Origin of the sequence: Mesorhizobium neociceri (assembly GCF_013520985.1) — a bacterium.
Lineage (GTDB): Bacteria > Pseudomonadota > Alphaproteobacteria > Rhizobiales > Rhizobiaceae > Mesorhizobium > Mesorhizobium neociceri.
In genome coordinates this window covers 390,490-446,339 of record NZ_JACDTY010000003.1, presented here as the reverse complement: position 1 = coordinate 446,339, position 55,850 = coordinate 390,490, and the positions used below count along the sequence as shown (strand labels likewise).

Sequence of the window (55,850 nt, the reverse complement as noted above, 5' to 3'; positions counted from 1 at the left end):
GCCAGCCCTTGCGGATCAGGTCGAGGCCGACCGGAGCGCCGTTCGAGCTCATCAGCATGACGTCGCCCGGCTTCTTGCCGGCGGCCTCGAGCGAGGCAACGGCAGCGACCGACAGGTGCGCGGCATGGCTGAAGATCAGGTCAATGTCGGGGTTGGCCAGCATCTGGTCGGCAACGATGGTGCCGGCATTGCTGGCTTCCCACTGCATGGCGGGCAGCGAGATGATCTTGACGTCCGGAAACGCCTTCATCTTCTCCTCAAAACCCTTCTGGATGTCGAGCGTGTAGGGATCGCCGGGATCGCCCAGCACCTGCAGGATCTTGCCCTTCACCGAACCGTTCTTGGCGGTCAGAAGCTTTTGCGCTTGGTCGGCGGCGACGTAGCCGATCTCGACCGTGCCCGCCACCGAGGTGAAGTCGGACGGGGTCGAGGTGATCTGGCGGTCGAACTCGACCACCGGAATGCCGGCCGCGCGTGCGGCTTCGATGGATGGCTTCAGCGCGTTGAAATCGACGGCGGCGAGAATGATCGCCGCAGGCTTCAGCGCAATGACATCGTTCATCTGCGATTGCTGCGCATCGGTCTTGTTGTCGGCGTTGAGTGTCTTCACCTCATAGCCGACCTGCTTGAGGAACAGCTCCAGCGCGCTCACCGAGCCGGTCTGGAATTCATCGAGCAGGGTCGGAACCATATAGTAGACGGTGCCCTTGGTCTGGGACATTGCCGGCGTGAGCGAGGCAAGAGCCAGTGCCAGGATACCGAAGACAAGAACAAGTATTCGCTTCATGTCGTTCGCTCCTCTTTTATACCGGACCCCTCTTTTGTCCCTCAACCTGCCGGTCCGGCACCGGCAAGCGTCTCACCGGTGATCATGTTGATCACCGCATCGGGACTTGTTTTGTTGCGTGCGACATCGCCGGCCACGACGCCTTGCCGGATCACCACGATCCGGTCGGCGACCTGGAAGGCCTGCTGCATGATGTGGGTGATGATGACGACGCCGATGCCCTGGTTGGCCACCTGGCGGATCATCTCGAGGCCGCGCCTGGTCTGTTCGACGCCGAGTGCGGCGAACGGCTCGTCAAGCAGCACCAGCTTGCCGCCCCAATGCACGAAGCGGTTGAGCTCGATCGCCTGGCGCTGACCGCCCGAGAGGTGCTCGACATTGGTGCGCAGCGACGGGATGCGCGTGCCCGCACTGGCCAGCGCCTTGCCGACGACGGCCTCCATGGCGCGCTCGTCGAGGATCGGGATACCGAGAACCTTGCGGGTGATTTCTCGGCCCATGAAGAAGTTGGCGACGACGTCGACATTGGTGCAGAGTGACAGGTCCTGGTAGACGGTTTCGATGCCGGCCGCCTTGGCCTCGGCCGGCGACTTCGCCAGAAATTCCTTGCCCTCGAACAGCATGCGGCCGGAACTTGGCTCCAGGCCGCCGGCGATGATCTTGACCAGCGTCGACTTGCCGGCGCCGTTGTCGCCGAGCAGCGCCACGACCTCGCCCTTGCCGATCGAGAAGCTGATGCCTCTCAGCGCCTGGATGGCACCGTAATTCTTGGTGACGTTTTCGAGTACCAGCAGCGGTTCGGTCATGCCGCCACTCCCTTGCTGTGCATGAGGTCGGACCGGCGCTCGCGCTCGGCAATGAACATCTGGCCGAAGCGCGGCGAAAGCACGCCGGAAACGGCAAGGGCCGCAGCACCACGCAGCACCGAGTGCTGTCCGCCGGTGGCCACCATCACGCGCGGGGTCTTGCGGTCGCGCCGCGCCGAGATCGAATTGGGAAGCTGTGCCGCCGCGCCGACCAGTTTTTCCAGCAGGTCGGTGGGGGCGAGCCCGCCGAGGATGACGGTCTCGGGGTCGAACAAATTCTCGATGGTGGCGATGGCGTTGCGGAAGATCGGCGCGACTTCGGCTACCCAGGCGGCTTCGCCGATGTTGCGGCGGCGCAGCGCCTCCAGCGAGAGGTAGCGTTCGAGGCAGCCATGATTGCCGCAGGGACAGAGTTCGCCGCCGGGAATGGCGGGGATGTGTCCGATTTCGCCGGCATTGCCCCAGGCGCCGCGCATCACCGCCCCGTCATGGACGATGACGCCGCCGAGACCGACGCCGAAATAGAGGTAGTAATATTCGGAAAAGCCGGCGCCGAGGCCGTAGAGGCGCTCGCCCATGGCGGCCGCCGCCATGTCGGTCTCGAAGAAGGCCGGCAGCCCGGTCGAAGCCGTCAGCCGATCCGGCAATGACACATCCTTCCAGCCGGCCATGGTCGTCGGGCCGACGAAGCTCATCGATTCCACGCCGAAGGGCCCGGGCAGCGCCATGCCGATGCCAAGCACGCGGCCGCCGGGCCGCAGCGAGGTCAATTCCGGCACCATGGCGCCGATCAGCTCGAAGGCATGGTCGGGCGTGGCATGCGGCGCCTCGCGATGTGTGCTTTCGATGACATCGCCGCTGAGATTGATCAGCGCCGCGTCGATCCCCATCGGCGTGAGGTGGACGCCGACGGCATAGCCGCCCTCAGGATTGATCCTGAGCGTCGCCGGCGGCAGCCCGCGCCCGCGCGGCTCTTCGCGCAGCGACAGCAGATAGCCGTGCTCTTCGAGCTCGCGAACGATGGTCGAAACGGTCTGGACGGTGAGGCCGACGCGGCTGGCAATGTCGCCGCGGGCAATGGGGCCGTGAAGACGGATAGACTCCAGCACGATGCGCCGGTTGTAAGGCCGCCCGAATTCCTGATTGGTCCCCCGCAGTGCCATGTCCCGCGCCCCTTAGGAGAGGTGAGACTTGCACAGGCAATTTATTCAGTCAAATGGAATTCAAAAATAATTTGTGACAGTCCCCGACCCCGGTGCAGGACCTGTCCCATGCGCCGCACTGGCCGATTGCCGCCGGGTTGAAAGCACTTCAATGGTGCATGATGTCAGGCGCGCGCGGGGCTCGCCCGGCCAAGGGCTCAGCAGGGAAAAACGATGATCGAACTGCCTTTTGCGCGCGATGAGTATCAGCAGCGGCTCAAGAAAATCCGCGCCGAGATGGCGAAACGTGGGATCGAACTGCTTGTCGTCAACGATGTCGCCAACCAGCATTACATCACCGGCTATGACGGCTGGTCGTTCTACACGCCGCAAGTGGTGCTGGTTCCGATCAAAGAAGAGGCCGAGCCGGTCTGGATCGGCCGAGCCATGGATGCGGCCGGCGGTCTGCTGACGGCGTGGATGAAACCTGAGAATGTGGTTGGTTTCCCCGAAGGCCACGTCCAGCGCGCCGATCGCCATCCGATGGACTGGATCGCGGCCTGGATTGTCGCCAAAGGTTGGGGCGCCAGGCATATCGGCATCGAGCTCGAAGCCTATTATTTCTCGCCAAGAGCGCATGCCCGGCTCGTTGCCGGTCTGCCCAATGCGAAATGGCACGACGCCGATCTGCTGGTGAACTGGATCCGCGCCGTCAAATCCGCGCCGGAAATCGCTTATCTGCGCAAGGCGTCGACCTTGGCCGAGGCGGCCGTCTCACGGGCCTTCGAAGTCATCGCGCCAGGCGTGCGCGAATGCGACGCCATCGCTGCCATCCAGGCGGCGCAGATTGCCGGCAGCCCGGACTTTGCCGGCGACATCACAGCGCTGCCGCCGACCATCCTCGGCGGCGAGAATGCGTCCGCCCCGCACATCATGTGGAGCGACCGGCGGTTCGGCAAGGACGAGACGATCGCGCTTGAACTCGCCGGCGTCTGCCGCCGCTATGCCGCCGGGCTCGCCAGGACGATGCAGCTCGGCAGGACGCCGACGCGTGTCGCGGACACGGCAAAGGCGGTGATCGAAGGCATGGATGCGGTGCTCGACGCGGTCCGGCCAGGCACCACTGCCGAAGCGGTCGAAGCCGCCTGGCGCAAGGTCATCCAGCGCTACGGGCTGAAGAAGGAATCGCGCATCGGCTATTCCATCGGCGTCGCCTATCCGCCGGATTGGGGCGAGCACACGATCAGCCTGCGGCCCGGCGACAAGACGGTGCTTCAGCCCGGCAATGTCGTGCACTCCATTCTCGGCATGTGGATGGATGGTTGGGGCATCGAAATCAGCGAAACCATTCTGGTGACCGAGACCGGCAACGAGACGCTGACGAAATTCCCGCGAGACATTCATGTCAAATCCTGACCGGCCGGCCACGACGGACGCCACCGCGCTTCCGCCCGACGGGGATCCGCTCAGTATCGGATCGCCCGGCGCTCGATCAGAACAACGAGGCAAAACAGGACGATCGACAGGCCCGATGACAGCACGATCGCCGCGTAGAGGCGGTCCGACTGGTAGTTGAAGCTCGCCTGGATGATCAATGCGCCAAGCCCTTTGTCGGAGCCGATCCATTCGCCGACAATGGCGCCGATCACGGCTGTGGCCGAGGCGATGCGCAACGATGAAAACAGCATCGGCAAAGCGCGCGGCAGGCGCAGGCTCCAGAACACTTCCCAGCGTGTCGCCGACAGCACCCGGAACAGCTCGTGCTCGTTGCTGCTGGCCGAATCCAGGCCGCGGATCATGTTGACCAGCGTCGGGAAGAAGCAGATCACCGCCGCAATGACGATCTTCGGTGTCATGCCCAGCCCGAAGATCAGCATGATGATCGGCGACAGCGCCAGGATGGGGATGGTGTTGAAGAACAGCACGATCGGGAAATAGGCCGCCTGCAGCACGCGATTGTGCACGAACAGCACAGCCAGGAGCACGCCGGCGAGATTGCCGATGGCGAAGCCGGCCAGCGCCTCGATCAGAGTCGGCCAGAGGTTGCCGAGCAGCAGGGACAAGCTTTTCTGGAAGACACCCAGGATCGCTGTCGGCGTCGGAACAATATACGCCGGCACGCCAAGCCAGGGCAGCAGGAACTGCCAGGTGAGAAGGATGGAAGCGGCGCCGAGAACGGGCAATGCGATCGCCAGCGTGGGTGGCAACGGCTCCTGTCTCATGAGGCCAGTTCCAGCGCTTTGCGCAGGTCCGCCATGGCCGCGACGATTGTCCCGTCTTCGCGCGAGCAGCGGTTGCCGTCCTGCTTGAACGGCCGCATGTCCAGGTCCTTGACTAGGCGTCCGGGATTGGCGGCAAGCACGATGACGCGTTCGCCGAGATAGGCGGCTTCGGCGATCGAATGGGTGACGAACAGGATGGTCGTGCCGGTGCGCCGCCACAGCGCCAGCAACTCGTCATTGAGGCGGTCGCGGGTGATTTCGTCGAGCGCGCCGAACGGCTCGTCCATCAACAGCAGCTTCGGCTGTCCGAGCAATGCACGGGCGATCGCCACGCGCTGCCGTTGGCCGCCGGAAAGCTGGTGCGGCAGGCGCTCGCCGAACCCGCCTAGCCCCATCAGTTCCAGCAACTCCTCTGAGCGATCTTCGATCTGGCGCGTCAGGCTGCCTTGCCCGACACCAAGCGGCAAACGCACATTATCGCGCACTGTGCGCCAGGGCAGCAGCGTCGAATCCTGAAAGACGAAGCCGACATCCCGGCGTGAGCGCACCGCATGCGGCGTGTCGCCAAGCACGCTGATCGTGCCGCCGAGCGGATCGAGCAGGTCGGCAACGACCCTGAGCAAGGTCGACTTGCCGCAGCCCGATGGCCCAAGGATCGACAGGAAGGAGCCGGCCGCGACGGTCAGGTCGAGGCCGGAGAGCACTTTGACGGCCGAATGCCGGCCGCCATAGCCGACATCCAGCCTCTGAGCCTCGATCGCGTTCGGCGTTAGATCAGCATGAAGTTTGATCGTCATGCTGATCTAACTCTTTGCTGGAGCATGATCTTTTCCAAAAACCGGTTCCCACTTTTTGGGATCATGCTCTAGGCAGCGGGCGCGTCGAGCTTGGGCCGATCGGCGGCCGAGAGTTCGAGGATTTTGGTGGTGTAAACGTCAGCCGCGGCCGGGCGTCCATTCGGGTATTGTCCGACCTTGTCCAGCAGCGCCAGCTGCTCCTCGATCGAGGAGGGGTCGAACGTTCCCCATCCGTCCTTGGCAGTCGTGCCGTCGAAGGACAGCTTCAGCACCAGATTGACGGTCTTTTCCTCCCAGCCGAGATCCATTTCCGGATAGGCCGCGACCATCTTCTTCACCGCTTCCTGCGGGTTGGCGTGCACCCAGCCCCAGCCCTTGCCGACGGCGCCGATGAACTTGGCCAGGGTCTCCGGATCCTTCTCGATGGCTGCATCGGTGGCGAAGTAGACATCGGCGTAAGAGCTCAGCCCGAGGTCGCGCACCAGAAGGTCGATGCGGTCGTCACCGACGACGCTCAAGGCCTGCGTGTTGGTGATCCAGCCGCCGATGGCGTCGACGTCGCCGCGCACCAGCGGGCCCTTGTCGAAGCCGACATTGACGACGGTGACGTCAGCCGGGTCGATGCCGTTCTTGGCCAGGATTTCGTCGATGACAAAGCGCGCTGTCGGCTGGATGCCGATCTTCTTGCCCTTGAGGTCGGCGACGCCGCGGATCGGCTTGGCCGGCTTGGAGGTGAAGGCATAGGGACCGGTGCGGAAACCGCAGGCGATGATCTTGACCGGCACGCCGCTGGCGCGCGCTGCAAACAGCTGCGGCGTTTCGGAGAATTGGCCGAGCTGGGCAGAACCCGAGACGACCGGCGGCACGGTGGCGGAATTCGGTCCGCCTGGGCTGAATTCCACGTCGAGGCCGGCGTCCTTGAAGTAGCCGTTGGCGACGGCGGCGATGTCGCCGATCTGTCCGTTCGACACCAGCCAGTCGTATTGGATGACGACCTTGCCGGCTGCTTTGGCGCCCGGCGTCAGCACCAGCTGCATGCCAGCGGACGCGGCTGCCACGGCGGCGATGCCGGATGTCACGAAGCTGCGGCGGTTCATGTTGTATCGGTTGTTCCCACTCATTTTTCGCTCCTGTTGCAAGCGTTGCTCTGTTCATTGCGCACCGCTCCCACGGCGCGCTGTCGTCTACGGCTGTTCGTCGTGGTAGTCGCCGGGGCCGCCGTCGAGCCAGGCGTATAATTCCCAGAGCGTGTCGTCCGGGTCGGTGAAGTAGGCGCAGCGCGCGTTCCAGACATAGTCTTGCGGCGGGCCATAGAAGGGCACGCCTTTGGCGCTGAGCTCGCTGTGCAGGCGGTCGATATCGCTAGGCGTATCGAGCTTGACCGCCACGCAGACCTTGTGCGCCTGGCGCGGCGATTTGAGCTTCGACACGCCGGTATGCTGGCTGATGTGGTCGATCTCCCACGCCGCCAGCGTCACGCCTTCGCCATGGAAATCGGCGAAGCCTTCGGCACGGCGGCGCAGCCGGAAGCCGAGTTTCTCGACATAAAAATCCACCGTACGCCCGATGTCCTCGACCAGCAGGCAGATATCCGAAATCGCGTAGGCGCCCCCGAGCGGCATGGCTAAATCCCCTTGCCAGTCGGCACGCGCCGCGCCGCCGGCAGCTTGACGCCGACGCGCTCGGCGGCGCCGATGATGTGGGCGCGCATCGCTGCTTCAGCGGCTATCGCGTCGCCGGCAACCAGCGCCTCGTAGATGCGCACATGCTCGCCGACATTGACCTCGACCAGATCGTGCAAGGGGTTGGTCTGCCGCGCGTAATAGATCGAGCGGCGGATCTGCTCGCAAACGAAGGAAATGAAGGTGTGGATGTAGCTATTGCCGGTGGCGCGCGCGATCTCGCGATGGAACAGAAGATCGGCGTCGATGCTGCCTTCCTCCCAGCGCTCCTCGCCGCTCATCCGGTCGAGCGCCGCCTTGATGGCGTCGAGATGCTCCTGGCCGCGCCGCTCGGCGGCAAGCGCGGCGGATTCGGCCTCCAGGATGCAGCGCAGCTCGAACAGCCGTTCCATGTTCTGGCCTTCCCTGAGCGCTTCGCCATCGATGCGGATCGAGGCCCGCTGCTCCGGCGCCAGCACGAAGGCGCCTATGCCTTGCCGCGCCTCGATCATGCCGTCGGCGCGGAGCTGCGCGATCGCCTCGCGCACGACGTTGCGGCTGACGCCGAATTTTTCCGAAAGCTCCTGTTCCGTCGGCAGCCGCGTACCCGGACTGAGATCGCCCGATTCGATCTCGCGGCCGAGGAACGTCGCGACGCGGTGCGGAAGCGTCTCGACGGTGCCGATTGCGGCCAATCTTTGCTTCATGGAACGGTCTCCGTTGCCGGCAGAAGGCAGCCGGGGTTCATCAGCCCTTGCGGGTCGAGTGCACTTTTCAGCGTACCGATAAGCCGGCGATGGACCGGCGCCAGCCCGGCCATGAAGGTGCGGTGGCGGGTGCGGCCGATGCCATGTTCGGCGCTGATCGAGCCGCCGAGCGCATGGACGATCCGGTAGAGCCCGGCGGTGATGTCGGCGCCCCGGGCGCGAGCCTCGCGCTCGTCGAGCGCTTCCGGCGGCAGCACGTTGAAATGGATGTTGCCGTCGCCGGCATGGCCGTACACCAGCGGCAGCCATCCTTGATGCTCCAGCGCAACAAAGCGGCGCGCCTGATCGATGAGGGCAGGGATATCCGAGATCCGCACCGAAAGATCGGTGCGCACATGATAGCCGCGCTTGGCCTGGCCCTCGACCAGCCCTTCGCGGATTGCCCAGAAGGATTTTGCCTGGGCGCCGCTTTCGGCAAGCACGGCGTCGATGACCTGACCGCTCTCCATAGCCTCACCAAGGAAATCGACCAGCAACGTGCGCAGGTCGATGGCCGCACTGGCCGACAGTTCGATTAGCACATGCACCGGAGCCTCGACCGGCGACACAATGTTGGCGTCGATCAGGCGCGCCAGCGCCATGCATTCCGAACCGATGATCTCGAAGGCCGACATCAGATCGGCCGAGGCGCGGCGGGCCTGTCGGAACAGCGCGACCGCGGCTTCGAACGAGGCAAGGCCGAGATAGGCGGTCTCGGTCCGGACGGGCTTTGGAAACAGTTTCAGCTCGACGCCGGTGATGATGCCGAGCGTGCCTTCCGAACCGATGAAAAGCTGCTTCAGATCGTAGCCGGTGTTGTTCTTGCGCAGACCGGAAAAGCCGTCCCACAATTCGCCGTCCGGCAACACCACTTCGAGGCCGAGGATGAGGTCGCGCGCCATGCCGTAGCGCAGCACATTGATGCCGCCGGCATTGCTGGCCGCGTTGCCGCCGATCTGGCAACTGCCCTGGGCGCCGAGGGCCAGCGGGAACAGGCAGTCCTGCGCGTCGGCGGCGTCCTTGACGGTCTGCAGGATGCAGCCGGCATCGGCCTGCAGCACGAAATTGTCGGCGTCGACGCGGCGGATGGCGTTCAGCCGCTCGAGGCTGATGACCACGGAGTTTTGCGTCTCGATGTCGATCGCTCCCGCCACCAGGCCGGTATTGCCGCCTTGCGGAATGATGCCGAGCCCGAGCGAGGCGCACAGCCGCACCACCGCCTGGACTTCGGCCACCGAAGCCGGCCGCAGCACGGCAAGTGCTGCGCCATGATGATCGCCCGACCAGTCGCCGAGATATTTCGCCATGCCCACGGCATCGGCGGTCATGCCGTTATGCCCGACAGCGTCTTGCAGGGCGCCGAGAGCGTCTGGCGAAAGAGCATGCATGGTCATCAGCGGCCGTGAAATGATGTTGGGCTGTAGGGTGATACATATCATCCTACAACTGACATCGTGTCAACGCGGCTGCGTTTGCCAACAGTAGACAATTCACAACGGCTTGTGTGCTTGAGAGGCCGTCCGCGGCTTGGCCGCCTTCACGCGGAGCGAATACTTAGCCTGACACGGCCAGCGGGAACCGCTAGGCTGGATCGCCGAAATCAGTCGAGATGGGTGCGAAAGCGGGTAGGGCACCAACTCGTGGCCTTGACCCTACAGATACTGCTCGACTTTCTTGCCGACGGTCAGGAAGCGCAGCGGGTCGATGGCTTCGCCATTGTGGCGGACTTCGTAGTGTAGATGCGGGCCGGTCGAACGGCCGCTGCTGCCGGTCTTGCCGACGACGTCGCCGGCCGCCAGCTTCTGCCCGACTTCGACGTCGATTTCGCTCAAATGCCCATAGCGGGTGGCAAAGCCATTGCCATGGTCGACCTCGACCATGCGGCCATAGCCGCCGTTCCAGCCGGCCTTGGTGACGACACCGGCTGCCGTGACCTTTGCCGCCATGCCGATCGGCGCGCGGAAATCCATACCAGAATGCAGGGCTGCGGTGCCAAGGATCGGGTCGGTGCGCACGCCGAACGGACTGGTGACGGAGTGGCCGGGGGCCGGGTTGGCGAGCGGCAGCCGCCGCGCCTCTTTCTTCAGCTGGTCGAGCGTATCCAGCGCCTCGTCAAGTTCCTTGACCTTGCTGTCGAACATCATCGAGGAGTCGAGCGGGATCAGCGGCCCGCCGACATCGCTTTCGTTTTTGCCGAAATCGCTGTCGACAGGCAGGCCGGCCGCCTCGAGCGCCTGCGTGATGGCATCGGCGTTCTTGTAGGCATTGTCGGCAAGCGTGGCGATACGGGTGAGCTGCTGGCTTTCGATGGCCTTCAGCGAATCGTTGATCGAGACGAACAGTTTGTCGGCACGATCCGCCGCCGTTTCGCTGGGCAGCGGATCGGAGCGGGTCGACCACAGCGAGAACGGCCTGGTGTCGGCCGAACCGAGGCTGGCGACCGAATAGGCCAGGGGCTCGCTGCCGGTCAGTTCGGCATGCTCGTCGGGCTTTGCCGCCACATCCGCGGCGGCCGGCGTTCCGACTTCGTTTTCCGCCCGTTCGAGAATCGGACCGAGGCGGCCATGACGCTGGCTGAGCTGGCTCTGCCGCTCGAGCAGTTCGCTGACCTTGGTTTCCATCAGTTTCTGGTCGAGAAGCTGGCGGCTGGTGATGCGGTCGACCTGGGCGCGCAATGCCGAGATGCGATCCTCATAGGCCTGCTGCATGCGCGCCTGCCTGGCCGTGGTGGCGCCGATCAGATCGTCACGCAGAACCAGATAGGAGGTTGCCAGAAGATAGCCGATAGCGATTGCCGCAAGTGCCGAACCAAGAAAGGCGACGAGCCACGGTCGGATGGTGAAATGCCGTATCTCATTGCCGCGCGCAATGATGACCGTATGAGGCTCCCTGCGCCTGCCGAAGACCGTTGACTGACCGGTTGGGTTCACGGGACCAAGCTTTCGTTACGACACCAACGAAGCCTGATTACACATTATTAGGGTTAACAAAGGTTTGCCGCGGGCGCCGTCTGGCAAGGATTGCGCGCGAAACGAGCGGCAGGTTGTAGCAGGTAGCGAGATCGGTGGCGCGTCAGAGCGCGCGCACCGCCTCCAGCACCGCTTCGGCGTGCCCCTTCACGCGGACCTTGCGCCAGATGCCGGCGATCCGGCCGTCCTTGCCGATCAGGAACGTCGCCCGTTCGACGCCCATGTAGTTGCGGCCATACATCGTCTTTTCGACCCACAGATTGTAGGCCTCGATCACTTTGCGCTCTTCGTCGGCAACCAGGTCGACGGTGAGATCGTATTTGGTTTTGAACTTGTCGTGCTTCTTCACGCTGTCCGGCGACAGGCCGATCACGACGGCGCCGGCCTTCTCAAATTCCGGCTTCATCTGCGAGAAGCTGATCGCCTCATTGGTGCAACTTGTGGTGTCGTCCTGCGGATAGAAGTAAAGTACGACGGGTTTTCCCCGCAACGCGGCAAGGCTGAGCGAGCCGCCGCCGTCGCGCGGAAGGTCGAATTGCGGAGCAGCGTCGCCAATGTCGAGATCAGCCATATCGATGCCCTTGTTTGAGGTTACGCGCCAGGCTGCATCGTTATAGTGTCGAGCGGGGATTCGTCCACGATCGAATTCGTACAACGGAAAATTGCGTGGATCAGGAAGAACCGCAGCACGAGAAGATCCGATTCAGGCGTGACGAGATCACCGACCTGGGGACTTTCCCGTCTGCTTGCAGCGTGCCGCCGCTCGGCAAGGCACGCATCGGCCGTGGCTTTCGCATTCTTGCCCGCCTGTTTGCCGGCGTTGCAGCCCTGGTGCTGCTGGCGGCCGTTGCCGTCTATGTCATCGGCGCCACCGGCATCGGCAGCGAGCGGCTGCGGGCGGAAGCCGAAACGGCGATCGAGAAACTCGCCGGTTTCGACGTCAATGTCGCCGTCGGCCCGGCCCGCCTGACACTCGACGGCTCGAGCTTCATTGCGCTGCAGGTCAACGACGTCAGCGTCAAGACCGCCGACGGCAAGCCGATGGCCGATGCCGGGCGTGTGCGTTTCGGCATCCGTCTGATACCGCTGTTTTCGGGCGAGGTGCGGCTGACCAGCGCCAGGATTTCCGACGCCCATATCGTCACCGCGGCAATGCCGTCGGGCGGCGACTGGACAGCCGAGCTGCGCAATCAAGACGGCCTCATCGATCCGGAAAAGCTGGCCGCCGCCGTCTTCGGCCACGTCAACCACGCGCTCGATGCCGTGCGCGAGGATTCGATGCGCCGCATTGATCTCAAGAATGTCGCGTTCGAACTACCCGAGGCCGGCTCGGTCAAGCTGGTCAACATTGCCAATGCCACCGTGCTTCAGTCTGGCCCGGGCAGCATGGAGTTTTCGTCAGAGGCGGATGTCGATGGCCGCGCGCTTACGGTCACGGCCACCGCTACCCGCGATACGACCTCCCTGCGGGTCACTGCGTTGAACGCGGCCATCGACATGGCGGCCATTGCAGAGACAACGCCAGCGGCCGGTGGAAAAACCGGCGCGATCGCTTTGAAGCTGACGGGAACCGAAGGCTCGGGCGACAGCGATTCCCGACTGACGGCCTCACTGTCGCTAACCGGCTCGGTGCTCGACCTCGGCACACGCGGGCTGTTGCCGGTCGACGTCGACGCCGACGCCACCCTTGTCTCCGGCTCCAACAAGATCGATGTCGGCCGGCTGGTTTTGGAGACCGGCCGTTCGACATTCAATTTCGCCGGCTCGATCGGGCCAAAGCCGCCGACCGGTGCGGCGGGCGAGGAGCCTTCCTATCGCTACGACCTGACCAGCGACGGCTCGACGCTGGCGCCTTCGGACTCGCCCGAGCCGGCGCTGAATTTCTTCGCCCGCATCGCCGGCGTCTATCAGATCAAAAGCCGCAAGCTCATCGCCGAGCAGATCGGCGTCAGGTCGGGGTCGGGCAGCGAGGTTCTGGGCACAGCCGCACTAGCGTTCATCGACAACGGACCGCCGGGCATTTCGCTGTCGCTCAACGTCCACGACATGCCGGTCTCGCATGTCAAGCAATTGTGGCCCTGGTTTTCAGCCAAAAATGCCCGGCTGTGGGTGCTGCAGAACCTGTTTGGCGGCCGCGTCGTCGACGCCAACCTGCAGTTCCAGGTCGTGCCGGGCCGCCTCGGCAACGGCGTGCCGCTTTCGGCTGACGAGGTGTTCGGCCGGTTCCAGGTCGAGGGCTCGCGCTTCGACACTGCCGGCCGCATCCCGCCGATCCGCGATGCCATTGGCGTGGTTTCCTTCCACGGCAACGATGTCGACATCGCGCTGGCCTCGGGCAGCGTCTATATGCCGAGCGGCCGCACCGTGGCGGCAAGCAATGGCACGCTCGCGGTGAAGGCGGCGAACCACCCGCCGGTGATCGGCGCGCTCGAAATCGACGTCGCCGGCGAGGCGCCGGCCATCGCCGAGCTCGCCTCCTATGAACCGATCAACGCCATGCGCCATGTCGGCATTGCGCCGGACGACCTGTCCGGCACGGTGACCGGCCACGTCAAGGCCGACATTCCGCTGCAGTCCGGTGTCGACACTTCGAAGCTCGATTGGCTGGTGTCGCTCGACTACAAGGACCTGTCGCTCGCCAAGCCGTTCGAAGATCAGACGGTGACCGATGCCGACGGTTCGATCGAGGTCGGACCCGACAAGGCGGTGATCTCGGCCGACGCGAAGCTGAACGGCATTCCGGCCGAGCTCGACCTAGTCGAGCCGCTCAGGGATGACGGACCGCCGCGCAGCCGCAAGGTGGCCCTTGTGCTCGACGACAAGACGCGCGCCATCGCCATGCCTGGCTTGTCGCCGCTGATTTCCGGCACCATCAAGGTGGCGATCGACAAGAGCGGTGAAGGCGGCAGCCAGAACGTCGCGGTCGACCTGACCAGCGCCAGGCTGGACATTCCGTGGGCCGGCTGGAGCAAAGGGCCGGGCATTCCCGCCAATGCCACTTTCACCATGGCGAAGTCGGGCGATACGACAACGCTGTCCGACTTCGATCTTGACGGAAAGAGCTTTTCTGTCGAAGGCGATGTCGTCCTGGTCAAGGGCGCGCTGTCGTCGGCGCGCTTCAGCAAGGTCGCCTTGAACCGGGGCGACGACGTCGCAGTGACGGTGAAGCGGTCGGGAAAAGGCTTTGCCGTCGACGTCAGCGGCTATGCGCTCGACGCCCGCTCGCTGATCAAGCAGTTCACCTCCGACGTCGACACCGCCACCAAGACCACCGGCTCGGATGCGGTGTCGGTCAGCGCCGATGTCAATTCGCTCACCGGGTTCCACGACGAGGTCCTGTCCAATTTGAAGCTCGACTACAGCGCCGCCGGTTCCAAGGTAAACGGGCTCAAGGTCAGCGCCACGGCAAGTTCGGGCGCCGCCATCACCATCAGCAATACGACGGGCAACGGCGCGCGCGCACTCAACATGACGTCGGCCGACGCCGGCGCCATATTGCGCTTCCTCAACATCTACGAACACATGGAAGGCGGATCGATCACGCTGTCGCTCAGCGGCGCGGCCGACGGGCCGATGCGGGGCCAGGTCGATTCGAGCAACTTCTTCATTGTCGACGAACCGAAGCTCGCCTCGATCGTCTCGACCACGCCGGCCGGCGACAGCCGCAGCCTGAATGAAGCGGTCAAAGGCAAGATCGACACCTCGCGGGTGAAATTCGAACGCGGCTTTACCGAGATCGACAAGGGGTCCGGCTACCTGAAGCTGGCCAATGGCGTGCTGCGCGGCCCGCGCATCGGCACCACTTTCCAGGGCACGCTCTACGACCAGAACAACAATATGGACATGACCGGAACGTTCATGCCGGCCTATGGCCTCAACCGCATCTTCGGCGAGTTGCCGCTGGTCGGCGCGTTGCTCGGCAATGGCCGGGATCGCGGCCTGATCGGCGTCACCTACCGGCTCAAGGGCAACGCCAACAAGCCGGTGCTGGACATCAACCCGCTATCGGTGATCGCGCCGGGCATTTTCCGGTCGATCTTCGAGTATCGGTAAGAGCCGGAACAACTCTTAATCTACCAGTTCCCCGACCTGCACCGGGCGGCAGTCTCGAGTTCCGATGCAACTGTCTGGGAGAACCCCTTCGAACAGGCCGCCTCCAGATCGTGCCGGATCAGGCCGATGTCCTGCCATTCCTGATCCGAAAGCTTGCCAAGAGATCGCTTGATGTCTCTGCGGATGCGCATTTCGCTCGCGATGGCAATGCATCGATCGGCGAATTGCACAAGGATCGCGCTTCCAAAATAGTAGCTAGCTCGGTTGGCTGACGTCATTGTCATTGAGAAACCTCCTGCGATTTGCATTGCGGTCGTTTCGACTTGTGCAGGCAGGTTCGCAGTTGGTGGCCGAGTTCGACTAGTGCTGGGACTGACCGATTCCGGTTCAGTTTCTGAACTGGCGCCGCCATCTGTTGACCTGTACTTTCATCGCGGAAGGATTTGGCCCGTGCCACAGAGACCCTATGGACTACTCTGCCCGATCTCTCGGGCCTGCGAGGTCTTGGAGCCACGGTGGACGATCCAGATACTGACGGAGCTTTGGGCCGGATCGACGCGGTTCAACGACATTCGCCGGGGTGTCGGCTACATCTCGTCTGGCCTGTTGTCGAAGCGCTTGAAGGAGTTGGAAGCCGCAGGATTGATCGAGCGCCTCGAAGACAGGGCGGCCGGAACTGTGGATTACGTCCGCACCGAAAAGGCGATCCTGCTGGAACCGGCACTGAACGCGCTTGCTGAATGGGCTCAGTGCAACATCGATGCCGACCTTGCGCTGCGCGACACAAATGTATCCACGCTGATGTGGAATGTTCGGCGCCGGAAGATCAACATGCTGGAGTTGCCCAACCGGCGCACTGTCATTCGCTTTCATTTCAACGACGATCCTCCGCCGGACTACCCTACATATTGGCTCGTCGCCCAACCGGGCAGCCCCGAGCCTGAACTCTGCACGACAGATCCGGGCGTTGATGTCGACTTGTTTGTCGAAACCTGCGTCGTATCTCTCGGCGGCATTCTTACGGGTCGCGCCAGCATTGATCGCGAGATTCAGCAGGGTGCTTTGTTTCTGAGCGGAAATGCAGGGCTGGCGCGCACAATGCACCGCTGGCTTCGCGGTTCCAGTTACGCAGCAATCGCAGGGATTGCGACGCTGTACCAAGGAAGTGTCCTGCCGAACCGATCGCAATGATGGAGATCGTGAAGGCGCGAAACTGCTCCCGCCACTGACCCAGCGCAACATCGCCGAAGGGCCGCTCTTGGCGCCACGTGCTCGTTCCTATCGGCCATTGTCCGCGGCCAGCTAGTTGATTTCAAAAATGAAATCGGGTTTTGAAAAATCATGGTCGAGCAGAAGGATAGAGCCCCCGATTCCATCGGGATGGATCAGGCTCTGATCAGACCGGCCGCACAAGCACGTGCTTTTTCTTGCCCACTGAAAGCTTTGCAACGTTTTCCGGACTCAAATCCTGAGGCGTTACCATCCGGCGGTCGTCCGCCACCGGCTGGTCGTTGAGGCGCACGGCGCCGCCCTGGATGTGACGCCGCGCTTCGCCGTTGGACCCGGCAAGGCCTGCAGTGACCAGCAGCGACAGGATGCCGATGCCGGCCTCCAGCGCGGCGCCTTCCACCTCGACGGTCGGCAGGGTTTCAGCGGTCACGCCTTCCTCGAACGTCTTGCGCGCGGTTTCTTCGGCCTGTTGGGCGGCCTCGCGGCCGTGCACGATGGCCGTGGTTTCCGTCGCCAGAACCTTCTTGGCCTCGTTGATCTCCGAGCCGCCAAGAGCTGCCAGCTTTGCTATCTCCGACAACGGCAGGCGGGTGAAGATCTTCAGGAAGCGCTCGACGTCGGCGTCTTCGGTGTTGCGCCAGTACTGCCAGAAATCGTACGGCGAGAAGAGGTCGCCATTCAACCACACCGCGCCCTTGGCCGACTTGCCCATCTTGGCGCCGGACGATGTCGTCAGAAGCGGCGTCGTCAGCGCGTAGAGCTGCGACGTGCCCATGCGGTGGCCGAGGTCGACGCCGTTGATGATGTTGCCCCACTGGTCCGAACCGCCCATCTGCAGCCGGCAGTCATGGCGGCGGCTGAGCTCGACGAAATCATAGCCCTGCAGGATCATGTAGTTGAATTCTAGGAACGACAGCGACTGCTCGCGATCGAGCCTGAGCTTCACGCTGTCGAAGGTCAGCATCCGGTTGACCGAAAAATGTCGGCCGACATCGCGCAGGAACTCGACATAGTTGAGCTTCATCAGCCAGTCGGCATTGTTGACCATGATGGCGTCGTTGGCACCGTCGCCGAAGCGCAGGATGCGGCCAAAAATGCGCTTGATGCCTTCGATGTTGGTGGTGATCGCCTCGGGCGTCAAAAGGCTGCGCTGGTCATCGCGGAAGGACGGGTCGCCGATCATCGAGGTGCCGCCGCCCATCAGCGCGATCGGCCGGTGGCCGGTCTCCTGCATCCAGTAGAGCATGGTCGCCGATATCAGGTTGCCGATATGCAGGCTGGTCGCGGTGGCATCGTAGCCGACATAGGCGGTTACCGTTTCCTTCGCGAAAAGTTGATCCAGACCGGTCTCATCCGAGATCTGGTGGATGAAGCCGCGCTCGCTCATGACGCGCAGGAAATCGGATTTGAAGCCGGCCATTTTTTCTTCCTGAAAGCGCCGGGCCTGAACCGCCCGGCGTGATATGAACGCGGGCGTTTAGCATCCAAGCGCGTTTAGCAAAAGTGGTTTCCGGTTATGTATCCGCACTGGCGGCACATGTTGCACTGCCCGCGCGAGCTTGCTTCATCGTGCCGGCTGGCGTAATGAGGCGCCGCGCCAACGGGTTCTTGCAGCCTTCGATCCGCTGGAACGGCACCGCACGGCATCCACCAAATGCCATATCCTGTGACAGAGCCCGACGCGACATATGCCGGACGCATTGATATCCATCGTCATTCCCTGCCGCAACGAGGCGGCGAACCTGCCGCTTCTGATCGACGAGATCGAGGCCGCGATGACCGGGCGCGACTTCGAAATCATCATCGTCAATGACGGTTCGACCGACGATACGGCTTCCGTGCTTGCCGCCGAGGCGGCCAAACGCCCGTTTCCGCTTCGTCAGCTGCGCCACGAAAAATCCGCCGGCCAGTCGCTTTCGGTGCGCTCCGGCGCCTGGGCGGCGCGTGGCACGATCGTCGCCACCATCGACGGTGACGGTCAAAACGACCCGCAATACATCCCCGTGCTGGTCGACGCGCTGCGCCAGGCCGGATCTGGTTTCGGCGCCGCGCAAGGCCAGCGGCTGAAGCGTCGCGACAGCAAGATCAAGCAATTGGCGTCGCGCTTCGCCAACTGGCTGCGTGGCGCGATCCTGCATGACGACACCCGCGACACCGGCTGCGGCCTGAAGGCGATCCACACCGATATCCTGCGCAAACTGCCGTTCTTCGACGGCACGCATCGTTTTGTTCCGGCGCTGGTCATCCAGGAAGGCTACCGCGTCGTCCACTGCGACGTCGTCGACCGCTCGCGCCGCCACGGCAAGTCGAATTACGGCATCTTCGACCGCGGCCTGCAAGGCGCGCTCGATCTCGCCGGCGTCTGGTGGCTTCGGCGCCGGCGCCGCAGAATGCCTAAGGTAGAGGAAATCACGCATGGCTAACGTGTTTCAGGAACTGGCGACCTGGCTGCATCAGGTTTTCATCAAGCAGTTCGACGCCTGGATCTTGCTCGGCTTCGTCGCCCAGTTCTTCTTCACCATGCGCTTTGTCGTGCAGTGGCTTGCCTCGGAAAAGGCTAAGCGCAGCGTCGTGCCGGTCGCCTTCTGGTTCTTTTCCCTGTTCGGCGGCGGCCTGCTGCTGATCTATGCGATCGTGCGTCAGGATCCGGTGTTCATCGCCGGCCAGGCCATGGGCATGCTGATCTATATCAGGAACCTCTGGCTCATCGCCAATGAGCGCAAGGCGGCGGCGATGACCAAGGTCGACTAGGAAGTCTCGAAGGCAGGATCCGGTGGTCGCAATGAACAGGAATTATGTCCTGCTTTTCCTGTTCAGCCTGCTGCTGACGGCCAGCGGGCTGGCTTCACTGCCGCCGATCGACCGCGATGAATCGCGTTTCGTCCAGGCCACCAAGCAGATGGTCGAAACTGGCGACTATGTCGACATCCGCTTCCAGGACATGTCACGCTACCAGAAGCCGGTCGGCATCTACTGGCTGCAATCGGCGGCCGTGGCGCTGAGCGGCGAGGGGGCCGGGGCGCCGATCTGGGTCTATCGCCTGGTCTCGGCGCTGGGCATCGCCATTACCGTCGTGGCGATCGCGTGGACAGGCGCCAGTCTTTTCGGCGCCAATGCCGGCCTCGCGGCCGGACTGATCATGGCAGCGATCTTCGCCACCGCCTTCGAAGGCCGCGACGCCAAGACCGACGCCATGCTTCTGGCCTGCTGCGTTGCCGCGCAAGGCGCCCTGGCGCGGATCTACACGGCGTCGCGCCGCAACGAACCGGTGGCCGGCCATCTCTGGTGGATATTCTGGGTGGCGCAAGGCATTGCGATCCTGATCAAGGGACCGATCGCGCCTCTGTTGTCGGTGCTGACGGTTGCCGCGCTGTTCGCTTTCGAGCGTGATGGGCGCTGGTTGAAAAACCTGAAAGTCGGCCGCGGCCTTCTGATCGTGCTCTTGATCGCGCTGCCCTGGCTTGCGCTGATCACCTGGAAGAGCCACGGCGCCTTCCTGCAGCAGGCGGTCGGCAAGGACATGCTGGGCAAGGTCGCCTCAGGGGAGGAATCGCACGGCATTCCGCCCGGTTTCTATGTGCTGACTTATTCGCTGTTCATGTGGCCGTTCGGGCTGATCGCCGTCGGCGCCGGGCTGCAGGCGCTCAACCGCTTGCGCGACGATCCGCGCCTGCGCTTTTGCCTTGCCTGGTACATCCCGTTCTGGCTGGTGTTCGAGTTGATCCCGACCAAGCTGCCGCATTATGTGCTGCCGGCCTATCCTGGCATGGCGCTGCTGGTCGGCTGGCTTCTGACCCTTCAACGGGACGACGCCAATGCGCCGCTCAAGCGCTGGCAGTCATGGCTTTGGTGGTCGACCGCCTTCGGTCTTGGCTTGGTCAGCATCGGCCTGGCCGTCGTCTCGGTTGGCGCGCCGATTTATCTCGCCAAGGCATTCTCGTGGTGGAGCATTCCGGCCGCACTTGCCGCACTCGTCACCGGCTATCTCGCCTTCCCCCGCCGTTTGCAGGTGCCGCTCCCCCGCATCGGCGCGATCGCGGCCGGCGCCGGCATCACCCTTGGCTTGCTGTTCGGAATGATCGCCCCGTCGCTGAAGCCGATCTGGCTGAGCCCGGCGATCAAGGCCGCGGTCGACGCGAACCGTCCCTGCGACACGACCGTGCTTGCCTCGGCGCCGTATCACGAACCGAGCCTTGTCTTTCTGGTCGGGACCAAGACAATCCTGACCGATGTCGACGGCGTCGCCGTACACCTGCTCGGCGATCCGGCCTGCGCGCTCGGGCTGGCGCCTGTCGCCGACGAGAAGAAGCTGAACGACATGCTGGCCGCGCAAGGCAAGACGGCCAACCGCCTGGCCGAGATCGACGGCCTCAATTATTCCTCGGGCGACAGACTATCGCTTGGCCTCTACCGGGTGGCCAAGTGAAAACCCCCGTGACGCCGTCTGTGGTGTTTCGTCGGTCGCGCGACAATTTCCTCGATACGGTGCGCATCGTGCGGCGGCGCTTTGCCGCGCGCAAAGCCTACTATCCCAGCATCGCCTGGCCGGTCTGGCTGCTGGCCGGGATCCTGCTTGCCGCTGCCGCCTTCGTTCACCTCGACCGGGCGGCAGGCGTCCTCTGGGGGGAATGGCCGCCTCGGCTTGCTAGGTTTACTGAGTTTTTCACCGTTTTTGGCCTCGGCGGCTGGTATCTGATCCCGGCAGCCGCCTTGCTCGTAGCCGCCAATCTGACGGATTGGCGAAGCCTTTCCAGGCGATCGCGGATGCTGGTTTACAACTGGACCTGCTTTGCCTTCCTGGTGCTTGGCGGAGTTGGCCTGTCGGGCCTTGCGGTCAATGTGCTGAAATACGGCATCGGCCGGGCGCGGCCGCTCTATTTCGACAATTTCGGCGTGCTGTCGCTGCATCCGTTCGCCATAAATGCCCGCTTTGCCGCTTTTCCATCCGGCCACGCCACCACCATGGGCGCCGTGTTCGGCATCGCTCTGCTGCTGTTTCCAAAGCGCTGGTACGTCGCCCTGGCGATCACCGCCTGCATCGCCTCCACCCGGGTGTTCGTCGGCGCTCATTACCCAAGCGACACGGTTGCCGGTTTCGGCCTCGGCTGCGCCGTCGCGATCCTGTGCGGGCTTATCCTTGCGCGGCTCGGCTTCATGTTCCGCCGGACATCGGCGAAGCTGCCCGTCCGCAAGACGACCTTTCGGTTGGCAGGATATGGCGGGACAGGAAACAAAAGACTGGCGTCCAGAACGGGCGAAGATCGCGTCGCCGCGAACCGGCCTTAGGGTCAAAACTCAATCCGTCAGGGTCGCCAATGGCTGGGATGGATGGGAAGATGCCGTTCGGCTCAATAGCCAGAGTGCGCACGTTGCGCCAGAAAACTGTCATCCGCAGCCATTTCTCGAATGACCGCAGTTGGCCGAGAGCGGACGGCAGCTTTAAGGTACAAATAGTCGGAAACGGACGTTGAGGCACCCTGCTTGCATAGTTGTGAACTGACCCGTTGCGGACTTCAACATGTGAGCGTTGAATGACTGCTTCGCCACATTGGCGGACACATCGCGAGGTTGAGATTATGAACCTTACTTGCGGGACATATTTATGGGAGAAGCGAGCCGTGAAGCCGGCAGTCGTCGCTATACATCATTGTACTGATTGAAACAACTTTTCCTGAACCAAGTCGAGGAAACGCTCGGGTTCTGGCAGTTGAATTTCGAACTCTTCTTCAAGCACTTTTACGAGTTGCTCCGGGTTGGCTAGCTCTCGGCTTTCCTTGGTTCCGTCCCCATGATGCCTCGTTAGTCGTCTATCCAGCAGAGCAATACGGCCTGCGCTTAGCGCACGGGCCGCAATCAGCTTTGTGCGGAACAAAGACGTTGGATTCGTCGAAAGAAAGTAGTTTGAGATCGAATAGTCTACCGCAAACTGTTCCGAGAGATCGAAGCGGTATAATGTCCACCATGTCCCGGTATTCACCTGCAAGTGGTAGAAGCCGCCTGTTACGAGAATACGAAATGTCTCATGCGGAGTATGCTGCTCGATATCTGGCCGCAGTAGCAATGGTCCCGTCTGGGTCAGTCCACCGAAGCCGACGTCTGCAAGCCATGTTTGGCCGTCAAGTTCCACCCTGAGCAGCATGTGCGAACGAGCGGTTACTGCCCCTTCCGGCTGGTTCCACAACACGCGCGCTCCGAGACCCGACACCGCGAACCCAAGCGCTCTAAGTACCTCAATAAAGAGCAGATTGTGCTCGAAGCAATAGCCACCGCGCCGACCGCCAACCATCTTTCGCTGCAGATTTGGAAGATCAAGTTCGACAGGTCGAAGCAGGAATGGATCGAGATTCTCGAAAGGGATCGTTTGCGGATGGAGCCGGTGAATTGACTTGAGCACGTCGAGCGTAGGTGCCGCCGGGCCATCATAACCGATACGGTCGAAGTAAGCGGCAAGGTCGAGGTCTGACATCGGCACGGGCACACCGTCATCAACGTTTCCTGACGTAAGCGCAAGAGGGCGTCCCTCGCAACCCCCGTTAGCCGGTTCTTGGCCACCTTCGACCCAAGCGTCCTTGCCGGCAGGGTCTGCTTTCGGGCAGCGGCAAAGCTGTATCTACGGCTGACATGCGGCGCAACCGCTATCTCGAGCGTGGTCGCCGCCAGTGTCTGCTTTCAGGCGGTGGCAAAGCTCACCTCAACGGCCGACATAAGGCGCAGAGCTGCCGTTCGCGTCATGTAAAACATACGCTGCTTCGGTCGAACTCGGTCGTTCAGAGTGATTGGGTTGACCCAAGAACCTCGGCCTCAGTTATTCGCGTTCAATTCCGCCATAGGCTCTGACCAGTCCGGCCATATCCGGCGCGCTGGCGCCGGGCGTTTCGCTTTCCAGCCCTTCGGCGACGCCGACGCGGTCGGCGACAGGGCGGTTCTGGCTGACCTTCCACTTGCCGCTGATCTCGGCGATCTCGATTTCCAGCCCGACAATGCCCTTGATCTGTGACTGGATGAAAGTCGGTGGCGCATCGGTCACCGCCCACGGCGCCGCGCGGCTGCCTTCCTGCGACAGCGTCAGATCGGAAATCTGCTGCGCGATCCAGGCGGGATCCTCAATCACCTTGACCGTGCCACGCACCTGGACGATGGCGTAGTTCCAGGTCGGCACGACCTTGCCGGTCTCGCGCTTGGTCTCATACCAGGACGGCGTCACATAGGCGTCGGCGCCCTGGAACACCACCAGCACCGGCGATGCCGGGTTGTCCGCCAGCAGGCGCCATTGCGGATTGGCGCGCGCCAGATGGGCGCGCAGCCTGCCGTTCGGCGCCACGTCGGCATCGAGCAGGAACGGAATGGCGTTGGCGACAGGTCCGTCCTGCCCGTTTGAAATCAGCAACCCCAACGGATGGGCGCGGATCAGCCCGTGCAGGACGTCTTGGCGCGTCTCTATGAAATGAGGAGGTTGGTACATGATCGGTCACGCCTTCTTCGGCTAGCTGAACTGGTAGTGTGCACCGTTCGGCCAAGCCGCGCCACATGTCAGGCGGGCTTCACCGTTTGGATCAGCCGAAACGGCATTGTCGCGCCCGTCATTGGACACGACTGTGCATGGCATCAGATCAGGAGACCTTAGCGCAGCCGCTTCGGCCGCGGATCGGACAATTCGCCTGCCAGCCGGCGGTCGAGATAGTCGGCGCATTCCTCGAGCAGCAGCTCGGAATCGTTGGAGAAGAAATGATTGGCGCCGGGCAAGGTCTTCTGCGTGATGGTGATGCCCTTTTGCGTGTGCAGCTTGTCGACCAGGCCTTGCACATCCTTGGGTGGTGCCACCTTGTCGGCGTCGCCGTGGATGATCAGGCCCGATGACGGGCAGGGCGCCAGGAACGAAAAATCATAGGTGTTGGGCTGCGGCGCGATCGAGATGAAGCCTTCGATCTCCGGACGGCGCATCAACAGCTGCATGCCGATCCACGAGCCGAAGGAATAGCCGGCGACCCAGCAGCTCTTGGAATCCGGATGCAGCGACTGCACCCAGTCCAGCGCCGCGGCCGCATCCGACAACTCGCCGGTGCCGTGGTCGAATTCGCCCTGGCTGCGGCCGATGCCGCGGAAATTGAAGCGAAGCGTGGTGAAATCGCGCTTCTGGAACATATAGAAGAGGTCATAGACGATCTTGTTGTTCATCGTGCCGCCGAACTGCGGATGCGGGTGCAACACGATGGCAATCGGCGCGCTCTTTTCCTTGGAAGGCTGGTAGCGACCCTCCAGGCGGCCGGCCGGACCGGTGAAAATGACCTCAGGCATAAAATACTCCACATGGCATACGAATGCGCGGCGCCCGGAACAACTCTTTCCTCTGGCCTTGACGCAGGGCGAGCGTCTTCTTAGAAGCTAGTTTAGAATTGTTCAAAACTGGATAGCCAGCCGTGACGGCTCGGCCATCCGCGCCGCAAGCCGCGTAAATAGGACGTCTTGCCTTGCAATTTCAAGGAAATAACGCGCTATCCCTGCGGATTGGGTTTTGACGGGATCGATTGAGTGAAAATGGCCGCAGCACGCGCCTATCTCGACTATAACGCCAGCGCGCCGCTCCTTGCCGAGGCGCGTGAGGCGATGCTTGCCGCGCTCGATCTCGTCGCCAATCCGTCCTCGGTGCATGCCGAAGGCCGCACCGCGCGCAGACTGATCGATGCTGCCCGGCGTGACGTGGCTTCGCTGGTCAACGCCAGGGTCGAACATGTCGTGTTCACCTCCGGCGCGACCGAGGCCGCCTCGACGCTTTTGACGCCGGATTGGCAGATGGGCCGTGGCACGGTGCGCATGAGCCGGCTCTATGTCTGCGAAGCCGATCATCCTTGCCTGCTCAATGGCGGCCGTTTTCCGGCCGCGCTGGTGACGCGGATTGGCGTCGATGCCAGAGGCATTGCCGATCTCGCTCAACTGACGGCCGCTATGGCCGCGCATGACAAGGCCGAAGGCCTGCCGCTGGTGGCGATCCATGCCGCCAACAACGAAACCGGCGTTATCCAGCCGGTCGAGGCCATCGCTGCCATCGTCAAGGCGGCGGGCGGCATTCTGGTGGTCGACGCCGTGCAGGCTGCAGGCCGTGTTTCCATCGATATGTCAGCGCCTTACGCCGACTATTTGATTCTGTCTTCGCACAAGATCGGCGGCCCCAGGGGCGTCGGCGCCATCATTGCGGCGGCCGATCTGATGATGCCGAAGCCGCTGATCAATGGCGGCGGCCAGGAAAAAGGCCATCGCGGCGGCACCGAAAACCTGGCGGCCATCGCCGGCTTCGGCGCCGCGGCACGGCAGGCTCTGGCGGGGCTGAACGACGTCGATGCGCTCGCGCGTCGCCGCAGTGAAGTCGAAACCATCATCAAAACACTGGTGCCGGACGCAGAAATCTACGGAACCGGCGCGCCAAGGCTTGCCAACACGACATTCTTCGCTATTCCCGGCGTCAAGGCCGAGACGGCGCAGATCGCTTTCGATCTGGCAGGCGTGGCGTTATCGGCGGGATCGGCCTGTTCGTCGGGCAAGGTCGGGCCGAGCCATGTGCTGAAAGCCATGGGTTATGGCGACAGCCTCGGCGCTTTGCGCGTGTCCATCGGCCACGCAACAAGTGCGGGGGATATTGACCTGTTCCGTGCTGCGCTGGCGGGTATTGCCCAGCGCCGGGCTGGCAGGGAACAAGCCGCCTGAGGCGGCGAAAAGAAATTCAGGCCTTGCGGCCTGGTAGAGCCGTGCGTTTGCAAGTGGCCGGGTGAATTCCCGGTCGAGACGCACTATATGGAACTTACGCCGCTTCCGGCGCCCCAAGGGGCAGCCGTTGGCGATGCCATAGTTTGAAAACTGTCGGGCCTTGACCCCGGCGTGGATGGAGAACGCTTATGCCTGCTGTGCAGGACACGATCGATCGGGTCCGAAAGATCGACGTCGACCAGTACAAATACGGATTCCAGACAGAGATCGCGATGGACAAGGCCCCCAAGGGCCTGAGCGAAGACATCATTCGCTTCATCTCGGCCAAGAAGGATGAACCGTCCTGGATGCTGGAATGGCGTCTGGAAGCTTATCGGCGCTGGCTGACGCTGGAAGAGCCGACCTGGGCGCGCGTCCACTATCCGAAGATCGACTTCCAGGACCTCTATTACTATGCGGCGCCCAAGAGCACGCCCGGCCCGACCTCGCTGAGCGACGTCGATCCCGAACTGCTGAAGGTCTATGAGAAGCTCGGCATTCCGCTGCGGGAACAGGAAATCCTCGCCGGCGTGCAGAAGACCGACGCGTCCGATCTCGAGGAGCCCAGCGACAACGTCTACAAATCGGGACGTGTCGCCGTCGACGCGGTGTTCGATTCCGTCTCCGTCGTCACCACCTTCAAGAAGGAGCTGGCGCAGGCCGGCGTCATCTTCTGCTCGATCTCGGAAGCCATCCGCGAGCACCCCGAACTGGTCCAGAAATATCTCGGCTCGGTCGTGCCGACCTCCGACAATTTCTACGCCACGCTGAATTCGGCCGTGTTCACTGATGGTTCCTTCGTTTTCGTGCCCAAGGGCGTGCGCTGCCCGATGGAGCTGTCGACCTATTTCCGCATGAACGAGAAGAACACCGGCCAGTTCGAGCGCACGCTGATCATCGCCGAGGAGGGGGCTTACGTCTCCTATCTCGAAGGCTGCACGGCGCCGCAGCGCGACGAGAACCAGCTGCATGCCGCGGTGGTTGAGCTGGTGGCGCTCGACGATGCCGAGATCAAGTATTCGACGGTGCAGAACTGGTACCCCGGCGACGCCGAGGGCAAGGGCGGCATCTACAATTTCGTCACCAAGCGCGGCGACTGCCGCGGCGACCGTTCGAAGATCTCGTGGACGCAGGTCGAGACCGGCTCGGCTATCACCTGGAAATATCCGAGCTGCATCCTGCGCGGCGACGATTCCTCGGGCGAGTTCTATTCGATCGCCGTGTCGAACGGTTATCAGCAGGTCGATAGCGGCACCAAGATGATCCATCTCGGCAAGAACACGTCGAGCCGCATCATCTCCAAGGGCATTGCCGCCGGCTTCTCGCAGAACACCTATCGCGGCCAGGTCTCGGCGCACCGCAAGGCGACCAATGCCCGCAACTTCACCAATTGCGATAGTCTGCTGATCGGCGACCAGTGCGGCGCGCACACCGTGCCCTACATGGAAGCCAAGAACTCGACGGCGCAGTTCGAGCACGAAGCCACGACCTCGAAGATTTCCGAGGACCAGAAGTTCTACGTCATGCAGCGCGGCATCCCTGAAGAGGAAGCGATCGCACTGATCGTCAACGGCTTCGTCAAGGATGTCATCCAGCAGCTGCCGATGGAGTTCGCGGTCGAAGCACAGAAGCTGATCGGCATCAGCCTTGAGGGAAGCGTGGGGTGACAAAGGCGCGCAAACGCAACTCTGGAGGAGAGCACGTCTATCTGAAGGATCGGATGGACAGTTGGTCTGCCGGTTTAGAGCTTGCGTTTTTGTTATGCGCGTTGGGGCTTGCGCTGCTCGCGGCGGCCTATTCGCCGGATGGCTTTTGGCAGGGGCTTTGGGAAGCCCTGATCCAGTTTTGGAATAACCGGGCTTAGGCGCTCGGATAGGCAGTGCGATGGATACAGGAAGGATAGCGACCCCTCGGACGTTCAGGATCGTGCGCAAAGCACGGAATGAAACTGGACGTTTGAAAGGAAGTTTGAAGTGATGGATACGGTTCCGATCGTTTTTTACGCTTTGGTGTGCGGCGCGCTCTGCGCGGTCGCGCCCTCTATCCAGTCGACGCCGCGCCGGATGGCGGCGGGCGCGGTGACCGGGCTGGTCTCGGCAATTGTGCTGCCTTTTCTGCGCGGCATGTTTGGTACGTAAGCAGATGGTGGATGTCGGTCCGTTGACGGGATCGACATCCGGTTTCTGCTGGAAGCAATGACTAGGTGAAAGAACAAGAAATGCTCGAAATCAGAAATCTGCATGCCCGCATCGTCGATGACGGCACCGAGATCATCCGCGGCCTGAACCTGACGGTGAAAGCCGGCGAGGTCGCCGCCATCATGGGCCCGAACGGCTCGGGCAAGTCGACGCTGTCCTACATCCTCGCCGGCCGCGAGGACTATGAGGTGACCGAAGGCGACATCCTCTACAACGGCCAGTCGATCCTCGAAATGGACCCGGCCGAGCGCGCCACATCAGGCATCTTCCTCGCCTTCCAGTATCCGATGGAGATACCGGGCGTCGCGACCATGGAATTCCTCAAGGTGGCGATGAACGAGCAGCGCAAGGCGCGCGGCGAGGAACCGCTGAAGATCCCGGAATTCCTGAAGCGGGTGAAGGACGCGGCGGCCTCGCTCAACATGGACATGGCGATGCTGAAGCGGCCGCTCAATGTCGGCTTCTCCGGCGGTGAGAAGAAGCGCGCCGAGATCCTTCAGATGAAGCTTTTGGAGCCAAAACTCTGCGTGCTCGACGAGACCGATTCCGGCCTCGACATCGACGCGCTGAAGATCGTCTCGGACGGCGTCAATGCGCTGCGCTCGCAAGAGCGCGCCATCGTCGTCATCACCCACTATCAGCGGCTGCTGGAGCACATCGTGCCCGACTCGGTGCACGTGCTCTACAAGGGCCAGGTGATCAAGTCCGGCGACAAGTCGCTGGCGCTCGATCTGGAAGCCAATGGCTATGCCGGCGTGATCGGCGAAGCCGCGTGAGATGCCAGGTCATTTTGTACCAAAAGACAGGGCAAAGCTGATGAACATGCACTCGACACCCCAGCGCACCCAGGCCGAGACGGCGCTGATCGACGCCTTTGGCGAGCGGCTGTCGCTGCTGCCGGGCGACGGCGCGGTGACGCTGAAGCGCGACGACGCCATCGAAGCGATCAAGCACGGCCTGCCGACCCGGCGCATCGAATCCTGGCACTATACGGATTTGCGCCGGTTGCTGACCTCGGTGCCGGCATTCGATCCCACGGCCGCCGCCAAAGCGTTGCCGCCCATCGTCGAAGGCTCCGCAATCCTGGCCGTTCTGAACGGCGTTTCGAGCGCGAAATTTTCCGCGATCGAGGGCGTGTCCGTCCAGCGCCTGTCGGAAAAGCTGACCGATGGCTCGATCGCACCGGGCATGGACCCCTATGGCAACGATGACGCCATCGGCGCGCTGAACACCGCCTTTGTCGCCGACGGTTATTTCGTCGACATCGCCGATGGCACAGCGCTGGAAAAGCCGATCGAACTGCAGAATTTGCAAGCCGGCGGCCAGGTGCATGTGCGCTTCCCCGTGCGTGTCGGCGCGGGCGCCAAGGCTGCTGTCGTCGAGCGTCAGGCCGGCGAGGGCGCGGCACTGGGCAGCTCGGTCAGCCAGTTGGTGCTGGGCGAGGGTGCGGAGGTGACCTGGTTGATCGTGCAGGAGCAGCCGGAGACGGCTACCCATCTTGCCCAGTTCAAGGCGCATCTCGGCAAGAATTCGAAGCTGACGCTGTTCTTCATGAATGCCGGCGGCAAGCTTGTGCGCCAGGAGATCGTGGTCAGGACCACAGGCGAAGGCGCCGACTTCAAATTGCGCGGCATCAACCTGCTCGCCGGCGACACCCACACTGACGTGACCATGGTGCTCGACCATGCCGTGCCGCACACGACCTCGACCGAAGTGATCCGCAACGTGGTGACCGGCAAGGCGCGCGGCGTGTTCCAGGGCCGCATAAACGTCCATCAATACGCGCAAAAAACCAACGCCAAGATGGCCTGTAACACGCTGCTCCTGTCCGATGATGGCGAGTTCTCGACCAAGCCGGAGCTGGAAATCTTTGCCGACGACGTCATCTGCGGCCACGGCGCAACCGTCACCGAGATCGACCACAACCATCTATTCTATCTGATGGCACGCGGCATCGACGAAAAGAGCGCGCGGGGTCTTCTGGTGAAGGCGTTCGTGGCGGAAGTGATCGAGGAACTGGACGACGAGACCATCGTCGAGGCTTTGGAAACAAGGCTGGACGACTGGTTTGTGGCACACGGGTAAGTGCCTCTTTCCCTTCTCCCCTTGTGGGAGAAGGTGGATCGGCGCGTAGCGCCGAGACGGTTGATGGGTGTTGGAAGATCGCGGCCTTGGCCGGCTAGGACTTTGTAATGGACCAGAAAGTCGAAAACACCCCCTATGACGTCGAGGCGATCCGCCGCGACTTCCCGATCCTGTCGCGCGAAGTCTACGGCAAACCTCTCGTCTATCTCGACAATGGCGCTTCGGCACAGAAGCCGCAGGTGGTGCTGGATACCATCCAGCACGCCTATTCCAAGGAATACGCCAACGTCCATCGCGGCCTGCATTTCCTCTCCAATGCCGCGACCGATGCCTACGAGAAGGCGCGAGAAACGGTGCGCCGCTTCCTCAATGCACCGAGCACCGACAACATCGTCTTCACCTCGAACACGACTGCGGCGATCAACACCGTCGCCTATGGCTATGGCATGCCAAATATCGGCGCCGGCGACGAGATCGTGCTGTCGATCATGGAGCACCACTCCAACATCGTGCCTTGGCATTTCATCCGCGAGCGGCAAGGCGCCAAGCTGGTCTGGGTGCCGGTCGACGATCTCGGCGTCTTCCACATCGAGGAATTCGAAAAGCGCCTGACCGACCGCACCAAGCTGGTCGCCATCACGCAGATGTCGAACGCGCTGGGCACGGTGACGCCGATCAAGGAGATTGTCCGTATCGCCCATGCACGCGGCATCCCGGTGCTGGTCGACGGCAGCCAGAGCGCCGTGCATATGCCGATCGACGTCCAGGATCTCGACTGTGATTTCTTCGTCTTCACCGGCCACAAGGTTTATGGACCCTCGGGCATCGGCGTGCTCTACGGCAAGAAGGACATTTTGCAGGGCATGCGCCCCTTCATGGGCGGCGGCGAGATGATCGAGGAGGTGACGGAAGACATCGTCACCTACAACGAGCCGCCGCACCGCTTCGAGGCCGGCACGCCGCCGATCGTCCAGGCGATCGGTCTCGGTGCGGCGCTTGAGTACATGGAAAAGATCGGCCGCGAGCGCATCGCCGCCCACGAGGCCGATCTCAAGACCTATGCGCATGAGCGTCTCAGAGCGATCAACTCGCTGCGCATCTTTGGCGATGCACCTGGCAAAGGCGCCATCATCTCGTTCGAATTGCAGGGTATTCACGCCCATGACGTGTCGATGGTGATAGACAGGCAAGGCGTGGCGGTCCGCGCCGGCACCCATTGTGCCCAGCCGCTGTTGAAACGCTTTGGCGTAACCTCCACATGCAGGGCATCGTTCGGCATGTATAATACCAGGGCCGAAGTCGACGCTTTGGCCGAAGCGCTTGAGAAAGCGCGCAAGTTCTTTGGATGACGACCATGAATGATGCGAGCCACACAACCGAGACCGCGCCGGAAGCAGCGATCAATCCGCTGGTATCCGCCTCGGCCATTCCCACCGACGAACTGGCGCGGCTGACCGACGACATCGTCTCGGCGCTGAAGACGGTCTACGACCCGGAAATCCCGGCCGACATTTATGAACTCGGCCTGATCTACAAGATCGACATCGAGGACGACCGCTCGGTCAAGATCGACATGACGCTGACCGCACCGGGCTGCCCGGTGGCCGGCGAAATGCCGGGCTGGGTGGAAAACGCCGTCGGCGCCGTCGAAGGCGTCTCCGGCGTCGAGGTCAACATGACCTTCGACCCGCCCTGGTCGCCCGACCGCATGTCGGAAGAGGCGCAGGTGGCGGTTGGCTGGTACTAGCCAGGCAAGATCTGGCGCACTTGCGCCAGTGGTAAAACTTCACCATTTTAGGTGAGGAATCATTCGGCAGGCCTTGAACCTGCATGGAATGGAAGAGGAAAAAGTATGGGACGCTTCGCCGTCATCACGATGACCGAAAAGGCCGCCGACCGGGTGCGCGAGATTGTCGCCACGCGTGACAGCGCGCATGGCATTCGCCTCGGCATCAAGAAGGGCGGCTGCGCCGGCATGGAATACACGGTCGACCTGGTGACCGAGCCCAACACCAAGGACGACCATATCGAGCGCGACGGCGCCCATGTCTATGTTGCGCCTGAGGCAGCGTTGTTCCTGTTCGGGACCGAGATGGATTTCGAGCAGACGACGCTGCGCACCGGCTTCACCTTCCACAACCCGAACCAGAGCTCGGCCTGCGGCTGCGGTGAGTCCGTCGAATTGAAGCCCGCCGATCTAAAGGCGCTGGCAGAGGCGCGCGCGTCGGCCTAGACGCCTCTTCCTTCTCCCCGTTCACGGGGAGAAGGTGGCCCGAAGGGCCGGATGAGGGGCGGCGCTAACTTCTGCGAGGCTGGCGCCGCCCCTCATCTGCCTGCCGGCATCTTCTCCCCGTAAACGGGGAGAAGGACGCTACTTCACCCACATCCCCGTCCGCTTGTGCCAGTCGGCGATCGATTCCTCGGGATAGACGTCGAAGACCTTATCCTTTCTGCCGATATCCGGCTCGACCCAACTCGCCTTGTATTTCAGCATCAGATGCACCTTTTCCGGCGGCTTCGGCAGCTCGCTGTCGATCGCCGAGGCGAAGGGATGCACCAGATCCGGCCAGGTCGGGTCGTAGAGCCAGAGCGCCGAGCCGCATTTCTTGCAGAAATTGCGCTCGCCCGACGAGATCTCGCATCGCGGGTGTTCGTCGTCCTCGATCTCGGCCTGGTAGACGCCGAGGCTGCGCTTTCCCTTGATCTTCAGCGTCTTGTAGTCGGCGCCGAGATTGATGGCGAAGCCCCCGCCACCCTGCTGCTTGCGGCATATCGAGCAGTAGCACAGCATGAACGGCACCGGCGTGTGGCTCTTCACCTCGAAATGGACGGCATCGCAGCGGCAGGATCCTTTGAGCAGAAGCGGCATGAAAGCACTCCGACGAATTTCGTTCTCAACCTGTCAGCATGGTTTTGGTTGCGGCGATGACAAGGCCGAATCCCAGTGACATGATCGCGGCATGGACAATGAACGCATAGAAGAACTTTTCGAAAGCCTGGGCCCGGTCAGTATCCGAAAACTGTTCGGCGGCAAGGGCATCTATTGCGACGGCGTCATCGTCGCCATCGTGCTGCGCGGCGAGTTGAAACTGAAGGCCGATGGAGAAAGCGCGCCCGATTTCGAAGCCGCCGGCTGCCAGCAATGGACCTATACCGGTTCGCGACACGGCAAGCTGGTCGCCATGCCCTACTGGAGCATTCCCGACAGCGCTTTCGACGATTCCGACGAGATGGCGGTCTGGGCGCTCCGGGCGTATGAGGCAGGGCTGCGGGCGGGGAAGTAACGGGTACTTTCGAGCGTTGCGGCTGTACCGAGCTTGTCGCGAACGCCGAGGGACAGCACCCCCCTCTGTCCTGCCGGACATCTCCCCCTCAAGGGGGGAGATTGGCAGCTTCGTCGGTAGGCCTTACTTTCAGCGTTGGCGATTGGCGAAAGGCAGAGTGACATCCAATCTCCCCCTTGAGGGGGAGATGTCCGGCAGGACAGAGGGGGGTGTGAAGGATCGCGGCGTTCACTTCTAGCCATGCGTCTTTCCCTGCCTACAGCGCCTTGGCAATCTTCGCCGCCAGCCGCGCATTGTTCTCGACCAGCGCGATGTTGGTCTTCAAGCTCCGGCCGCCGGTCAGTTCGAGGATTTTTCCCAGCAGGAACGGCGTCACCGCCTTGCCGGTCACGTTCTGCACTTCCGCTGCCTTCTGTGCGGCCTCGATATAGCCGGCCATCTCGTCGGCCGGGATTTCGTCATCCTGCGGCACCGGGTTGGCGATCAGCATGCCGCCGCCCAGGCCCAGCGCAGCCCTTGTCTTGAAGAAATGCGCGATCTCTTCCGGTCTGTGCAGTGTCAGCGGGGCGCGAAACCGCGACTGCCGCGACCAGAAGGCCGGCATTGTTTCGCAGCCATGGCCGATCACCGGCACGCCGCGCGTCTCGAGCACCTCCAGCGTCTTTTCAATGTCGAGGATAGCCTTGGCTCCAGCCGAGACGACGATGACCGGCGTGCGCGCCAGCTCGTCGAGATCGGCTGAGATGTCGAAGCTTTTCTCCGCGCCCTTGTGCACGCCGCCAATGCCGCCGGTGGCAAACACCTTTATCCCGACCATGTCAGCCGCGATCATGGTGGCGGCGACCGTCGTGCCGCCGGTGCGGCCTTGCGCCACCGCAAAGCCGAGATCGGCGCGCGACAGCTTCATGGCGTCGCCGGTCATCGCCAGCGACTCGCGCTCGCCGTCGGAGAGGCCGATCTTGATACGGCCGGCGACCACGGCGATCGTCGCCGGCACCGCGCCATTGTCCAAAATGATCTTCTCGACATTGGCCGCCATGGCGCCATTGTCCGGGTAAGGCATGCCATGGGTGATGATGGTGCTTTCCAGCGCCACCACGGGTCGGCCGGCTGCAAGTGCTTCGGCCACCGGCTTGTGGACGTCGATGAAGGGGCGGGCGCTTTGCGGGGTCATGATGGTCTCCGATCCGGCGCGCCGCGCGTCCCCTTGGACGGCGCGCTCCGGCAATGGCAATTGGCCGCCCTCATGCCATTTCCTGCGCGTCCGGCACAAGGGCCAGCGCCTCGGTGAAGGTCGCGGTCGTAAAAGCGGGGACCGCGTCCGCGCTTTCGATGGCAAGCGTCGCCGCTGCCACGCCTTCGCGCAGGGCCTGGCGCAGGGTCAAGCCGCGCAGCAGGGCAGCGATGGTAGCGCCCGCCAGCGCGTCGCCGGCCCCGGTGACGTCGGCGACCTTTCTCGGCGCCGGCGGCAGGATCGAGAAGGCGCCGGCTTCGTCGAACCCCAGCACCGGGCCTTCGCCCGCCGTCACCACGCCACTCCTGAGGCCGCTGCAGCGCAAGCCGTCGACGGTCTCGCGCTCGGTGGCATTCGCGCCGACGCCGGCCAGCACCATGGCCTCGCGCCGGTTCATGAAGACCTGCGCGAGTTCCTTCAGCACCGGGATCAGCCGCACCACCTTGGCCGGCGAAATGGCGATGCAGTAGACCGGCTTGCCGGCGGCGAGCGCCACCAGCCGCTCCAGCGCGGAGGACGGCAGGTTGGCATCGCACAGCACCGCATCGGCTTCGGCGACGACCTCGCGCACCTTGGAACGGCGGATCTGCTTGGGGAACGCCAGGTCGTAGAGCGCCATGTCGGCAAAGCCGGTGATCAACTCGCCGTCGCTGTCGATCAGCGCCGTGTAGCTCGGCGTCGTGCGGTCGAGGAACACCGCCGACAGATCGGCAATGCCGGCTTCAGCGATGGCGCGCGCAATCGTCTCGGCCGAGGCATCGCCGCCGCGCACCGATAGCAGCGAGGCCGAGACGCCACGCCGCACGAGGCTGCGCAACGCGTTGAAGACGCCGCCGCCGACATCCTCACGCATCGTGCCGGGATTCGAGGCAGCCGGCACGTAAGCGCCGGACACCTGGCCTCGCCGGTCGATATGGGCGCCGCCCACCGCCAGGATTTTTGCAGATTTCACCATGCCGGCGATATGACCTTTGTTATTCCTGCCGCACAAGCGCCAGAGCAATTCCAGGAAGTGTGGAACGGCTTTCCCTTGGGAATTGCGTCAAAGCAAGAAGCTAGGGCAAGTCGCCGTTTCCATGAAACGGTGAACTGCCCTAGGCTGTGCGGCGGAGCTTTGCAGGCAAGCCAGCGATTCGGGTTGATCGAAACAGCCGGACCGGCTGGCCCAATGTCGGATGCATCCGGAAACAGAGCCCTGAGACAAAAAAGAACAAATCCGGATAAAGATTGTTTTTCAGATATTTGATCCCCCTTGCCAAACGAGAACAAAAAAGGTACAAACTAGGGCAGGGATTACGGATTGTCCGGCCTTCATTGACGACCAAGGGGTGATGTATCATGGCTCAGAATTCTTTGCGGCTTGTAGAGGACAAAGCGGTGGACAAATCAAAGGCTCTGGACGCGGCGCTGTCGCAAATCGAGCGCGCCTTCGGCAAGGGCTCGATCATGCGGCTTGGCGCCAACGAGCAGGTCGTCGAGATCGAAACCGTGCCAACCGGATCGCTTGGCCTCGACATCGCACTTGGTGTTGGCGGCCTGCCGCGCGGCCGCATCGTCGAGATCTACGGGCCGGAAAGCTCGGGCAAGACGACGCTGGCGCTGCACACGGTTGCCGAGGCCCAGAAGAAGGGCGGCATCTGCGCCTTCGTCGATGCAGAGCACGCGCTCGACCCGGTCTATGCCCGCAAGCTCGGCGTTGACCTCGAAAACCTGCTGATCTCGCAGCCCGACACCGGCGAGCAGGCGCTTGAGATCTGCGACACGCTGGTGCGTTCCGGCGCCATCGACGTGCTGGTGGTCGATTCGGTCGCGGCGCTGACGCCACGCGCCGAAATCGAAGGCGAGATGGGCGATTCTCTGCCCGGTCTGCAGGCGCGTTTGATGAGCCAGGCGCTGCGCAAGCTGACCGCCTCGATCTCGCGCTCCAACACCATGGTCATCTTCATCAATCAGATCCGCATGAAGATCGGCGTCATGTTCGGCTCGCCCGAAACCACGACCGGCGGCAACGCGCTGAAATTCTACGCTTCGGTGCGCCTCGACATCCGCCGCATCGGCTCGGTCAAGGACCGCGACGAGGTCGTCGGCAATCAGACCCGCGTCAAGGTGGTCAAGAACAAGCTGGCGCCGCCCTTCAAGGTGGTCGAGTTCGACATCATGTATGGCGAAGGCGTGTCCAAGACCGGCGAACTGGTCGACCTCGGCGTCAAGGCCGGCGTGGTCGAGAAGTCAGGCGCATGGTTCTCCTACAATTCGCAGCGCCTCGGCCAGGGCCGCGAGAACGCCAAGCTGTTCCTGCGCGACAATCCCGACACGGCGCGCGAGATCGAACTGGCGCTGCGGCAGAATGCCGGGCTGATCGCCGAGAAATTCCTCGAAAATGGTGGCCCCGAGCGCGGCGAAGACGACGGCTTCGAGGAAGAATCCGGCGCCATGTAGGTCAATGGTCAGAGTTCGGCCATAAATCAGGCATATCATCTGATGCTTAAGTAACAGAGTTCTTTAGTATCGCGTTCCAAACCGCCGGCCTTCGCGTCGGCGGTTTTCGTTTTTGGAAGTCCGGCGAACGCACGGATTGGCCCAATTCCGTGTTTCTGGACAGGGTGCGGTGCGCCCGCTAAAAGGCCAAGTCCATCTTCCAATGGGCAACGTCCATTTGCCGCCGGCCGCGCCGGCGGTTTTCGCGAAAAGGCAGCAGTCATGAGTGGCGTGAACGAGATCCGGTCGACATTTCTCGACTATTTCCGCAAGGAGGGCCACGAGGTCGTCGCCTCGAGCCCGCTGGTGCCGCGCAACGACCCGACGCTGATGTTCACCAATGCCGGCATGGTGCAGTTCAAGAATGTCTTCACCGGCCTTGAGAAGCGACCCTATTCGCGCGCCACGACCGCGCAGAAGAGTGTGCGCGCCGGCGGCAAGCACAACGATCTCGACAATGTCGGCTACACCGCGCGCCATCTGACCTTCTTCGAGATGCTCGGCAACTTCTCCTTCGGCGACTATTTCAAGGAGCGCGCCATCGAGCTTGCCTGGAACCTGATCACCAAGGAGTTCGGGCTGAACAAGGACAAGCTGTTGGTCACGGTCTATCACACCGATGACGAGGCGGCCGGCTTCTGGAAGAAGATCGCCGGTTTCTCCGACGACCGCATCATCCGCATCCCGACCTCGGATAATTTCTGGGCGATGGGCGACACCGGACCGTGCGGCCCGTGCTCGGAAATCTTCATCGACCGCGGCGAGCACATCTGGGGCGGCCCTCCCGGCAGCCCGGAAGAGGACGGCGATCGCTTCCTCGAATTCTGGAACCTGGTGTTCATGCAGTATGAGCAGGTCACCAAGGAAGAGCGCATCGATCTGCCGCGCCCGTCGATCGACACCGGCATGGGCCTGGAGCGCATGGCCTCCATCCTGCAAGGGGTGGAAACCGTCTTTGAAACTGATCTGTTCCGCCACCTGATCGACGCGGCGTCGTCCGCTATCGGGCAGGGGCCAGACAAGGAGACGGTCGCGTCCTTCCGCGTCATTGCCGACCATCTGCGCTCGTCCTCCTTCCTGGTGGCCGACGGCGTGCTGCCTTCCAATGAGGGCCGCGGCTATGTGCTGCGCCGCATCATGCGCCGCGCCATGCGCCATGCGCAGCTGCTCGGCGCCAAAGAGCCGCTGATGTGGAAACTGGTGCCGGCGCTGGTGCGCGAGATGGGCCAGGCCTATCCCGAGCTGCTGCGCGGCGAACAGCTGATCACCGAGACGCTGAAGCTCGAGGAGACACGCTTCCGCAAGACGCTGGTGCGCGGCCTTGGCCTGCTTTCGGAGGCGACGGAAACGCTGCATGCCGGCGACATGCTGGACGGCGAGACGGCCTTCAAGCTCTACGACACTTACGGCTTCCCGCTCGATTTGACGCAGGACGCGCTGCGCCAGCGCAACATTTCGGTCGATCTAGCCGGCTTCACCCATGCGATGGAGCAGCAGAAGGCCGAGGCGCGCAAGCATTGGACCGGCTCCGGCGACGCGGCCACCGAGACGATCTGGTTTTCGGTGCGCGAACAGAACGGCGCCACCGAGTTCCTCGGCTACGAGACTGAAGCTGCGGAAGGCCTCATCCAGGCGCTGGTCAAGGACGGCAAGACCGTCGACAGCGCGGGCAAGGGCGATACGGTGGCGGTGGTCGTCAACCAGACGCCGTTCTACGGCGAATCCGGCGGCCAGATGGGCGACACCGGCATCATCTCGGGCGAAGGTTTTTCGATCGAGATCACCGATACCCAGAAGAAGGCCGACGGCCTGTTCGTGCATCTGGGCAAGGTGGCGAGCGGCACGGTCAAGACCGGTGCGGCCGTCGAACTGAAGGTCGACCATGCACGGCGCACCCGGCTGCGCGCCAACCATTCGGCGACGCATCTGATCCATGAGGCGCTGCGCGAGGTGCTGGGCACGCACGTCGCGCAGAAAGGCTCGCTGGTGGCGCCGGAGCGGCTGCGCTTCGACATCTCGCACAACAAGCCGATCTCGGCGGAAGACCTCGAAGAGGTCGAGCGCATGGCCAATGAAATCGTCGTCCAGAACAGCCCGGTGACGACGCGCCTGATGTCGGTCGACGACGCCATTGCCGAGGGCGCCATGGCGCTGTTCGGCGAGAAATACGGCGACGAAGTGCGCGTCGTGTCGATGGGCACCGGCGTGCAAGGCGCCAAGGCCAACCGGCCCTACTCGGTCGAGCTCTGCGGCGGCACCCATGTCCGGGCGACCGGCGATATCGGTCTGGTCCGCGTCGTCTCCGACAGCGCGGTCGCCGCCGGCGTGCGCCGCATCGAGGCGCTGACCGGCGAGGCTGCGCGCAAATATCTCGACGAGCAGGACAGGCGCCTGAAGGCAACTGCGGCCGTGCTGAAGATCTCGCCGGCCGACGTGCCGGCGCGTGTCGAGACGCTGCTCGAGGAGCGCAAGAAGCTCGAAAAGGAGCTAAGCGAAGCGCGCAAGAAGCTGGCGCTGGGCGGCGGCGCCGCTGCCGGCGCGCCGGCTGAGAACGAGACCGTCGCCGGTGTCGGCTTCCTCGGCAAGGCCGTCTCCGGCGTCTCGCCGAAGGATTTGAAGCCGCTGGCCGATGCCGGCAAAACCTCGCTCGGCTCTGGCGTCGTTGTCTTCGTCGGCGCCGGCGAGGACAACAAGGCAAGTGTCGTGGTCGCCGTCACCGACGATCTCGTCAGCCGCTTCAGCGCCGTCGATCTGGTGCGCGTCGCCTCGGCCGCCTTGGGCGGGCAGGGCGGCGGCGGGCGGCCCGACATGGCGCAAGCCGGTGGCCCGGACGCCTCGAAGGCCAATGATGCCATCGCCGCTGTCAGGGCGGCGCTGGAGGCAGCCTGAAAGCCACCCTATGCCCGATAGCCCCCGCAAGAAGGTGCTTGTCCTCGGCGGCTACGGACTGATCGGAGAAGCCGTCGTCGGCCGCCTGCTTGGCGACGGGCATCAAGTGACCGGCCTTGGCCGCGATGTCAGAGATGCCGAACGGCGCTGGCCGGCGGTGCGTTGGGTCGCGGTCGACATGGCGCGGCTGCTAACCGCCGAAGACTGGCTGTCCATAGTCGTGGGCATGGACGCGGTGATCAATGCGGCCGGTGCCTTGCAGGACGGTCCGCGCGATCGCCTCGACGACGTCCACCGCGGCGCGGTCGTGGCGCTGGTCGCGGCCTGCGAACAGGCCGGTATCAGCCGCTTTGTGCAGATCTCCGCCATTGGTGCTGATCCCGCCTCGCCGGATGCTTTCTTCAGCACCAAGGCACAAGGCGATAAGGCCGTCGCAAGCTCGTCGCTGGAGTGGACCGTCCTGCGCCCGGGCCTGGTGATCGCGCCCGCCGCCTATGGCGGCACGGCACTTCTGCGCGCCCTTGCGGCCTTTCCCGGTTTTATCCCTGCAGTGATGGCGCGCCAGCCGATCCAGACCGTGGCGGTTACTGATGTTGCCGAAGCAGTGTCACGCGCGGTCGCCGGATCGCTGCCGCCGCGTCTTTCCGTCGATCTCGTCGAAGCCAGGCCCCGCTCGCTTGCCGAAGTGCTGGTTGCCTTTCGGGCATGGCTTGGCCTGCCACCGGCCCGCATCGTGCCGATGCCGGCCTTTCTCGGCCGGATCGCGGCTGTTGTTGCCGATGGTCTTGGCCTGCTTGGCTGGCGTTCGCCTTTGCGCAGCGCAGCCCTTGCCGCGCTGGCGCGCGGCGTGACCGGCAACGCCACGTCCTGGAGCGAGATTTCCGATCACAAGCTGCAGCCGCTGGAGGCAACGCTGGCCGCCATGCCGGCGCATGTCCAGGAACGATGGTTCGCGCGCCTTTGGCTGACGAAGCCCATCATCTTCGGCTGCCTCTCTCTGTTTTGGCTGGTCTCCGGCATTGTCGGCTTTATCAGGCAGGATGCAGCGGCCGACATTCTGGTCTCGCATGGCCTGTCGCCCACCTTGGCACTCGGGATGGTTCTTGCCGGAAGTGTTGCCGACATCCTTGTCGGCGCCGCCATTCTCGTGCGGTCCCTTGCGCGCGCCGCGCTGATGGGGATGGTTGCCATCACCTTGGCCTATCTTGGCGCAGCGACCGCGCTCGCACCCGATCTGTGGCTCGATCCCCTGGGAGCAATGGTCAAGGCGGTGCCCGCGCTTTGCCTTGCCCTGGTGGCCCTGGCGATTCTGGACGAACGATGAACCTCTGGGTCGACCTCCTGCGCTGGGCGCATATCATCGGCGCCACGGTTCTGTTCGGCACCGGCGCCGGCATCGCCTTCTTCATGCTGATGGCGCAGCGCACTGGCCGTGCTGAACTCGTAGCTCATGTCGCCGGCACCGTCGTCATCGCCGACACCATCTTCACGGCGACCGCCGTCATCGTCCAGCCGATCACCGGCGTATTGCTGGCGCAGGCCGTGGGCTGGCCGCTGTCGGAAGGCTGGATTGTGCTGTCCCTGCTGCTTTATGTCGTGACCGGCCTGTTCTGGCTGCCGGTGGTCTGGATTCAGATCCGCATCCGCAACCTGGCGCGGCAGGCGGCCAGCGAAAACGCGCCGCTGCCGCCTGAGGAAAAGTGCCTGTTTCGCATCTGGTTTCTTTGCGGCTTTCCGGCCTTTGCCGCCGTGCTCGCCATTCTCTGGCTGATGGTCACAAGGCCCGAGATAGGGTTTTAGCCCATTGCCATCTGCGGGCTGCTCAATCGGCCTTTTCGGTCACGGCAAAGGCGTTCCGGGAGGCAATGCGGTCCCACCAAGCCTGGATGTCGGCGAACGCTGCAATCAGCTTTTGGCCCTCGGGGACCTTGAGGAAATAGCCGATGATGGATGCTGCATGCAGGTCGGCCAGCGTCAGCTGATCGCCGAACAGCCACGGCCCGGGCGCATTGAGGGAGGTGAGTACCCTGAGCACCGTTTCGGCCTGGCGCAGCCCGTTCGCGATCAGCACCTCGTCGGGCGCTTCTTTCTCCAGCCGCTCGACGGCGACATCCCAGACCATCGATCTGTAGGCATAGGCGTCGAGCATGCCGATAATCTGGTTCATCCGCGCGCGGCCGCGCGGGTCCTTCGGCTGCAGCGCCGGGCCGTCGAATGCTTCGTCGACATAGCGGGCGATCGCACTGGTTTCGAACAGGCGAAAGCCATCATGCTCGAAAGCCGGAATGCGGCCGAACGGGTGATGCTCCAGATACCAGGCCGGGATGCCCTCGGCCGCGAAGATGTCGAGAGGCACCAACTCATAGCCGACGCCTTTTTCCGCCAGCGCGAGGCGGGCGATGCGGACATAGACGCTGTAATCAGCGCCGTAGAGGATCGGCTTGGTCATCGATCAGCCTCGCGCCTGCTCATATTGCTCGCCCAAAAAGCGAAGGCTCCTTTCGGAGCCTTCGTCTCGGCCTAGGCCATCGCCTTCTGCAGATTCTCGTCGATCTTGTCGAGGAAGCCGGTGGTCGACAGCCAGGGCTGGTCGGGGCCGATCAACAGCGACAGGTCCTTGGTCATGAAGCCGCTTTCGACCGTCTGGATGCAAACCTTTTCCAGTGTGTCGGCAAACCGCTTCAATTCGGCATTGTCGTCGAGCTTGGCGCGGTGCGCCAAGCCACGCGTCCAGGCGAAGATCGAGGCGATCGAATTGGTCGAGGTTTCCTCGCCCTTCTGGTGCTGGCGATAGTGGCGGGTGACCGTGCCGTGCGCGGCTTCGGCTTCCACCGTTTTGCCGTCCGGCGTCATCAGCACCGAGGTCATCAGGCCGAGCGAGCCAAAACCTTGCGCCACCGTGTCGGACTGCACGTCACCATCATAGTTCTTGCAGGCCCAGACATAGCCGCCCGACCATTTCAGGGCGGAGGCCACCATGTCGTCGATCAGGCGGTGCTCGTACCACAGCTTCTTCGACTTGAACTCGGCCTCGAATTCGGCCTCGTAGACTTCCTGGAAGATGTCCTTGAAGCGGCCGTCATAGGCCTTGAGGATGGTGTTCTTGGTCGAGAGGTAGACCGGATAGTTGCGCAGCAGGCCGTAATTCAGCGAGGCGCGGGCGAATTCGCGGATCGAATCGTCAAGATTGTACATCGCCATGGCGACGCCGGCGCCGGGCGCGTCGTACACGTCGTGCTCGATCACCTTGCCGTCCTCGCCGACGAACTTGATGGTCAGCTTGCCCTTGCCGGGAAAGCGGAAGTCGGTGGCGCGGTATTGATCGCCGAAGGCATGGCGGCCGACGATGATCGGCTTGGTCCAGCCAGGCACCAGGCGCGGCACGTTCTTCATGATGATCGGCTCGCGGAAGATGGTGCCGCCGAGGATGTTGCGGATGGTGCCGTTCGGCGACTTCCACATCTTCTTCAGCTTGAATTCCTCGACGCGCTGCTCGTCGGGGGTGATGGTCGCACATTTCACGCCGACGCCCCACTTCTTGATGGCGTTCGCCGAATCGATGGTCACCTGGTCGTTGGTGGCGTCGCGATGTTCGACGCCGAGGTCGTAATATTCAAGCTTCAGGTCGAGATAAGGGTGGATCAGCTTGTCCTTGATGAACTGCCAGATGATGCGGGTCATCTCGTCGCCGTCGAGTTCGACGACCGGGTTCGCCACCTTGATCTTCGCCATGGAAAGAATGCCTCGCTTTTGGGGAACAAAACGGCCTTGCCCGCATGGCTTTCGGCCGGGGATGCGGAGCGTATATCAAAGCCTATTTGGCCACGCAAACGCCGATCAGCGCTGAATGGGTGGTCTGTGCGGCGACCCGGTGTTTTTGCAAACGCTTCATTTTGGCGGGCGGATGTGGCAGGGAACGCTGAAAATGCCGCAAACAGCAGTTCATTGAGATCATGTCCGCCGCGCAACTTCCTGAAAACGTCTCCGCCGCCGGCCCGGCGATCATCCTGGTCGAGCCGCAGCTTGGCGAGAATATCGGCATGGTCGCGCGCGCCATGGCCAATTTCGGCCTGTCCGAACTCAGGCTCGTCAATCCGCGCGACGGCTGGCCAAGCGAGAAGGCGCGTGCTGCCGCCAGCCGCGCCGACCATGTCATCGACGCCGTCACGGTGTTTGGCGATCTGGCGTCGGCTGTCGCCGACCTCAATTTCGTCTTCGCCACCACGGCGCGAGAGCGCGACGGTTTCAAAGCCGTGCGCGGGCCGGTCGAGGCGGGCAGGGCGCTCAGGGCGCGCCAGGCAAGTGGCCAGCGTACCGGCATCCTGTTCGGGCGTGAACGCTTCGGCCTCTACAATGACGAGGTCGGGCTGGCCGACGAGATCGTCACCTTCCCGGTCGATCCCGGCTTCTCCTCCCTCAACATCGCCCAGGCCGTGCTTTTGATGTCCTATGAATGGATGAAGTCGGGACTGGAGGACGAGACGGCGACCAATTTCTCCAGTCCGGAAATGAAGCCGGCGAGCAAGGAAGAGTTGCACGGCCTGTTTGCCTATCTCGAAGGCGCGCTCGAAGCGCGCGGCTATTTCCGCCCGGCACCGAAGAAACCCAAGATGGTCGACAATCTGCGCGCCGTCTTGACCCGCGCCGGTTTCGCCGAGCCGGAACTGAAAGTGCTGCGCGGCATCATCTCGTCGCTCGACCGGTTTTCACCGGCAATGCCGCGCGGCGACGGATCGCCGGGCGACGATCCGAGACGGCTTCCGGCCGCCGCGAAAAGCCGGAAGACAGACCAAGAAGGTTAAGATCAGTAAGCTTCGAACGTCCGGCGTAACCGAATATTATCCGGTGCTGATCCATTGTTGTGAAAACGGTGGGTCGCTCATGTTCACCTCCAATATCGGCCGCATGCGCTTCTTCTTCTATTCCCTCGGGGTAGCTTTCCTTGAGGCCATGGCTGCTCTGGTGTGCATTGTCGGGACGATAGGCTTGGAGGGCTTCATCAACTCCGCGCCCGGTCCGTCGCGGCAAGGAATGGCCGGCGCGGTCCTTATTGTTTCCCTGCTGGCTGTGGTCATGCGCGGCAACATCGCCTGGCGTCGCAGCCGCGACGCCAACGGCAAGGCCTGGATCCTGTGGTCCTACATCGTGTTCTGCGCCATCTACGCCTTTCTGCAGGCAGGCACGCTGCTGGTCATCGATTTCAACAATCCGGAAAACACGTCCAGCGGTCTCAACCTGCTTGCGCTGTCGATCTTTGGCCTCTGGTGCACGATCCTGGTAGCAAAGCCAGTGGCCGGCGTTAATATCGACGAGCTGACATCGGTTTTCGATTTCGAGGGCGCCGTTCCGGCACAATCGGGCAGCGGCCGCATGTCCAGCAGTGCCGCACTCTCGACTGCCCGCGCCACGCCGGTCACGCGTTCGGTGCCGTCCGTGCAGCTGCAGGGTCGTCCTCGGCCCGCCGGCTTCGGCAAGCGCGGGCTGTAGAGCAATAGCGAGAAAGCGATCTTCGCGGGCTCTGCGCAAAACTTGCCTGAATTCGCCACTTCAAGACCATGATCGTTGCGGATAGAACGGCATCGGCCACATCACCGGCCAGCCCTTCTGATCTCCAGCCCTTTCATGGTCCGACATCAATGAGCCACCGTCCGATCCTGATGTTCGATTCCGGCGTTGGCGGATTGACGGTACTGCGCGAAGCGCGCGTGCTGATGCCCGACCGGCGCTTTGTTTACGTCGCCGACGATGCGGCTTTTCCCTACGGCGCCTGGGAAGAGCCGGCGCTGCAGACCCATATACTCGATCTCTTCGCACGGCTGCTGGACCGGTTTTCGCCAGCGATTTCGGTCATCGCCTGCAACACCGCCTCGACGCTGGTGATCGACGCGCTGCGCGACAGATTTCCAGGCCATCCGTTTGTCGGCACGGTGCCGGCGATCAAGCCGGCGGCCGAGCGCACCCGGTCCGGGCTAGTCTCGGTGCTGGCGACCCCGGGCACCGTGAAGCGCCAGTACACGCGCGACCTGATCAGCAAATGGGCGCAGAAATGCCATGTCCGCCTGGTCGGCAGCAACAATCTGGCCGGATTGGCCGAAGTCTATATGCGCGAGGGCTTTGTCGACGAGGAGGCCGTGCGTGCCGAGATCGCGCCTTGCTTCGTCCAGCATGACGATTTGCGCACCGATATCGTCGTGCTCGCCTGCACGCACTACCCGTTCCTGGCCAACCGCATGCGCAAGACAGCACCCTGGCCGGTGGATTGGCTCGACCCAGCCGAGGCGATTGCCCGCCGCGCCTTGTCGCTGCTTCCGGCAGTCGACGGGCCATTGCCGCAAGGCGAGCCCGACATCGCCGTCTTTACCTCGGGAAAGGCGGATTTCGCCATCAGCCGGCTGATGCAGGGTTTTGGCTTGAGCGCGCGCTAGAGCAATTCCAGGAAAAGCGCGTAGCGCTTTCCCTTGAGGAATTGCGTCAAAAAAGAAATAGAGCAGTTCGCCGTTCTGTGAAACGGTGAACTGCTCTAGGCAGGTTCGAAGACGACGCTGCGTTGGTCCGGATCGGCCGAAACCAGCCTTAACGCCAGACGATCGCCTTGTCTGGACCCGGAGGCCTTCACATTGGCAACGACAGGCATGTCCGAGAGCTGAACGCGCATACGCTGGTCGGCGACGTCGGTGACGACGGCCTTGAACATCTCACCCTCACGTCCCTTCAGCATGACTGCCTCGGCAAGGTCGATGGCCGCGTGGTTGATCTGCGAGGCGCGAGCATCCGCGCGCCCCATAACCCTCGGCAATCTGGCGAACGCATCGGCAACGGCCTGGGGCACCGGCTGCCCGTTGGCGATTGCCAGCGTGCAGCGCACGACGTAGCGGTCCGCCAGCCGCCTCAGCGGCGCGGTGGCGTGCGCATAGGTCGCAGCCATCGCCTCGTGCCACGGGACAACGCCTTCCGCATAGGGTTGGTAGGACGCACCGGAACCGGCACGGCGGATTTCCAGCATCAGCGCTGCCTGTTGCTTTTTGCCCGGATCGAGGGTTCGCTGATAGTCGCGCAAGCTGGTCGAGGCCGGCCACGACAAGGCCGAGAGCCTGTGCCGCGTTGCGCAGCCTTTGCACCTTGGAAGCATCCGGCGGCGCCATCACCCGGAACAGCCCGGTCCGGTGTGCCAGCATGGCGTCGGCAATCGCCATGTTGGCGGCCAGCGAAAGCGCGGCGTTGTCTTTCTCGGATTGCAGCAGCGGCCTGAACGCAAGCTGGAATGTGCCATCGGCAAGCTGTTCCACCTCCTGCTCGGGCGGGTCGACGCGGGAAGCGCCACGACGTTCTTCGGCTGCCGCCATGCGCCGCGCAATTTCGGCGAAGCCTGTGGGAACGTCGGAGGCTCGCACCCTGTCATAGGCGAGCTTGGCACGGCTCTGAATAATTGCCCGCTCCGCGCCGTCCAGCTTTACCGCTCCGTCCTGAGCGACCCGGACCGTGAAGATAACAGCCGGGCGCGGTCCGCTGGGCAGCAAGCTCGCCGCACCCTCGGCAAGCACCGGGGGATAGAGCCCGGCCTTGCCGTCCGGCAAATACAGGGTCTCGCCGCGCGCCCAGGCTTCAAGGTCCACCGCGTCGCCGTCCTCGACGAACCAGGCCACGTCGGCAATGGCATAGTGCAACAGGAGGTCGCTGCCGCTCGCCTCGATCGAAAACGCCTGGTCAAGATCGGTGGAAGTCGCCGGATCGAGTGTCACGAAGGGCATCGCCGTCCGGTCGGTATGCTGGTTGGGCGCGCGCTTGGCCGCCGTCTGTGCGAGGGCCACCACGTTGGGCGGAAATCCGTTCGGCACATGAAACTCGGTGCGGATTTTTGAGAGGCCGTTGGCGAGTGCTTTCGAGGGGTCGTTCAACGATTTCATCGCGCCGTCCTACACTGGCGTTCCGGACACGGGAAGGCCGATTTGCTGGCAGGGCAGACACGAGCGCGGACCGGAAGTTGAACTACCACAGGAACCGTCGCCGAAGCGCTACGTTTCTTCTTCTGGCAGCAAAGGAGGAACCGATATGCCTGCAAAATCACAAGCCCAGCAAAAGGCCGCCGGCGCCGCGCTTTCGGCCAAACGCGGCGAAACCAAGAAAAGCGAACTCATAGGCGCTGCACGCGAAATGTATGAATCGATGAGCGAAAATCAGCTTGAGGAGTTCGCCGAGACCAGGCGCAAGGGGCTGCCGGAGAAGAAATCGGCAGACTGAAGCCCGGATATTGTGCCGTCAAAAACAAAGAGCCCGCGGCCGAGACCGCGGGCTCTTCACTTTAGGCCGAAGCCGAATCTACCACCGCCACCAGCAGCGCTTCACCCTGTAGTGGATGACCCTCTTGTGGCCGTGCCGCCAGACAACCTTCTTCTTCACCACGATGCGGCAGACCTGATGGTGTCTGTGACCGTGCCAATGCCTGGCCATCGCAGGCTCGGGGACGGCAATCGACATCGATCCTGCCAGGACGGCTGCACTTACCAACGAAAGGAAGAACTTCTTCATGCGACTTCAGGCTCCTCTAGGTCCAGTCCCTTCCTAATGCCGTCGGCAACGACCCCGCCACGTCCGGCACCGCAACGTCAGAAATGCTATATGGTTGCCGCAGCCGCCGCCAGCGGCGAGCTTGACAGCGGTTAAATCTCCGTTTAACGAGCCCACCAACACCGGGCCGCAATGCCCGGTGGTTTCTTTTGCATGGCAAGACATCAGGGAAAACAGGTTTTTCGTTTCCTTGGTCTTGTTTGAAATGACGTGTCCCGTGGGTTTTCCATCGCATTGTGTGGAAAACCCTGTCAGGTCTCGAAAACGGAGGCCAGAGGAGGGCGCGTTTCCTTCACCCGGACCATGAGGTTCCGGGTGGTTTGTTTTGAAAGGGAATGCGATGAGCAAGCGCGAATCCGCGAAGTACAAGATCGACCGCCGTCTCGGCGAAAACATCTGGGGCCGCCCGAAGTCCCCGGTCAACAAGCGTGAATACGGCCCCGGCCAGCACGGCCAGCGCCGCAAGGGCAAGCTTTCCGATTTCGGCCTGCAGCTGCGCGCCAAGCAGAAGCTGAAGGGTCACTATGGTGACGTCTCCGAAAAGCAGTTCCGCAAGGTCTATGAAGAGGCTGACCGCCGCAAGGGCGACACCTCGGAGAACCTGATCGGTCTGCTCGAGTCGCGTCTGGATGCGGTCGTCTACCGCTCCAAGTTCGTGCCGACCATTTTTGCCGCCCGCCAGTTCGTCAACCACGGCCACGTCAACGTCAATGGCAAGCGCGTCAACATCGGCTCGTACCGTTGCAAGCCGGGCGACGTCGTCGAAGTGCGTGAAAAGTCGAAGCAGCTGGTGATCGTGCTCGAGTCGGTCGGCCTCGCCGAACGCGACGTGCCGGACTACATCGAAGCCGATCACAACAAGATGGTCGCGACCTTCTCGCGTATCCCCGGGCTCGCGGACGTTCCGTTCGCCGTGCAGATGGAACCGAACCTGGTCGTCGAATTCTATTCGCGCTGATCGGCCTCATTGCCGCAGACATCGAAGGCCGCCTTTCGGGGCGGCCTTTTTCTTTGTGCATCGCGCTTGCGAAGCATCGACCAAAAACCGATTTCGATTTTCGAGCCAATGCGCTAATCCGGGCGCAACAGGGATTTGGGCCGACGCGCCATGAACATGTTGCCAAACGCCGATCTGCTAGAACCGGTTGCCGATGCCGAAGGCGGCTTCCACCCGCTGTTCGCCGAGGTGCCGTCCTCGGTCGAATTCAACAAACTGCGCAAGCGGCTGTTGCGGCTGACCCGCCAGGCGATCGAGGATTTCGCCATGGTCAGACCCGGCGACCGCTGGCTGGTGGCGCTCTCCGGCGGCAAGGATTCCTACGGCCTGCTCGCCGTGCTGCTCGACCTCAAATGGCGCGGGCTTTTGCCGGTCGAGCTCCTGGCCTGCAATCTCGACCAGGGCCAGCCGAATTTCCCGAAGCACATTTTGCCAAACTATCTCGACGCGCACGGCATCGCCCATCGCATCGAGTATCAGGACACTTATTCGGTGGTCACCGACAAGCTGCCTCAGGGCAGCACCTACTGTTCGCTGTGCTCGCGGCTGCGGCGTGGCCATCTCTACCGCATCGCGCGCGAAGAGGGCTGTTCGGCGCTGGTGCTCGGCCATCATCGCGAGGACATCCTCGAGACCTTCTTCATGAACCTGTTCCATGGTGGGCGCCTTGCCGCCATGCCGCCAAAGCTGCTCAATGATGACGGCGACGTCATGGTGCTGAGGCCGCTGAGCTATTGCGCTGAGGCCGATCTGGAAAAATTCGCCGGCGCGATGAAATTCCCGATCATTCCCTGCGATCTTTGCGGCAGCCAGGAAGGCCTGCAGCGCAACGCCACGAAGGCGATGCTCGACGATATGGAAAAGCGCATGCCCGGCCGCAAGGACACGATGCTGCGGGCACTGTCCAACACCAGGCCCTCGCATCTGCTCGACCGCAAACTGTTCGACTTTGCCGCCCTCAACGGCAGTCTCACCGCAGGACAAGACATTTCCGATGATTTTTGACGACCGTGCGATCGACTGGCTGGCCGAGCTTCTCGCCGATGCAGCCAAAGCCGAGATCATGCCGCGCTTTCGCCGGCTGGGCGAGGGCGATGTCCGCCAGAAGACCTCGGCCGCCGATCTGGTGACCGAGGCCGACGTCAACGCCGAGCGGCTGATTACGGCCAAGCTGCGCGAGCGCTACCCCAAGGCGATGATCGTCGGCGAGGAAGCCTGTTCCGACAATCCGGCGCTGCTCCAGGGGCTCGGCGATGCCGATCTCGCTTTCGTCGTCGACCCGGTCGACGGCACCTTCAACTTCGCCTCCGGCGTGCCGCTGTTCGGCGTCATGCTAAGCGTCGTGATCAAGGGCGAGACCGTGGCCGGCATCATCCATGATCCCGTCGGCAAGGACTGGCTGATCGGCGCCAAGGGCGCCGGCAGCCATATCCGCCATGCACATGGCGCGCTGGAGAAGGTGCATGTCGCTGACGCCGTGCCGGTCTCGCAGATGACCGGTTCGGTCTCCTGGCAATATCTGGCCGAGCCGCAACGCTCGCTTCTGGCCCGCAACCAGACCAAGACGCTGACGCAGTTCGGTTATCGCTGCGCCGCGCATGAATACCGGCTGCTGGCCAGCGGCCATGCTCACTTCGTCGTCTACAACAAGCTGATGCCGTGGGACCATCTGGTAGGCGTGCTGATCCATGCCGAGGCCGGAGGCTACACCGCGCGTATCGACGGCAGCGCCTATCTGCCCTCGCATGTCGATGGCGGTATCCTCGTCGCGCCCGACCGCGAAAGCTGGCAGGAGCTGCGTCGCGAACTATGGGCTGACTAGGATCAATTCCTGCTCTGTCGTTTAAGCCGCCAGGCTTCCGGCCTACAGACCAAAATTAATGCAGGCCAAAATCAATGCAGATCGGTGACGTGACCTGAAACGGGCGGGTTGTGCGGCTGGAACATTTTGCCCCGCTCAGCGATGAGGATCATCAGCAGCGCCGCGACCGAGACGCTGCAAAAGCCGGCGGCCAGGGGCGTCACCGTGCCGTTGAAGGCCTGGCCGATCAGCGTACCGAGAATGCCGCCGAGAAACGTCTGCATGAATCCCAGGATCGATGACGCCGTCCCAGCCAACTGACCGAGCGGTTCCATGGCCAGTGCGTTGAAATTGGCGCCGAGCGCGCCGAATGGCAGCATCGCGCTGGCGAAGAAGGCGATGAACAGCCACAGCGGCATCGTCATTTCCAGTGACACAGTAAGCCAGGCAAGGCTGATCACCAGGAACAACAGCAGCGCACTCTGTGAGAGGCGGCGCATGCCAATGCGGCCGACCAGGCGCGAGTTGAGGTAGTTCGAAAAAGCAAGAACGCCCGCGACACCCGCGAAGATGACCGGAAACATCTCGCCGACATGAAAAATGTCGACATAGATTTGCTGCGCCGAGGCAATGAAGCCGAACATGGCGGCGAAGATGAAGGTGCTGGCAAAGGCATAGCAGAGCGCGATGCGGTTGGTGAGCACGATGCGGAAACCGCCGACGACGGATGAGACCGTCAGCGGCCGGCGGTATTCCGGATGCAGCGTCTCCGGCAGGCGCAGCAGCGACCAGGCCGACACGATCAGCGCCCCGACTGCCATGGTGACGAAGATCCAGTGCCAGCTTGCGAACAGCATGATGAACTGGCCAATTCCTGGAGCAATCACCGGGATGGCCATGAACACCATGAAGATCAGTGACATCACCTCGGCCATGCGCCGGCCGTCGAATGTGTCGCGTACGATCGACACCGCGATGACGCGAGTGGCGGCCGCACCGATACCTTGCACCAGCCGGCAAAGGAGAAGGATGGCGAATGACGGGGCGATGGCGGCAGCCGCCGCCGCCACAACATAGATCGCAAGACCGACGACCAGAGGTGCGCGGCGCCCGAACCGGTCCGAGATCGGTCCGAAGAAAAGCTGTCCGCCGCCGAAGCCCAGGATGTAGGCGGTGATGACATATTGGCGGTGGTTTTCATTTTCGACGCCGAGCGTGGCGCCTATCTGCTGCAGCGCCGGCAGCATGATGTCGATGGCCAGCGAGTTCAGCGCCATCAGCGCCGCGCACAGCGCGATGAATTCCCAACGCGGAATAGGCAATTTGCTTGCCTGTTGCGGCGCTTGTGACTGCTGGTCCACGGCGGGTCCGATCTTCAAAACGAATATGCGCCGGCATGCCGGCGCATCGGTTCGTCCTCACCCCAATAGGGGAGGTAGCATTTTGTCGGGGCGGGGCTGCCCCGTATCAAACCAGAATCAGGCTGTCGCTTTGACGCTGACGCCCTTTTCGACGAGGAACGTCTGCAACTCGCCCGCCTGAAACATTTCGCGGATGATGTCGCAGCCACCGACGAATTCGCCTTTGACGTAGAGTTGCGGGATCGTCGGCCAGTTCGAATATTCCTTGATGCCCTGGCGCAGTTCGGCCGAGGTCAGCACGTCGACGCCCTTATAGTCGGCGCCGATGTAATCGAGGATCTGCACCACCTGGCCGGAAAACCCGCACTGCGGAAAACCGGGCGTGCCCTTCATGAAAAGGACGACGTCGTTACCCTTAACTTCGCTGTCGATGTAGTCGTTGATGCCGCTCATGGAATATCCTTTCACGCCTGTGGGAGTCAGGCTCGAAGCATAGCCATCAAATAAACCCATAGATGGGCCGAAACAAGATGTTTGCGCCGCTGCCGCGGAAATGGCGCAAAGGATCGCCTGTGTTGGGCCAAGCAGCCGAGCCGATAGCAGCCTCTGGAAGACGATGAAAAGACGATACGGCGCCGTCCTCCTGATCGCCATCCTGGTGGCGGCGATGGCCGTTGTCTTGTGGCCAAGAAGACCCGCGCCGCCACCTTTGGTGATCGGCGGCGAACTGCCGGCCCCTTGCCGGAATGTCGCCTTCGAGGCCGTGATCTATGTCGTCTGCACAGTCGACCTGCGAACCTATAACCTCGCTGTCTTTCACGCCGGTGTCGACGGCAAGCCCTTCGGCTCGCTGGAGGCCTTCGACAAGGCGGTTGCCGGCGAGGGCAGGCTGGTGCTGCTCGCCATGAATGGCGGCATGTATCACGAGGATCTGTCGCCGGTTGGCCTGCTGGTCGAGGATGGCAGCGAAAAGTCCCCGCTCAACCTTGCCGATGCCGAAGGCAATTTCTTCCTGAAGCCGAACGGCGTCTTCCTCGTAGGCAAGGACGGCAAGGCTACGGTCATGGAGAGCAGCACCTATGCCGCTGCCAAGCCTGACGTTGCTTTCGCCACGCAGTCCGGCCCGATGCTGGTGATCGACGGCCAGACTCACCCGCGATTCGAACCGAACGGCACTTCCCGCTACATCAGGAACGGCGTCGGCGTGCGCGACGAAAACACAGTTGTGCTGGCGATCTCGCGGTCTGAGGTCAGTTTCGGCAGCTTTGCGCGGCTGTTTCGCGACGCGCTCGGCTGCCGCAACGCGCTGTTCCTCGACGGCGCGGTCTCGGCGCTGTCGGATGGCGACAAGATGATCGTCGGCGGAAAATTCCCGGCCGGACCGATCATTGCCGTTTTGGCAAGGCAGCCGCTGACGCAGTAGGCCAGTCTGGCTTCAGTCCGGCACGCTGGTTTGCAACGCCAGCGCATGCAGCACGCCGCCCATATTGCCCTTCAGCGCGTCATAAACCATCTGGTGCTGCTGGACGCGGCTCTTTCCCCGGAAGCTCTCGGCCACCACTTCGGCCGCATAGTGATCGCCGTCGCCGGCGAGGTCGCGGATCGTCACCTTGGCGTCCGGAATGCCGTCCTTGATCAGTTTTTCGATGTCGTGGGCATCCATTGCCATGGCAAAATCCTGTTCTGGGCGGGCTAGGCAGCTTTTACGAAGTGACTCGGGCGCAAGCCTAAAGCCTTTCTGGCTCGGGTTGAAGCCGTTCTGTCGGTGGCGGAGTCTAAGGGCCATCCTGCCGCGGATGGACCACACCATCCTCAGTGATGTCATCGCGGGTCGAGAACCCCCGGCCAAGGCTGAAGACCAGCACATAGAGCGGAATGTTGATCACCAGAATGACGATGGAGAGATAGCTGGTCATCCGCCAAAGCGGCGAGAAGAACGCCTGGCCGTAGCCATCGCAGGCCAGCGATGAGCCGTACTCCCACAGTGCTCCCAGGATCGCAGCAGCAATAAAAAGCTTGATGCATGTGACGACATGCCTTGCTCGCGCCGGGTCCGGCAAAAGCCGGATCCAAAGCACCAGGCAGATGATCGGAACCGCATAGATGATGTTTTGCAGCACCAGCATCGGCAGCGTGCCGTTGGCCGCCTCAAGGAACTGCTCGCGCCTCTCCAGCAGCGGACAGACCTCGCTCGAGGTCGTCGACAGCAGGAAGAAGACGAACGGGCCGAGGAACCAGAAGAAGAACAGCGACGGCCAGAAGACGACTGCGATCAGCGTCCGGGCAGCCAGTCTGCTCAACTGGCCTTGTCCATAAAGCCAGGGAACCAGCCTTCGTGGGCGGCGGTCAATTCACTGACCGGGATGGCCTTGGCATCGCCGAGCTTCAGCTCACTTCCGCCGGTCGAGCCGATCCATGGCGCAAAAATGCCGAGCTTGCTCTGCTCCTCGCGGATGGCGTCCCATTCCTTGCTTTGCGGATCGACTGACAGCGTCAGCAGGTAGCGGCCCTGGTCCTCGCCGAACCAGACCGGGATCGGGTCGGTGCCGGCGAGGCCCGGAATGGTGGCGCCGATGCTGGACGCCATCGCCATTTCGGCCAACGCCACGGCAAGACCGCCGTCGGAAAGGTCGTGCGCCGCTGTCACGACGCCCGACGCGATCAGCGCGCGCACATGGTCGCCGACGCGCTTTTCATGCGCGAGGTCGACCGGCGGCGGCGGGCCGTCGGTGCGGCCATGGATATCCCTGAAATAGGCGGACTGGCCGAGATGGCTGCCCCACGTTGCCGGCGCGCCGACCAGCAGG

Annotated in this window: 57 protein-coding genes (2 of these 57 only partly in view); 29 read left to right on the top strand and 28 right to left on the bottom strand. The window is 62.9% G+C overall.

All coding sequences use genetic code 11. The features are described from left to right. The 3 genes in view from H0241_RS10150 to H0241_RS10140 are tightly spaced (at most 41 nt apart) and all read right to left on the bottom strand, a layout consistent with a single transcriptional unit that may run on beyond the window. Positions 1-787 carry the 5' portion of a sugar ABC transporter substrate-binding protein gene (locus H0241_RS10150; protein WP_181057265.1) on the bottom strand. 254 nt of this gene lie to the left of the window's left edge, so 787 of the gene's 1,041 nt are visible here — the first part of the coding sequence; its start codon is at positions 785-787; its stop codon lies off the left edge, out of view. A 41-nt stretch (positions 788-828) separates the two neighbouring features. Then, on the bottom strand, positions 829-1,593 hold the full coding sequence (locus H0241_RS10145; RefSeq protein ID WP_181057264.1) for an ATP-binding cassette domain-containing protein: 765 nt from the start codon (positions 1,591-1,593) through the stop codon (positions 829-831). Then, positions 1,590-2,756 carry an ROK family transcriptional regulator gene (locus H0241_RS10140; protein WP_181057263.1) on the bottom strand — a complete coding sequence of 389 codons (1,167 nt, stop codon included), beginning with the start codon at positions 2,754-2,756 and terminating at the stop codon, positions 1,590-1,592. The genes H0241_RS10145 and H0241_RS10140 overlap by 4 nt, the downstream gene beginning before the upstream one ends. 213 nt (positions 2,757-2,969) lie before the next feature. Here H0241_RS10140 and H0241_RS10135 point away from each other — a divergent pair, with 213 nt between their 5' ends. After that, the gene (locus H0241_RS10135) at positions 2,970-4,151 is read left to right on the top strand and encodes a M24 family metallopeptidase (RefSeq protein ID WP_181057262.1); all 1,182 of its coding nucleotides are present in this window, start codon (positions 2,970-2,972) and stop codon (positions 4,149-4,151) included. 50 nt (positions 4,152-4,201) lie between these two features. Here H0241_RS10135 and H0241_RS10130 read toward each other — a convergent pair whose 3' ends face one another. The 8 genes from H0241_RS10130 to H0241_RS10095 form a co-directional block, all read right to left on the bottom strand. Next, complete coding sequence (locus tag H0241_RS10130) at positions 4,202-4,957, bottom strand: ABC transporter permease (protein ID WP_181057261.1); 756 nt, start codon at positions 4,955-4,957, stop codon at positions 4,202-4,204. Next, positions 4,954-5,754: an ABC transporter ATP-binding protein gene (locus tag H0241_RS10125; RefSeq protein WP_181057260.1), complete on the bottom strand. Its 801-nt coding sequence runs from the start codon at positions 5,752-5,754 to the stop codon at positions 4,954-4,956. The genes H0241_RS10130 and H0241_RS10125 overlap by 4 nt, the downstream gene beginning before the upstream one ends. 68 nt (positions 5,755-5,822) lie before the next feature. Continuing rightward, the gene (locus H0241_RS10120) at positions 5,823-6,851 is read right to left on the bottom strand and encodes an ABC transporter substrate-binding protein (RefSeq protein WP_181057295.1); all 1,029 of its coding nucleotides are present in this window, start codon (positions 6,849-6,851) and stop codon (positions 5,823-5,825) included. A gap of 87 nt (positions 6,852-6,938) precedes the next feature. Then, on the bottom strand, positions 6,939-7,376 hold the full coding sequence (locus H0241_RS10115) for a VOC family protein (RefSeq protein WP_181057259.1): 438 nt from the start codon (positions 7,374-7,376) through the stop codon (positions 6,939-6,941). Between the two features lie 2 nt (positions 7,377-7,378). Further along, entirely contained in the window at positions 7,379-8,122 is a 744-nt protein-coding gene (locus H0241_RS10110) for a FadR/GntR family transcriptional regulator (protein WP_181057258.1), read from the bottom strand. Further along, complete coding sequence (locus tag H0241_RS10105) at positions 8,119-9,489, bottom strand: FAD-binding oxidoreductase (protein ID WP_235984203.1); 1,371 nt, start codon at positions 9,487-9,489, stop codon at positions 8,119-8,121. The genes H0241_RS10110 and H0241_RS10105 overlap by 4 nt, the downstream gene beginning before the upstream one ends. A gap of 324 nt (positions 9,490-9,813) precedes the next feature. Next, positions 9,814-11,091 carry a M23 family metallopeptidase gene (locus tag H0241_RS10100; protein WP_181057256.1) on the bottom strand — a complete coding sequence of 426 codons (1,278 nt, stop codon included), beginning with the start codon at positions 11,089-11,091 and terminating at the stop codon, positions 9,814-9,816. A 142-nt stretch (positions 11,092-11,233) separates the two neighbouring features. Beyond that, on the bottom strand, positions 11,234-11,701 hold the full coding sequence (locus H0241_RS10095) for a peroxiredoxin (protein WP_181057255.1): 468 nt from the start codon (positions 11,699-11,701) through the stop codon (positions 11,234-11,236). 95 nt (positions 11,702-11,796) lie between these two features. On the opposite strand from H0241_RS10095, the gene H0241_RS10090 reads away from it, so the two are divergent. Both H0241_RS10090 and H0241_RS10080 read left to right on the top strand, forming a co-directional pair. After that, on the top strand, positions 11,797-15,183 hold the full coding sequence (locus H0241_RS10090) for a YhdP family protein (protein ID WP_181057254.1): 3,387 nt from the start codon (positions 11,797-11,799) through the stop codon (positions 15,181-15,183). A gap of 363 nt (positions 15,184-15,546) precedes the next feature. Next, complete coding sequence (locus H0241_RS10080) at positions 15,547-16,374, top strand: winged helix-turn-helix transcriptional regulator (RefSeq protein ID WP_210284829.1); 828 nt, start codon at positions 15,547-15,549, stop codon at positions 16,372-16,374. A 205-nt stretch (positions 16,375-16,579) separates the two neighbouring features. On the opposite strand, the gene tyrS is transcribed toward H0241_RS10080, so the two are convergent. Further along, the gene (tyrS, locus tag H0241_RS10075; protein WP_181057252.1) at positions 16,580-17,833 is read right to left on the bottom strand and encodes a tyrosine--tRNA ligase; all 1,254 of its coding nucleotides are present in this window, start codon (positions 17,831-17,833) and stop codon (positions 16,580-16,582) included. Positions 17,834-18,101: 268 nt separating this feature from the next. Here tyrS and H0241_RS10070 point away from each other — a divergent pair, with 268 nt between their 5' ends. Genes H0241_RS10070 through H0241_RS36215 form a run of 4 tightly spaced genes read left to right on the top strand, consistent with a single transcriptional unit; the run spans position 18,102 to position 21,699 of the window. Beyond that, entirely contained in the window at positions 18,102-18,836 is a 735-nt protein-coding gene (locus H0241_RS10070) for a glycosyltransferase family 2 protein (RefSeq protein WP_181057251.1), read from the top strand. Then, on the top strand, positions 18,829-19,164 hold the full coding sequence (locus H0241_RS10065) for a lipid-A-disaccharide synthase N-terminal domain-containing protein (RefSeq protein ID WP_181057250.1): 336 nt from the start codon (positions 18,829-18,831) through the stop codon (positions 19,162-19,164). The genes H0241_RS10070 and H0241_RS10065 overlap by 8 nt, the downstream gene beginning before the upstream one ends. A gap of 31 nt (positions 19,165-19,195) precedes the next feature. After that, the gene (locus H0241_RS10060) at positions 19,196-20,839 is read left to right on the top strand and encodes an ArnT family glycosyltransferase (RefSeq protein WP_181057249.1); all 1,644 of its coding nucleotides are present in this window, start codon (positions 19,196-19,198) and stop codon (positions 20,837-20,839) included. Next, positions 20,836-21,699: a phosphatase PAP2 family protein gene (locus H0241_RS36215; RefSeq protein ID WP_181057248.1), complete on the top strand. Its 864-nt coding sequence runs from the start codon at positions 20,836-20,838 to the stop codon at positions 21,697-21,699. The genes H0241_RS10060 and H0241_RS36215 overlap by 4 nt, the downstream gene beginning before the upstream one ends. 358 nt (positions 21,700-22,057) lie before the next feature. On the opposite strand, the gene H0241_RS10050 is transcribed toward H0241_RS36215, so the two are convergent. The 3 genes from H0241_RS10050 to H0241_RS10040 all read right to left on the bottom strand — a co-directional run bounded on the left by H0241_RS10050 (position 22,058) and on the right by H0241_RS10040 (position 24,708). Beyond that, complete coding sequence (locus tag H0241_RS10050; RefSeq protein ID WP_181057247.1) at positions 22,058-22,879, bottom strand: arylamine N-acetyltransferase family protein; 822 nt, start codon at positions 22,877-22,879, stop codon at positions 22,058-22,060. A gap of 339 nt (positions 22,880-23,218) precedes the next feature. Continuing rightward, complete coding sequence (locus H0241_RS10045; protein ID WP_181057246.1) at positions 23,219-23,875, bottom strand: FMN-binding negative transcriptional regulator; 657 nt, start codon at positions 23,873-23,875, stop codon at positions 23,219-23,221. 158 nt (positions 23,876-24,033) lie between these two features. After that, positions 24,034-24,708 (bottom strand): alpha/beta hydrolase, encoded by a 675-nt coding sequence (locus H0241_RS10040; RefSeq protein ID WP_181057245.1) that lies wholly within the window; start codon positions 24,706-24,708, stop codon positions 24,034-24,036. 240 nt (positions 24,709-24,948) lie between these two features. Here H0241_RS10040 and H0241_RS10035 point away from each other — a divergent pair, with 240 nt between their 5' ends. The 9 genes from H0241_RS10035 to sufA all read left to right on the top strand — a co-directional run bounded on the left by H0241_RS10035 (position 24,949) and on the right by sufA (position 32,667). Beyond that, the gene (locus tag H0241_RS10035) at positions 24,949-26,112 is read left to right on the top strand and encodes a cysteine desulfurase family protein (protein ID WP_181057244.1); all 1,164 of its coding nucleotides are present in this window, start codon (positions 24,949-24,951) and stop codon (positions 26,110-26,112) included. Positions 26,113-26,300: 188 nt separating this feature from the next. Next, positions 26,301-27,818: a Fe-S cluster assembly protein SufB gene (gene sufB / locus H0241_RS10030; RefSeq protein WP_023700863.1), complete on the top strand. Its 1,518-nt coding sequence runs from the start codon at positions 26,301-26,303 to the stop codon at positions 27,816-27,818. Beyond that, positions 27,815-28,015: a hypothetical protein gene (locus tag H0241_RS10025; protein ID WP_181057243.1), complete on the top strand. Its 201-nt coding sequence runs from the start codon at positions 27,815-27,817 to the stop codon at positions 28,013-28,015. Before sufB ends, H0241_RS10025 begins: the two co-directional genes overlap by 4 nt. A 109-nt stretch (positions 28,016-28,124) precedes the next feature. Next, the gene (locus H0241_RS10020) at positions 28,125-28,289 is read left to right on the top strand and encodes a hypothetical protein (RefSeq protein ID WP_181057242.1); all 165 of its coding nucleotides are present in this window, start codon (positions 28,125-28,127) and stop codon (positions 28,287-28,289) included. Positions 28,290-28,369: 80 nt separating this feature from the next. After that, a complete protein-coding gene (sufC, locus tag H0241_RS10015) occupies positions 28,370-29,125 on the top strand; it encodes a Fe-S cluster assembly ATPase SufC (protein WP_181057241.1) in 756 nt (251 codons plus the stop codon). Between the two features lie 40 nt (positions 29,126-29,165). After that, on the top strand, positions 29,166-30,434 hold the full coding sequence (gene sufD, locus H0241_RS10010; RefSeq protein ID WP_181057240.1) for a Fe-S cluster assembly protein SufD: 1,269 nt from the start codon (positions 29,166-29,168) through the stop codon (positions 30,432-30,434). A gap of 107 nt (positions 30,435-30,541) precedes the next feature. Further along, complete coding sequence (locus tag H0241_RS10005) at positions 30,542-31,783, top strand: cysteine desulfurase (protein WP_181057239.1); 1,242 nt, start codon at positions 30,542-30,544, stop codon at positions 31,781-31,783. A 5-nt stretch (positions 31,784-31,788) separates the two neighbouring features. After that, positions 31,789-32,181: an SUF system Fe-S cluster assembly protein gene (locus tag H0241_RS10000; protein WP_181057238.1), complete on the top strand. Its 393-nt coding sequence runs from the start codon at positions 31,789-31,791 to the stop codon at positions 32,179-32,181. Positions 32,182-32,286: 105 nt separating this feature from the next. After that, a complete protein-coding gene (gene sufA, locus H0241_RS09995; protein ID WP_027036998.1) occupies positions 32,287-32,667 on the top strand; it encodes a Fe-S cluster assembly scaffold SufA in 381 nt (126 codons plus the stop codon). A gap of 138 nt (positions 32,668-32,805) precedes the next feature. On the opposite strand, the gene H0241_RS09990 is transcribed toward sufA, so the two are convergent. Continuing rightward, positions 32,806-33,303 (bottom strand): GFA family protein, encoded by a 498-nt coding sequence (locus H0241_RS09990; protein WP_181057237.1) that lies wholly within the window; start codon positions 33,301-33,303, stop codon positions 32,806-32,808. Positions 33,304-33,394: 91 nt separating this feature from the next. Here H0241_RS09990 and H0241_RS09985 point away from each other — a divergent pair, with 91 nt between their 5' ends. Further along, positions 33,395-33,718, top strand: coding sequence for a TfoX/Sxy family protein (locus H0241_RS09985; RefSeq protein WP_181057236.1), 324 nt, complete (start codon positions 33,395-33,397; stop codon positions 33,716-33,718). Positions 33,719-33,974: 256 nt separating this feature from the next. Here the strand turns inward: H0241_RS09985 and H0241_RS09980 are convergent, their stop codons facing one another. Together H0241_RS09980 and H0241_RS09975 are read right to left on the bottom strand one after the other, a co-directional pair. After that, on the bottom strand, positions 33,975-34,892 hold the full coding sequence (locus H0241_RS09980; RefSeq protein ID WP_181057235.1) for a pseudouridine-5'-phosphate glycosidase: 918 nt from the start codon (positions 34,890-34,892) through the stop codon (positions 33,975-33,977). Positions 34,893-34,962: 70 nt separating this feature from the next. Further along, on the bottom strand, positions 34,963-35,907 hold the full coding sequence (locus H0241_RS09975) for a carbohydrate kinase family protein (RefSeq protein WP_181057234.1): 945 nt from the start codon (positions 35,905-35,907) through the stop codon (positions 34,963-34,965). Between the two features lie 383 nt (positions 35,908-36,290). Between H0241_RS09975 and recA the strand changes: the two genes are divergently transcribed. From recA to H0241_RS09955, 4 genes are all read left to right on the top strand, one after another. Beyond that, positions 36,291-37,391 carry a recombinase RecA gene (gene recA / locus H0241_RS09970; RefSeq protein WP_112561417.1) on the top strand — a complete coding sequence of 367 codons (1,101 nt, stop codon included), beginning with the start codon at positions 36,291-36,293 and terminating at the stop codon, positions 37,389-37,391. A 261-nt stretch (positions 37,392-37,652) separates the two neighbouring features. Continuing rightward, a complete protein-coding gene (alaS, locus tag H0241_RS09965; RefSeq protein WP_181057233.1) occupies positions 37,653-40,319 on the top strand; it encodes an alanine--tRNA ligase in 2,667 nt (888 codons plus the stop codon). A gap of 10 nt (positions 40,320-40,329) precedes the next feature. Next, positions 40,330-41,643, top strand: a complete 1,314-nt coding sequence (locus H0241_RS09960; protein WP_181057232.1) for an SDR family oxidoreductase — start codon at positions 40,330-40,332, stop codon at positions 41,641-41,643. Next, on the top strand, positions 41,640-42,119 hold the full coding sequence (locus H0241_RS09955) for a DUF2269 family protein (protein ID WP_181057231.1): 480 nt from the start codon (positions 41,640-41,642) through the stop codon (positions 42,117-42,119). The genes H0241_RS09960 and H0241_RS09955 overlap by 4 nt, the downstream gene beginning before the upstream one ends. A 22-nt stretch (positions 42,120-42,141) precedes the next feature. On the opposite strand, the gene H0241_RS09950 is transcribed toward H0241_RS09955, so the two are convergent. Beyond that, positions 42,142-42,768, bottom strand: coding sequence for a glutathione S-transferase family protein (locus H0241_RS09950; RefSeq protein ID WP_181057230.1), 627 nt, complete (start codon positions 42,766-42,768; stop codon positions 42,142-42,144). Between the two features lie 71 nt (positions 42,769-42,839). Further along, complete coding sequence (locus tag H0241_RS09945; protein WP_181057229.1) at positions 42,840-44,051, bottom strand: NADP-dependent isocitrate dehydrogenase; 1,212 nt, start codon at positions 44,049-44,051, stop codon at positions 42,840-42,842. A 221-nt stretch (positions 44,052-44,272) separates the two neighbouring features. Between H0241_RS09945 and H0241_RS09940 the strand changes: the two genes are divergently transcribed. The 3 genes from H0241_RS09940 (at position 44,273) to murI (ending at position 46,744) form a co-directional block, all read left to right on the top strand. Then, a complete protein-coding gene (locus H0241_RS09940) occupies positions 44,273-45,121 on the top strand; it encodes an RNA methyltransferase (RefSeq protein ID WP_181057228.1) in 849 nt (282 codons plus the stop codon). A gap of 79 nt (positions 45,122-45,200) precedes the next feature. Continuing rightward, on the top strand, positions 45,201-45,806 hold the full coding sequence (locus H0241_RS09935) for a hypothetical protein (protein WP_181057227.1): 606 nt from the start codon (positions 45,201-45,203) through the stop codon (positions 45,804-45,806). Positions 45,807-45,955: 149 nt separating this feature from the next. After that, positions 45,956-46,744, top strand: coding sequence for a glutamate racemase (gene murI, locus H0241_RS09930; protein ID WP_181057226.1), 789 nt, complete (start codon positions 45,956-45,958; stop codon positions 46,742-46,744). A gap of 95 nt (positions 46,745-46,839) precedes the next feature. Here murI and H0241_RS35605 read toward each other — a convergent pair whose 3' ends face one another. Then, positions 46,840-47,037 (bottom strand): hypothetical protein, encoded by a 198-nt coding sequence (locus H0241_RS35605; RefSeq protein ID WP_235984202.1) that lies wholly within the window; start codon positions 47,035-47,037, stop codon positions 46,840-46,842. Beyond that, positions 47,021-48,223, bottom strand: coding sequence for an RNB domain-containing ribonuclease (locus H0241_RS09925; protein WP_235984201.1), 1,203 nt, complete (start codon positions 48,221-48,223; stop codon positions 47,021-47,023). Before H0241_RS09925 ends, H0241_RS35605 begins: the two co-directional genes overlap by 17 nt. A gap of 145 nt (positions 48,224-48,368) precedes the next feature. Here H0241_RS09925 and H0241_RS09920 point away from each other — a divergent pair, with 145 nt between their 5' ends. Beyond that, positions 48,369-48,557, top strand: coding sequence for a DUF3008 family protein (locus H0241_RS09920; protein ID WP_181057293.1), 189 nt, complete (start codon positions 48,369-48,371; stop codon positions 48,555-48,557). 78 nt (positions 48,558-48,635) lie between these two features. Here the strand turns inward: H0241_RS09920 and H0241_RS09915 are convergent, their stop codons facing one another. Further along, complete coding sequence (locus H0241_RS09915; RefSeq protein ID WP_181057225.1) at positions 48,636-48,845, bottom strand: hypothetical protein; 210 nt, start codon at positions 48,843-48,845, stop codon at positions 48,636-48,638. A gap of 379 nt (positions 48,846-49,224) precedes the next feature. On the opposite strand from H0241_RS09915, the gene rpsD reads away from it, so the two are divergent. From rpsD to H0241_RS09900, 3 genes are all read left to right on the top strand, one after another. After that, positions 49,225-49,842, top strand: coding sequence for a 30S ribosomal protein S4 (rpsD, locus tag H0241_RS09910; RefSeq protein WP_023773182.1), 618 nt, complete (start codon positions 49,225-49,227; stop codon positions 49,840-49,842). Between the two features lie 150 nt (positions 49,843-49,992). Then, positions 49,993-50,886 carry a tRNA 2-thiocytidine(32) synthetase TtcA gene (gene ttcA / locus H0241_RS09905; protein ID WP_181057224.1) on the top strand — a complete coding sequence of 298 codons (894 nt, stop codon included), beginning with the start codon at positions 49,993-49,995 and terminating at the stop codon, positions 50,884-50,886. Beyond that, the gene (locus H0241_RS09900; protein ID WP_181057223.1) at positions 50,876-51,703 is read left to right on the top strand and encodes an inositol monophosphatase family protein; all 828 of its coding nucleotides are present in this window, start codon (positions 50,876-50,878) and stop codon (positions 51,701-51,703) included. The genes ttcA and H0241_RS09900 overlap by 11 nt, the downstream gene beginning before the upstream one ends. A gap of 71 nt (positions 51,704-51,774) precedes the next feature. Here H0241_RS09900 and H0241_RS09895 read toward each other — a convergent pair whose 3' ends face one another. Together H0241_RS09895 and grxD are read right to left on the bottom strand one after the other, a co-directional pair. Further along, positions 51,775-53,043, bottom strand: coding sequence for a multidrug effflux MFS transporter (locus H0241_RS09895; protein ID WP_407941733.1), 1,269 nt, complete (start codon positions 53,041-53,043; stop codon positions 51,775-51,777). Between the two features lie 117 nt (positions 53,044-53,160). Next, on the bottom strand, positions 53,161-53,496 hold the full coding sequence (grxD, locus tag H0241_RS09890; protein WP_112561431.1) for a Grx4 family monothiol glutaredoxin: 336 nt from the start codon (positions 53,494-53,496) through the stop codon (positions 53,161-53,163). Positions 53,497-53,659: 163 nt separating this feature from the next. Here grxD and H0241_RS09885 point away from each other — a divergent pair, with 163 nt between their 5' ends. Further along, positions 53,660-54,466, top strand: coding sequence for a phosphodiester glycosidase family protein (locus H0241_RS09885; protein ID WP_235984200.1), 807 nt, complete (start codon positions 53,660-53,662; stop codon positions 54,464-54,466). Between the two features lie 12 nt (positions 54,467-54,478). On the opposite strand, the gene H0241_RS09880 is transcribed toward H0241_RS09885, so the two are convergent. The 3 genes from H0241_RS09880 to purL form a co-directional block, all read right to left on the bottom strand. Beyond that, a complete protein-coding gene (locus H0241_RS09880) occupies positions 54,479-54,712 on the bottom strand; it encodes a BolA/IbaG family iron-sulfur metabolism protein (protein ID WP_010909092.1) in 234 nt (77 codons plus the stop codon). Between the two features lie 106 nt (positions 54,713-54,818). Further along, entirely contained in the window at positions 54,819-55,343 is a 525-nt protein-coding gene (locus H0241_RS09875; protein ID WP_181057221.1) for a hypothetical protein, read from the bottom strand. Next, on the bottom strand, positions 55,340-55,850 hold the 3' end of the coding sequence (purL, locus tag H0241_RS09870; protein WP_181057220.1) for a phosphoribosylformylglycinamidine synthase subunit PurL. The gene runs 1,721 nt beyond the window's last position; the window shows 511 of its 2,232 coding nt (coding positions 1,722-2,232); its start codon lies beyond the right edge, outside the window; its stop codon occupies positions 55,340-55,342. The genes H0241_RS09875 and purL overlap by 4 nt, the downstream gene beginning before the upstream one ends.

Coding starts and splice junctions, on each gene's coding strand:
- H0241_RS10145 (WP_181057264.1), bottom strand. CDS start 1,593: ATGACCGAACCGCTGCTGGTACTCGAAAACGTCACCAAGAATTACGGT.
- H0241_RS10140 (WP_181057263.1), bottom strand. CDS start 2,756: ATGGCACTGCGGGGGACCAATCAGGAATTCGGGCGGCCTTACAACCGG.
- H0241_RS10135 (WP_181057262.1), top strand. CDS start 2,970: ATGATCGAACTGCCTTTTGCGCGCGATGAGTATCAGCAGCGGCTCAAG.
- H0241_RS10130 (WP_181057261.1), bottom strand. CDS start 4,957: ATGAGACAGGAGCCGTTGCCACCCACGCTGGCGATCGCATTGCCCGTT.
- H0241_RS10125 (WP_181057260.1), bottom strand. CDS start 5,754: ATGACGATCAAACTTCATGCTGATCTAACGCCGAACGCGATCGAGGCT.
- H0241_RS10120 (WP_181057295.1), bottom strand. CDS start 6,851: ATGAACCGCCGCAGCTTCGTGACATCCGGCATCGCCGCCGTGGCAGCC.
- H0241_RS10115 (WP_181057259.1), bottom strand. CDS start 7,376: ATGCCGCTCGGGGGCGCCTACGCGATTTCGGATATCTGCCTGCTGGTC.
- H0241_RS10110 (WP_181057258.1), bottom strand. CDS start 8,122: ATGAAGCAAAGATTGGCCGCAATCGGCACCGTCGAGACGCTTCCGCAC.
- H0241_RS10105 (WP_235984203.1), bottom strand. CDS start 9,489: ATGACCGCCGATGCCGTGGGCATGGCGAAATATCTCGGCGACTGGTCG.
- H0241_RS10095 (WP_181057255.1), bottom strand. CDS start 11,701: ATGGCTGATCTCGACATTGGCGACGCTGCTCCGCAATTCGACCTTCCG.
- tyrS (WP_181057252.1), bottom strand. CDS start 17,833: ATGGCCGGCTTCAAATCCGATTTCCTGCGCGTCATGAGCGAGCGCGGC.
- H0241_RS10070 (WP_181057251.1), top strand. CDS start 18,102: ATGCCGGACGCATTGATATCCATCGTCATTCCCTGCCGCAACGAGGCG.
- H0241_RS10065 (WP_181057250.1), top strand. CDS start 18,829: ATGGCTAACGTGTTTCAGGAACTGGCGACCTGGCTGCATCAGGTTTTC.
- H0241_RS10060 (WP_181057249.1), top strand. CDS start 19,196: ATGAACAGGAATTATGTCCTGCTTTTCCTGTTCAGCCTGCTGCTGACG.
- H0241_RS10050 (WP_181057247.1), bottom strand. CDS start 22,879: ATGTCAGACCTCGACCTTGCCGCTTACTTCGACCGTATCGGTTATGAT.
- H0241_RS10045 (WP_181057246.1), bottom strand. CDS start 23,875: ATGTACCAACCTCCTCATTTCATAGAGACGCGCCAAGACGTCCTGCAC.
- H0241_RS10040 (WP_181057245.1), bottom strand. CDS start 24,708: ATGCCTGAGGTCATTTTCACCGGTCCGGCCGGCCGCCTGGAGGGTCGC.
- H0241_RS10035 (WP_181057244.1), top strand. CDS start 24,949: ATGGCCGCAGCACGCGCCTATCTCGACTATAACGCCAGCGCGCCGCTC.
- sufB (WP_023700863.1), top strand. CDS start 26,301: ATGCCTGCTGTGCAGGACACGATCGATCGGGTCCGAAAGATCGACGTC.
- sufC (WP_181057241.1), top strand. CDS start 28,370: ATGCTCGAAATCAGAAATCTGCATGCCCGCATCGTCGATGACGGCACC.
- sufD (WP_181057240.1), top strand. CDS start 29,166: ATGAACATGCACTCGACACCCCAGCGCACCCAGGCCGAGACGGCGCTG.
- H0241_RS10005 (WP_181057239.1), top strand. CDS start 30,542: ATGGACCAGAAAGTCGAAAACACCCCCTATGACGTCGAGGCGATCCGC.
- H0241_RS10000 (WP_181057238.1), top strand. CDS start 31,789: ATGAATGATGCGAGCCACACAACCGAGACCGCGCCGGAAGCAGCGATC.
- sufA (WP_027036998.1), top strand. CDS start 32,287: ATGGGACGCTTCGCCGTCATCACGATGACCGAAAAGGCCGCCGACCGG.
- H0241_RS09990 (WP_181057237.1), bottom strand. CDS start 33,303: ATGCCGCTTCTGCTCAAAGGATCCTGCCGCTGCGATGCCGTCCATTTC.
- H0241_RS09985 (WP_181057236.1), top strand. CDS start 33,395: ATGGACAATGAACGCATAGAAGAACTTTTCGAAAGCCTGGGCCCGGTC.
- H0241_RS09980 (WP_181057235.1), bottom strand. CDS start 34,892: ATGACCCCGCAAAGCGCCCGCCCCTTCATCGACGTCCACAAGCCGGTG.
- H0241_RS09975 (WP_181057234.1), bottom strand. CDS start 35,907: ATGGTGAAATCTGCAAAAATCCTGGCGGTGGGCGGCGCCCATATCGAC.
- recA (WP_112561417.1), top strand. CDS start 36,291: ATGGCTCAGAATTCTTTGCGGCTTGTAGAGGACAAAGCGGTGGACAAA.
- alaS (WP_181057233.1), top strand. CDS start 37,653: ATGAGTGGCGTGAACGAGATCCGGTCGACATTTCTCGACTATTTCCGC.
- H0241_RS09960 (WP_181057232.1), top strand. CDS start 40,330: ATGCCCGATAGCCCCCGCAAGAAGGTGCTTGTCCTCGGCGGCTACGGA.
- H0241_RS09955 (WP_181057231.1), top strand. CDS start 41,640: ATGAACCTCTGGGTCGACCTCCTGCGCTGGGCGCATATCATCGGCGCC.
- H0241_RS09950 (WP_181057230.1), bottom strand. CDS start 42,768: ATGACCAAGCCGATCCTCTACGGCGCTGATTACAGCGTCTATGTCCGC.
- H0241_RS09945 (WP_181057229.1), bottom strand. CDS start 44,051: ATGGCGAAGATCAAGGTGGCGAACCCGGTCGTCGAACTCGACGGCGAC.
- H0241_RS09940 (WP_181057228.1), top strand. CDS start 44,273: ATGTCCGCCGCGCAACTTCCTGAAAACGTCTCCGCCGCCGGCCCGGCG.
- H0241_RS09935 (WP_181057227.1), top strand. CDS start 45,201: ATGTTCACCTCCAATATCGGCCGCATGCGCTTCTTCTTCTATTCCCTC.
- murI (WP_181057226.1), top strand. CDS start 45,956: ATGAGCCACCGTCCGATCCTGATGTTCGATTCCGGCGTTGGCGGATTG.
- H0241_RS35605 (WP_235984202.1), bottom strand. CDS start 47,037: ATGCTGAAGGGACGTGAGGGTGAGATGTTCAAGGCCGTCGTCACCGAC.
- H0241_RS09925 (WP_235984201.1), bottom strand. CDS start 48,223: ATGAAATCGTTGAACGACCCCTCGAAAGCACTCGCCAACGGCCTCTCA.
- H0241_RS09920 (WP_181057293.1), top strand. CDS start 48,369: ATGCCTGCAAAATCACAAGCCCAGCAAAAGGCCGCCGGCGCCGCGCTT.
- H0241_RS09915 (WP_181057225.1), bottom strand. CDS start 48,845: ATGAAGAAGTTCTTCCTTTCGTTGGTAAGTGCAGCCGTCCTGGCAGGA.
- rpsD (WP_023773182.1), top strand. CDS start 49,225: ATGAGCAAGCGCGAATCCGCGAAGTACAAGATCGACCGCCGTCTCGGC.
- ttcA (WP_181057224.1), top strand. CDS start 49,993: ATGAACATGTTGCCAAACGCCGATCTGCTAGAACCGGTTGCCGATGCC.
- H0241_RS09900 (WP_181057223.1), top strand. CDS start 50,876: ATGATTTTTGACGACCGTGCGATCGACTGGCTGGCCGAGCTTCTCGCC.
- grxD (WP_112561431.1), bottom strand. CDS start 53,496: ATGAGCGGCATCAACGACTACATCGACAGCGAAGTTAAGGGTAACGAC.
- H0241_RS09885 (WP_235984200.1), top strand. CDS start 53,660: ATGAAAAGACGATACGGCGCCGTCCTCCTGATCGCCATCCTGGTGGCG.
- H0241_RS09880 (WP_010909092.1), bottom strand. CDS start 54,712: ATGGCAATGGATGCCCACGACATCGAAAAACTGATCAAGGACGGCATT.